This window comes from Aeromonas sp. FDAARGOS 1407, assembly GCF_019048725.1.
GTDB classification, from domain to species: domain Bacteria; phylum Pseudomonadota; class Gammaproteobacteria; order Enterobacterales; family Aeromonadaceae; genus Aeromonas; species Aeromonas enteropelogenes.
This window is the reverse complement of sequence record NZ_CP077399.1, coordinates 3,320,949-3,377,933: the sequence shown is the minus strand read 5'-3', so window position 1 is coordinate 3,377,933 and position 56,985 is coordinate 3,320,949. Positions and strand designations below refer to the sequence as shown.

At 56.7% G+C, this 56,985-nt stretch carries 54 protein-coding genes (2 of these 54 running past the window's edge); 17 read left to right on the top strand and 37 right to left on the bottom strand.

All coding sequences use genetic code 11. From position 1 onward, the window contains the following. The 5 genes from I6L37_RS15990 to potA all read right to left on the bottom strand — a co-directional run. On the bottom strand, positions 1-1,109 hold the 5' portion of the coding sequence (locus I6L37_RS15990; RefSeq protein WP_216992358.1) for a phosphoethanolamine transferase. It extends 523 nt beyond the left edge of the window; only the first 1,109 of its 1,632 coding nucleotides appear in the window; its start codon is at positions 1,107-1,109; the stop codon falls past the left edge of the window. A gap of 224 nt (positions 1,110-1,333) precedes the next feature. Continuing rightward, a complete protein-coding gene (locus I6L37_RS15985; protein ID WP_216992357.1) occupies positions 1,334-2,401 on the bottom strand; it encodes an extracellular solute-binding protein in 1,068 nt (355 codons plus the stop codon). 141 nt (positions 2,402-2,542) lie between these two features. Further along, on the bottom strand, positions 2,543-3,313 hold the full coding sequence (gene potC, locus I6L37_RS15980) for a spermidine/putrescine ABC transporter permease PotC (protein WP_061477533.1): 771 nt from the start codon (positions 3,311-3,313) through the stop codon (positions 2,543-2,545). Further along, the gene (gene potB / locus I6L37_RS15975) at positions 3,310-4,206 is read right to left on the bottom strand and encodes a spermidine/putrescine ABC transporter permease PotB (RefSeq protein ID WP_216992356.1); all 897 of its coding nucleotides are present in this window, start codon (positions 4,204-4,206) and stop codon (positions 3,310-3,312) included. Before potB ends, potC begins: the two co-directional genes overlap by 4 nt. Beyond that, positions 4,193-5,296, bottom strand: coding sequence for a spermidine/putrescine ABC transporter ATP-binding protein PotA (gene potA, locus I6L37_RS15970; protein ID WP_061477535.1), 1,104 nt, complete (start codon positions 5,294-5,296; stop codon positions 4,193-4,195). Before potA ends, potB begins: the two co-directional genes overlap by 14 nt. A gap of 193 nt (positions 5,297-5,489) precedes the next feature. Here potA and I6L37_RS15965 point away from each other — a divergent pair, with 193 nt between their 5' ends. Together I6L37_RS15965 and I6L37_RS15960 are read left to right on the top strand one after the other, a co-directional pair. Next, the gene (locus tag I6L37_RS15965; RefSeq protein WP_216994188.1) at positions 5,490-6,233 is read left to right on the top strand and encodes a hypothetical protein; all 744 of its coding nucleotides are present in this window, start codon (positions 5,490-5,492) and stop codon (positions 6,231-6,233) included. 16 nt (positions 6,234-6,249) lie between these two features. Continuing rightward, complete coding sequence (locus I6L37_RS15960; RefSeq protein WP_216992355.1) at positions 6,250-6,936, top strand: DUF2987 domain-containing protein; 687 nt, start codon at positions 6,250-6,252, stop codon at positions 6,934-6,936. A gap of 93 nt (positions 6,937-7,029) precedes the next feature. Here I6L37_RS15960 and ttcA read toward each other — a convergent pair whose 3' ends face one another. The 11 genes from ttcA to ccoN all read right to left on the bottom strand — a co-directional run bounded on the left by ttcA (position 7,030) and on the right by ccoN (position 17,150). Next, positions 7,030-7,938 carry a tRNA 2-thiocytidine(32) synthetase TtcA gene (gene ttcA / locus I6L37_RS15955; protein WP_042026184.1) on the bottom strand — a complete coding sequence of 303 codons (909 nt, stop codon included), beginning with the start codon at positions 7,936-7,938 and terminating at the stop codon, positions 7,030-7,032. Between the two features lie 67 nt (positions 7,939-8,005). Then, entirely contained in the window at positions 8,006-8,953 is a 948-nt protein-coding gene (gene uspE, locus I6L37_RS15950; protein ID WP_216992354.1) for a universal stress protein UspE, read from the bottom strand. 138 nt (positions 8,954-9,091) lie between these two features. Next, a complete protein-coding gene (locus I6L37_RS15945) occupies positions 9,092-9,847 on the bottom strand; it encodes an FNR family transcription factor (RefSeq protein WP_026458105.1) in 756 nt (251 codons plus the stop codon). A 68-nt stretch (positions 9,848-9,915) separates the two neighbouring features. Continuing rightward, entirely contained in the window at positions 9,916-10,602 is a 687-nt protein-coding gene (locus I6L37_RS15940) for a sulfite exporter TauE/SafE family protein (RefSeq protein WP_216992353.1), read from the bottom strand. Then, complete coding sequence (gene ccoS, locus I6L37_RS15935) at positions 10,586-10,774, bottom strand: cbb3-type cytochrome oxidase assembly protein CcoS (RefSeq protein ID WP_026457736.1); 189 nt, start codon at positions 10,772-10,774, stop codon at positions 10,586-10,588. The genes I6L37_RS15940 and ccoS overlap by 17 nt, the downstream gene beginning before the upstream one ends. A 129-nt stretch (positions 10,775-10,903) precedes the next feature. Further along, positions 10,904-13,288, bottom strand: a complete 2,385-nt coding sequence (locus tag I6L37_RS15930; RefSeq protein WP_216992352.1) for a heavy metal translocating P-type ATPase — start codon at positions 13,286-13,288, stop codon at positions 10,904-10,906. A gap of 3 nt (positions 13,289-13,291) precedes the next feature. After that, positions 13,292-13,780: a FixH family protein gene (locus I6L37_RS15925; protein WP_042026188.1), complete on the bottom strand. Its 489-nt coding sequence runs from the start codon at positions 13,778-13,780 to the stop codon at positions 13,292-13,294. A 140-nt stretch (positions 13,781-13,920) separates the two neighbouring features. Further along, positions 13,921-14,904: a cytochrome-c oxidase, cbb3-type subunit III gene (gene ccoP / locus I6L37_RS15920; protein WP_042026190.1), complete on the bottom strand. Its 984-nt coding sequence runs from the start codon at positions 14,902-14,904 to the stop codon at positions 13,921-13,923. Then, a complete protein-coding gene (locus I6L37_RS15915) occupies positions 14,904-15,083 on the bottom strand; it encodes a CcoQ/FixQ family Cbb3-type cytochrome c oxidase assembly chaperone (protein ID WP_026456585.1) in 180 nt (59 codons plus the stop codon). The genes ccoP and I6L37_RS15915 overlap by 1 nt, the downstream gene beginning before the upstream one ends. A gap of 11 nt (positions 15,084-15,094) precedes the next feature. Further along, positions 15,095-15,709, bottom strand: coding sequence for a cytochrome-c oxidase, cbb3-type subunit II (gene ccoO, locus I6L37_RS15910; RefSeq protein ID WP_042026191.1), 615 nt, complete (start codon positions 15,707-15,709; stop codon positions 15,095-15,097). 16 nt (positions 15,710-15,725) lie between these two features. Further along, a complete protein-coding gene (gene ccoN / locus I6L37_RS15905) occupies positions 15,726-17,150 on the bottom strand; it encodes a cytochrome-c oxidase, cbb3-type subunit I (protein WP_026456586.1) in 1,425 nt (474 codons plus the stop codon). A 282-nt stretch (positions 17,151-17,432) separates the two neighbouring features. On the opposite strand from ccoN, the gene I6L37_RS15900 reads away from it, so the two are divergent. The 9 genes from I6L37_RS15900 to I6L37_RS15860 all read left to right on the top strand — a co-directional run bounded on the left by I6L37_RS15900 (position 17,433) and on the right by I6L37_RS15860 (position 31,122). Next, positions 17,433-17,894 (top strand): hypothetical protein, encoded by a 462-nt coding sequence (locus I6L37_RS15900; RefSeq protein WP_216992351.1) that lies wholly within the window; start codon positions 17,433-17,435, stop codon positions 17,892-17,894. A 93-nt stretch (positions 17,895-17,987) separates the two neighbouring features. Continuing rightward, the gene (locus I6L37_RS15895) at positions 17,988-18,446 is read left to right on the top strand and encodes a GAF domain-containing protein (RefSeq protein WP_042026193.1); all 459 of its coding nucleotides are present in this window, start codon (positions 17,988-17,990) and stop codon (positions 18,444-18,446) included. A gap of 103 nt (positions 18,447-18,549) precedes the next feature. Then, the gene (proQ, locus tag I6L37_RS15890) at positions 18,550-19,188 is read left to right on the top strand and encodes an RNA chaperone ProQ (RefSeq protein WP_026456589.1); all 639 of its coding nucleotides are present in this window, start codon (positions 18,550-18,552) and stop codon (positions 19,186-19,188) included. A gap of 8 nt (positions 19,189-19,196) precedes the next feature. Next, positions 19,197-21,212, top strand: coding sequence for a carboxy terminal-processing peptidase (gene prc, locus I6L37_RS15885; RefSeq protein WP_042026194.1), 2,016 nt, complete (start codon positions 19,197-19,199; stop codon positions 21,210-21,212). A 130-nt stretch (positions 21,213-21,342) separates the two neighbouring features. Then, the gene (pepN, locus tag I6L37_RS15880; RefSeq protein ID WP_216992350.1) at positions 21,343-23,967 is read left to right on the top strand and encodes an aminopeptidase N; all 2,625 of its coding nucleotides are present in this window, start codon (positions 21,343-21,345) and stop codon (positions 23,965-23,967) included. A 115-nt stretch (positions 23,968-24,082) separates the two neighbouring features. Beyond that, on the top strand, positions 24,083-24,304 hold the full coding sequence (locus I6L37_RS15875) for a DUF2835 family protein (RefSeq protein WP_042026198.1): 222 nt from the start codon (positions 24,083-24,085) through the stop codon (positions 24,302-24,304). A 278-nt stretch (positions 24,305-24,582) separates the two neighbouring features. Beyond that, on the top strand, positions 24,583-29,421 hold the full coding sequence (locus I6L37_RS15870) for an NAD-glutamate dehydrogenase (protein ID WP_216992349.1): 4,839 nt from the start codon (positions 24,583-24,585) through the stop codon (positions 29,419-29,421). 65 nt (positions 29,422-29,486) lie between these two features. Next, positions 29,487-30,497 carry a quinone-dependent dihydroorotate dehydrogenase gene (gene pyrD / locus I6L37_RS15865; RefSeq protein ID WP_216992348.1) on the top strand — a complete coding sequence of 337 codons (1,011 nt, stop codon included), beginning with the start codon at positions 29,487-29,489 and terminating at the stop codon, positions 30,495-30,497. 88 nt (positions 30,498-30,585) lie between these two features. Next, the gene (locus I6L37_RS15860; protein ID WP_042069362.1) at positions 30,586-31,122 is read left to right on the top strand and encodes a cell division protein ZapC; all 537 of its coding nucleotides are present in this window, start codon (positions 30,586-30,588) and stop codon (positions 31,120-31,122) included. 132 nt (positions 31,123-31,254) lie between these two features. On the opposite strand, the gene I6L37_RS15855 is transcribed toward I6L37_RS15860, so the two are convergent. The 8 genes from I6L37_RS15855 to I6L37_RS15820 are packed head-to-tail and all read right to left on the bottom strand — an operon-like array spanning position 31,255 to position 39,523. Beyond that, on the bottom strand, positions 31,255-32,469 hold the full coding sequence (locus I6L37_RS15855) for an EAL domain-containing protein (RefSeq protein WP_216992347.1): 1,215 nt from the start codon (positions 32,467-32,469) through the stop codon (positions 31,255-31,257). Positions 32,470-32,483: 14 nt separating this feature from the next. Further along, a complete protein-coding gene (locus tag I6L37_RS15850) occupies positions 32,484-33,563 on the bottom strand; it encodes a chemotaxis response regulator protein-glutamate methylesterase (protein ID WP_216992346.1) in 1,080 nt (359 codons plus the stop codon). Further along, on the bottom strand, positions 33,560-34,420 hold the full coding sequence (locus I6L37_RS15845; protein WP_124240253.1) for a protein-glutamate O-methyltransferase CheR: 861 nt from the start codon (positions 34,418-34,420) through the stop codon (positions 33,560-33,562). The genes I6L37_RS15850 and I6L37_RS15845 overlap by 4 nt, the downstream gene beginning before the upstream one ends. Continuing rightward, positions 34,420-34,953, bottom strand: a complete 534-nt coding sequence (locus I6L37_RS15840; RefSeq protein WP_082037491.1) for a chemotaxis protein CheW — start codon at positions 34,951-34,953, stop codon at positions 34,420-34,422. Before I6L37_RS15840 ends, I6L37_RS15845 begins: the two co-directional genes overlap by 1 nt. 10 nt (positions 34,954-34,963) lie before the next feature. Beyond that, on the bottom strand, positions 34,964-36,640 hold the full coding sequence (locus I6L37_RS15835) for a methyl-accepting chemotaxis protein (protein ID WP_216992345.1): 1,677 nt from the start codon (positions 36,638-36,640) through the stop codon (positions 34,964-34,966). A gap of 25 nt (positions 36,641-36,665) precedes the next feature. Next, entirely contained in the window at positions 36,666-38,837 is a 2,172-nt protein-coding gene (locus I6L37_RS15830) for a chemotaxis protein CheA (RefSeq protein ID WP_254203498.1), read from the bottom strand. Then, positions 38,821-39,141, bottom strand: coding sequence for a lipid asymmetry maintenance protein MlaB (locus tag I6L37_RS15825; protein ID WP_216992344.1), 321 nt, complete (start codon positions 39,139-39,141; stop codon positions 38,821-38,823). Before I6L37_RS15825 ends, I6L37_RS15830 begins: the two co-directional genes overlap by 17 nt. Before the next feature lie 13 nt (positions 39,142-39,154). Then, positions 39,155-39,523: a response regulator gene (locus tag I6L37_RS15820; protein ID WP_201939530.1), complete on the bottom strand. Its 369-nt coding sequence runs from the start codon at positions 39,521-39,523 to the stop codon at positions 39,155-39,157. A gap of 223 nt (positions 39,524-39,746) precedes the next feature. Here I6L37_RS15820 and I6L37_RS15815 point away from each other — a divergent pair, with 223 nt between their 5' ends. The 6 genes from I6L37_RS15815 to rmf all read left to right on the top strand — a co-directional run bounded on the left by I6L37_RS15815 (position 39,747) and on the right by rmf (position 44,991). Further along, a complete protein-coding gene (locus I6L37_RS15815) occupies positions 39,747-40,010 on the top strand; it encodes a type B 50S ribosomal protein L31 (RefSeq protein WP_026457458.1) in 264 nt (87 codons plus the stop codon). A gap of 1 nt (position 40,011) precedes the next feature. Beyond that, entirely contained in the window at positions 40,012-40,137 is a 126-nt protein-coding gene (ykgO, locus tag I6L37_RS15810) for a type B 50S ribosomal protein L36 (RefSeq protein ID WP_005336596.1), read from the top strand. A gap of 137 nt (positions 40,138-40,274) precedes the next feature. Further along, complete coding sequence (gene rlmKL, locus I6L37_RS15805; RefSeq protein WP_216992343.1) at positions 40,275-42,443, top strand: bifunctional 23S rRNA (guanine(2069)-N(7))-methyltransferase RlmK/23S rRNA (guanine(2445)-N(2))-methyltransferase RlmL; 2,169 nt, start codon at positions 40,275-40,277, stop codon at positions 42,441-42,443. After that, positions 42,443-42,673 carry a glutaredoxin family protein gene (locus tag I6L37_RS15800; protein ID WP_216992342.1) on the top strand — a complete coding sequence of 77 codons (231 nt, stop codon included), beginning with the start codon at positions 42,443-42,445 and terminating at the stop codon, positions 42,671-42,673. Before rlmKL ends, I6L37_RS15800 begins: the two co-directional genes overlap by 1 nt. 72 nt (positions 42,674-42,745) lie before the next feature. Further along, positions 42,746-44,653 carry an ABC transporter ATP-binding protein gene (locus tag I6L37_RS15795; RefSeq protein ID WP_216992341.1) on the top strand — a complete coding sequence of 636 codons (1,908 nt, stop codon included), beginning with the start codon at positions 42,746-42,748 and terminating at the stop codon, positions 44,651-44,653. Positions 44,654-44,814: 161 nt separating this feature from the next. Further along, positions 44,815-44,991 carry a ribosome modulation factor gene (gene rmf, locus I6L37_RS15790; protein ID WP_082032589.1) on the top strand — a complete coding sequence of 59 codons (177 nt, stop codon included), beginning with the start codon at positions 44,815-44,817 and terminating at the stop codon, positions 44,989-44,991. Between the two features lie 81 nt (positions 44,992-45,072). Here rmf and fabA read toward each other — a convergent pair whose 3' ends face one another. From fabA to I6L37_RS15725, 13 genes are all read right to left on the bottom strand, one after another. Further along, a complete protein-coding gene (fabA, locus tag I6L37_RS15785) occupies positions 45,073-45,612 on the bottom strand; it encodes a 3-hydroxyacyl-[acyl-carrier-protein] dehydratase FabA (protein WP_197460150.1) in 540 nt (179 codons plus the stop codon). Between the two features lie 98 nt (positions 45,613-45,710). Further along, positions 45,711-47,687, bottom strand: a complete 1,977-nt coding sequence (locus I6L37_RS15780; RefSeq protein WP_061477546.1) for a Lon protease family protein — start codon at positions 47,685-47,687, stop codon at positions 45,711-45,713. 168 nt (positions 47,688-47,855) lie between these two features. Beyond that, on the bottom strand, positions 47,856-48,872 hold the full coding sequence (locus I6L37_RS15775; RefSeq protein ID WP_216992340.1) for an acyltransferase: 1,017 nt from the start codon (positions 48,870-48,872) through the stop codon (positions 47,856-47,858). A gap of 637 nt (positions 48,873-49,509) precedes the next feature. Further along, a complete protein-coding gene (locus tag I6L37_RS15770) occupies positions 49,510-50,343 on the bottom strand; it encodes a zonular occludens toxin domain-containing protein (RefSeq protein WP_216992339.1) in 834 nt (277 codons plus the stop codon). A gap of 11 nt (positions 50,344-50,354) precedes the next feature. Beyond that, a complete protein-coding gene (locus I6L37_RS15765) occupies positions 50,355-50,687 on the bottom strand; it encodes a DUF5455 family protein (RefSeq protein ID WP_216992338.1) in 333 nt (110 codons plus the stop codon). Then, entirely contained in the window at positions 50,688-51,959 is a 1,272-nt protein-coding gene (locus I6L37_RS15760; RefSeq protein WP_216992337.1) for a hypothetical protein, read from the bottom strand. A gap of 73 nt (positions 51,960-52,032) precedes the next feature. Then, positions 52,033-52,293 carry a major coat protein gene (locus I6L37_RS15755; RefSeq protein WP_216992336.1) on the bottom strand — a complete coding sequence of 87 codons (261 nt, stop codon included), beginning with the start codon at positions 52,291-52,293 and terminating at the stop codon, positions 52,033-52,035. A gap of 255 nt (positions 52,294-52,548) precedes the next feature. Continuing rightward, on the bottom strand, positions 52,549-52,899 hold the full coding sequence (locus I6L37_RS15750) for a hypothetical protein (protein WP_216992335.1): 351 nt from the start codon (positions 52,897-52,899) through the stop codon (positions 52,549-52,551). 199 nt (positions 52,900-53,098) lie between these two features. Further along, positions 53,099-54,409, bottom strand: coding sequence for a phage/plasmid replication protein, II/X family (locus tag I6L37_RS15745; RefSeq protein ID WP_216992334.1), 1,311 nt, complete (start codon positions 54,407-54,409; stop codon positions 53,099-53,101). Positions 54,410-54,983: 574 nt separating this feature from the next. Continuing rightward, positions 54,984-55,298 carry a hypothetical protein gene (locus I6L37_RS15740; RefSeq protein ID WP_216992333.1) on the bottom strand — a complete coding sequence of 105 codons (315 nt, stop codon included), beginning with the start codon at positions 55,296-55,298 and terminating at the stop codon, positions 54,984-54,986. 294 nt (positions 55,299-55,592) lie between these two features. Then, a complete protein-coding gene (locus I6L37_RS15735) occupies positions 55,593-56,426 on the bottom strand; it encodes a zonular occludens toxin domain-containing protein (protein ID WP_216992339.1) in 834 nt (277 codons plus the stop codon). Between the two features lie 11 nt (positions 56,427-56,437). Next, positions 56,438-56,770 (bottom strand): DUF5455 family protein, encoded by a 333-nt coding sequence (locus tag I6L37_RS15730; RefSeq protein WP_216992338.1) that lies wholly within the window; start codon positions 56,768-56,770, stop codon positions 56,438-56,440. Beyond that, positions 56,771-56,985, bottom strand: partial view of a hypothetical protein gene (locus I6L37_RS15725; protein WP_216992337.1) — the 3' end only. It continues 1,057 nt past the right edge of the window; only the last 215 of its 1,272 coding nucleotides appear in the window; the start codon falls outside the window, past its right edge; it ends in the stop codon at positions 56,771-56,773. It abuts the gene before it with no gap.

Here is a 56,985-nt window from a genome sequence, read left to right as displayed (position 1 = left end):
TTGTCCCCCTTCATGTTGGCCACCTCATCATCCAGCCCCTGCAACAGTACCTCGTCGTAACAGGTGCCGCCCTTGCACAGAGTGGGATTGGTCGTGGGCTGGATCTGGATATTCGGGACCCGATCACAGACCCCTTTGCAGTTGCTGTTGTTGTCCTTCCAGTAGATGGAGATGCCTGCCTTTTGCAATACGTCCAGCTGTCCCTCGCTGTTTCGGGCCAGATTGCCGTCAAACTCCTCGCGCCCCATGTTGGAGAACATGCAGGGGACCGACACGGCAGTGGCTGTGCCACAAGAGCGCATCTGCCTGAAAGAGATGACGCCACCTGCCTTGCTGGTAAAGGGATTGGTCTCCCTGGCATAGCCATTCATCGAGTAGTTTTTGCTGCGGGCGGCTTCCCCCAATACCAGAAACATCAGGGTAGGTTTGGCCGAGCTGGCCGTCCGTTTGGCATCATCTCCCAGGGTTGTGAAGGGGATGGGCTCAACCAGAAAGCGCTTGTAGATAAATTTGGTGGTGCTGTTGACGACGTTGGCCGGCACGATTTCACGCTTGAGGCTCGAATTGTTGCGACCTACCGAGACGTAATCCTGATAATAGAGTGCGGCAATAGCTGTCACTATGGCCAGGGAGACCAGCATGGAGAGGGCACGAGCGAGGAGGCCTTTGTACCAGCGGTTGGCATAGTTGATCTTGATGAAAAACAGGCCGATCGCGGGGAGGATGCCGGTCACCGTCACCCAGGCGACGATGGGCGTACTGACATAGGCCAGGGCTTCGCTCTGGTTGGTCTCGAAGACGTTCTGGATCATGGTCTGATCAAACTGGACGCCATATTTGAGCATGGTGTAACTGGCAATGGCGCTGATGACGAAGAGGAGCGCGAAGAAAGGCTTGAGCAGATAGCGGATGGAGAATGGCACAAACACGAAGTTGAGCGCTGCGACCAGCAGGATGGGGAGCGAGATGACAAAGCCCGTCTTGACGCGCTCCAGCTGGGAGAGAATGTCATACAAGTGCAGCCAGATGGGCCAGTTGAACAGGCATGCAAACACGACCGCCAGCAGGGCAATGAAGGGGACAACTCTTGTTTCCATCACAAAGGGCATACAGGCATCCTGATCGCAGATGGTGAAAATGGCATTCACGACAACGGCAGCGGATCACTTGGCATGGTCGCCAATTTTCAGTGAATGACGCTGTGGATTACCGATATACGAAGTGGTTTATGAATGTGGCGTTAACGCTGGCATTGCTTGCCTGTGGCGCACGGCATGGCAGATTTGGTGGGAAAACAGCATAAAAACCCCCGGCGTGGCCGGGGGCAATGGACTTAATTGGCGTTGGCCACCATGGCCTTGAGCTGCAGGAAATACTGCTCGTAGAGCTGGGAGGCGTCCCCCACATCGGACTGGAACACTCCTTTTTGCTTGGTCTCGTCACTTGGGAAGACCATGGCATTGTTACGAAACTCGGGAGAGAGCAGGGGGATGGCAGCCTTGACCGGGGTCGGGTAGCCGATGGTTTCGGCCACCTTGGCCGCCACGTCCGGACGCATCAGGAAGTTGATGAGGGCGTGGGCCTCTTTCACGTGCTTGGCCTTGGCGGGAATGGCCAGGTTGTCCATCCACAGCACGGCGCCCTCTTCCGGATAGGTCATCTTGATGGCCGGGTATTCGCGCTGGGCGCCGTAGGCGGAGCCGTTCCACAGCATGCCGATGTTCACTTCACCGGCGATGAAGGGGTCGGCCGGGTTGTCGGAGTTGAACGCCTTGACGTTGGGCATCAGCTTTTTCAGGTACTCGAACGCCTCGGTGATCTGGGTCTTGTCCTGGGTGTTGGGGCTGTAGCCCAGCTGAACCAGGGCGATATGGAACACCTCGCGGGCGTCATCCATCAACAGCAGGCTCTCTTTCCACTCCGGTGCCCACAGCTGCTTCCAGCTGGTGACGGGTTCGCTAATCATCTCGCTGTTGACGCCGATGCCGGTGGCGCCCCAGATATAGGGGACAGAGTAGCGGTTATCCGGGTCGTACTCGTGGTTGAGCAGGGTGGGGTCCAGGTGCTTGAAGTTGGGCAACTGGGCGCGGTCGAGGGGTTGCAGCATCTCCTCCTTGGCCATCTTGGAGATGAAGTAGGTGCTCGGCACCACTACATCGTAGCCGTCGCCATGGGTCTTCAGCTTGGCGTAGAGGGTTTCGTTGGATTCATAGGTGGAGTAGATCACCTTGATGCCGGTCTCTTGCTGGAACTGCTCCAGCAGACCGTCCGGTACGTATTCCGACCAGTTGTAGAAGTAGACCACCTTGTCTTCGCTGGCCTGTACCGGCGTGCTCAGCAGCGGGGCGGAGAGGGTGAGGGCGGCGGCCATCATGGCGCCCACCTTGTACTTGATTGTCATCAGAAACTCCTTGAGGTAATGGGGCCTTGCGGCCCACCGTGACAGAGTTCGCCTGCGCCAGCGGTGTTGCTGCGTGACGCCGTCATGTGGCGAAAAGGGGCTGCGCCGGGGCGCAGCAAACAACCCGAGCAAACGGGCAGGCTATGCCTGCCGCTTGCGCAGTAACAACTGGGCGACCAGCACCATCCCCAGTGAGGCGATGAGCATCAGGGTGGCCAGGGCGTTGACCTCGGGGGAGACCCCCACCTTGACCATGGAGTAGATCTTGAGGGGCAGGATCTCGTAGGCCGGGCCGGTGACAAAGGAGCTCACCACCACATCGTCCAGGGACAGGGTGAAGGAGAGCAGCCAGCCCGCCATCACCGCCGGCAGGGCCAGCGGCAATATGATCCGGCGAAAGATGATCCCCTCGCCAGCCCCCAGATCCCGGGCCGCCTCCAGCATCCGCACATCGAAGCCGCACAGCCGCGAGTAGACGGTGATGACCACGAAGGGCAGGCAGAAGGTGATGTGAGCGATGAGCAGGGACCAGAAACCCAGGGCAACGCCAGTAGCCACGAACAGGGTGAGCAGCGAGATGGCCATCACGATGTCCGGGGACATCATCACCACGAACAGCATGCCGCTGACGTACTGCTTGCCCCGGAAGCGATAGCGAAACAGCGCCACTGCGGTGAGGGTGCCGATCAGGGTGGCCGACGTGGCGCTGAGGGCGGCGATGGTCAGGGAGTGCTGGGCCGCCTGCATCAGGCTGGCGCTGGCGAAGAGCTTCTCGTACCAGCTCCAGGTAAAGCCGCGCCAGTCGATGCCGTACTTGGAGAGGTTGAAGGAGTTGGCGATCAGCACCCCTATGGGGACATAGAGGTAGGTGAACACCAGCAGCAAAAATCCCGCTTTCAGTGCGCGCATCATGCCAGTTCCCCCTTCTTGCTCAAGAGTTTGCCCGCTCGCCAGTAGCAGTAGACCAACAGGGCCATCAGCACCGTCAGCATCACGCTGATGGCAGCGCCGAAGGGCCAGTCACGGCTGTTGAGGAACTGGGTCTTGATGAGGTTGCCGATCAGCAGGTGCTTGGCACCGCCCAAGAGATCGGAGACATAGAACATCCCCATGGCGGGCAGAAATACCAGCAGGCAGCCTGCGATGATACCGGGCAGGGTGAGCGGCAGCACGATGCGGTGCAGCCGCTGCCAGCCGTTTGCTCCCAGATCCCGCGCGGCTTCAAGCAGTCGGCCATCGAGCTTCTCGATGCTCGAATAGAGGGGCAGCACCATGAAGGGGAGCAGCACGTAAACCAGGCCGATGATGACGGCCACCTCGGTGTACATCATCTGCAGTGGCCGCTCAATGAGCCCCAGATCCAGCAACCAGCCGTTGATGAGGCCACGGGTGCTGAGCAGCACCTTGAGGGCATAGGTGCGGATGAGGGAGTTGGTCCAGAAGGGGACCACCACCAGAAACAGCAGCAGGGGGCGAATGCGGCTCGGCAGATGGGCCAGCAACCAGGCAAAGGGGTAACCCACCAGCAGACAGATAGCGGTGGCCACCAGCGCCAGCCACAGGGAGTGGAGCAGCACCTCAAAATAAAGGGGCTCCAGCAGTCGGCCATAGTTGCCCCAGGTGAAGATAGGGCTGATGAGGGCCGACTCGTCCCGGGTCAGGAAGCTGACCCCGAGGATCATCAGGTTCGGAAAGAAGACGAACAGGGTCAGCCAGCCGAGGATCAGCGCGATGGCCCCGTTGCGAAAACCGTTGTGGGCAAAGCTCAGGGGAACCCGGCCGCGGCGTGAATTAGTGAGGTTCATAGGGCAGCACTACCTCCCAGCTGTCGACCCAGTGGATGGCCACCTCCTGGCCCAGCCGGTAGTCGAAATCCGGGTCATCCTCGTCGAAGAACTCCGAGATCAGCAGTTGCTTGCCGCTCTCGAGCTCGATCACCGAGTCCAGGGTTGCGCCCTTGTAGTTGCGCTCGCAGATCTTGCCTGCCAGTGCGCCAGCCTGATCGTCCCCGTTGTCGAGAATGCGCAGATCTTCGGGACGTAGTAGCACCAGTACCTTGTCGGCGGGCTTGAAGGGCAGAGCGGTATGGAGCAGGCACTCGCGCCCTTCCACCTCGGCGCGCCAGACGCCGGGTTCGCTCTGGCTGATCAGGGTGCCATCCATCACGTTGATCTCGCCGATGAAGCGGGCAACGAACAGGTTGGCCGGAGATTCGTAGATGTCGCGCGGGGTGCCGCGCTGGATGATGTTGCCCCCCTCCATCACCAGGATGCGGTCGGACATGGTGAGCGCCTCTTCCTGATCATGGGTGACGAAGACGAAGGTGATGCCGAGGCGGCGCTGCAGTGCCTTCAGTTCGGTCTGCATCTGCTTGCGCAACTTGTAGTCCAGCGCCGAGAGAGATTCATCGAGCAGCAGCAGGCGTGGCTTGTTGACCACGGCGCGGGCGATGGCAACCCGTTGTTGCTGACCGCCGGAGAGCTGATCCGGGCGGCGGTTGGCCAGATCGGAGAGCTGCACCATGGCCAGGGTCTCCTCGACCCGCTGGCGGATTTCGCTTGCCGGCACCTTCTGCATCTCGAGGCCAAAGGCGACGTTTTCGAACACCGTCATATGGGGAAAGAGCGCATAGCTTTGAAACACGGTATTGATGTGTCTGTGTTCGGCGGGAATGTGGGTGATCTCGTCCCCGGCCAGGTGGATGGTGCCACCGTCTACCGATTCGAGCCCGGCCAGCAGGCGCAGCAAGGTAGTTTTGCCACAGCCGGAAGGACCCAGCAGCGTGAGGAATTCCCCGTCATAAATATCAAGGTCAAGGTCATTGAGAATCACCTTGCCATCGTAGTGTTTGCTGATCTTGTTCAGCGCGACAATTACCTGTTGGTTTTTCATCATCCGCCAGTCTCACCCCAGCCAGTGGCCATCGTGTTGAAAGAAGGGTCGCATTCTATTGCAGCCGACACATGAAATTAAAGGCTTTTTAGCCCGAACAGGACAGGAAAAACGGCTACGAATACCGGATCAAACCGCTATAATGTGCCACCTGATTCGTTCGTTTTCGATGTTGGATAGTCAATTGAGTAACAAAATGCGTATTGGTGGCTCCCTGGAGCAGTCCCTGAGCCAGGGTTATCGCCTCGATCTGAAAGGGGTGATCCAGGAGGGGTGGCAACAGACCCGCCGCACCGGATTCGGCCTGCTGCTGGCTATCGTCGGGGTAACGGCAATCTGGATCCTGCTCAGCAACATGTTGCTGGTGCCCTATATCGGTGACGATACGCAGATGAACGTGGCCATGGTACTGAGCCTGCTCATTACCGTCATCATGGCGCCCATGACCAGCGCCCTTGATATGCTGGGGCTGCAGCAGTCGGTGGGGGTCCGTGCCAGGGCCAACCAGGTGTTCGACTTTTTTCGTCACTTCGTGCGCCTCGGCATGCTGAGCCTGCTCGGCAGCGTGCTCACCAGCCTGTTTGGCCCGCTGTTCGAGCTGGTCGGCTTGCCGGTGGTGTTCTCTTTTGTACCTTCTGCCCTCATCGGCATGGGCCTTATCTTCACCGTGCCCCTGGTGCTGGAGCGCGGATTGACGCCGGTGCAGGCCATTGTGGTTTCCCTGCGGCTGTTTGTGCGAGGCTGGCCCAGCCTGGTGCTGTTTCATGGCATCATGGCGGCGCTGCTGTTTCTCGCCCTGCTCCCCATGGGGTTGGGACTTATCTGGATGGCCCCTCTCTACTTCAACTGCAAGGGGATCCTCTATCGGGATCTGTGCGGCGTGGCAGTAGAGGTCAATGAAGTGACCGAACGGGAAGGGCCCGATCATTTCAACGCATGATGCATAAGGATATTGAATGACCTGTCGCAATGGAGTGACCTCGGCGTTGCGCCGCGCCCTGCTGGCAAGCCTCTTGCTGCCGGGACTGGCGGTGGCGGCCCCTACGCTGGATCTGCAATACAGCACCTTCTACAGCCAGATGAAGAGTGTGGCCAAGGGGGATTTCGGTCATGCCAGGCTGGGATTTTATCTGACCGATCCGCAAAATGGCCGGCGCTGTACTCTGACCTCGGCCCGGGTGTCGACGCCGGACAGGGACGTAGCCGCCGAGGTGACGGTGGACAGCGAACTGCGCCTGCCTTTTGACGGGGATCTCAATCTTGACAAGGCCACCGTGGTGGTGGAGCTGCAAGAGCCCCATGCCAGCTGTGACATGGCGGTGCAGGTGATGGCCGATGCGCCGGCAGGCAGCCAGTTTCCGGTAGCAGAGATTGCCACTCGCCAGCAGCAGATGCAGCAGTTGCTCGACAAGATGGCGGGCATGGTGGGCAAGTATTTCCTGCCGTCCATGGAGGGGGTGCACATCGCGTTGGTCGAACCGAGCGGGACGGCCTATCTCGTTGAGGGGGCCCGGCAGGAGGCGTTGCCCTGGCAAGATGGCCAGCTGCAGTTGAACAAGGCTCAGCTCGCCGATTTTGCGGGTGGCACCTTGCGCCTGCAGGGGGAGGTGCTGCGACTTACCCCCTGGCTGCGCAAGGAGTAACGGGGCAGAGCCAGCCACACGGATAGAAAAAAGGAGCGACGGGTCGCTCCTTTTTCATTGTTGTTGATTATTGCTGTTTTGGCAGCAGAGGGCTTAGCGCACCTCAATCACATCCAGCATGTCCATCTCGTCGATGTCGAGGTGGGGCACCTTCGGCATCTCGGGGGGATCAAACGCCTTGTCGCCGCCATCTATGATGCCGGAGTCGCGGTTGATGCTCTTGAAGTCAAACAGCTTGTGATCGAGCAGGTGGCTCGGGATCACGTCCTGAATAGCGGTGAACATGGTCTCGATGCGACCCGGGAAGCGGCGATCCCAATCCTGCATCATCTGCTTGATGGCTTGGCGCTGCAGGTTCTCCTGGGAGCCGCACAGGTTGCAGGGGATGATGGGGAAGGCCTTGACGTCCGCATAACGGATCAGGTCTTTTTCCTTGCAGTAGGCCAGCGGGCGGATCACCACGTTCTTGCCATCATCGCTCACCAGCTTGGGCGGCATGGACTTGAGCTTGCCGCCGTAGAACATGTTGAGGAACAGGGTCTCGAGAATGTCGTCACGGTGATGGCCCAGGGCAATCTTGGTACAGCCCAGCTCCTGGGCGGTGCGATAGAGGATGCCGCGACGCAGGCGCGAGCAGAGCGAGCAGGTGGTCTTGCCCTCGGGGACCTTCTCCTTGACGATGGAGTAGGTGTCCTCTTCGACGATCTTGTACTCGATGCCGAGGGTGTCGAGATATTCCGGCAGGACGTGCTCGGGGAAGCCGGGCTGCTTCTGATCCAGGTTGACGGCGACCAGATCGAAATGGATGGGGGCGCTGGCTTTCAGGTTCATCAGTATGTCGAGCATACCAAAGCTGTCCTTGCCGCCGGACAGACACACCATCACCTTGTCACCCTCTTCAATCATGTTGAAGTCGGCAATGGCCTGACCCACGTTGCGCCGCAGGCGCTTTTGCAGTTTGTTGAAACTGTATTTTTCTTTGGCGTTCAGCTCTTCTAGCATGCTCGTAAAACCCGGGACACAAATAAGCGCGTTATTATAGCCATGTCCCGGGGGAGGGCAAGGTGCCTTATGCCTGATTGCGGCGGCTGTCCACCGGGCAGCTGTAATCGGCCGGTTTAAGGATCAGGATGTCGCACGGCAGCCTGTCCACCACATGCTCGGCGGTGTTACCAAGCAGGGCGGCCGAGAGGCCGGTACGGCCGACGCACCCCATGATCATCAGGTTGGCATTCAGCTCTTCTGCCATGTCCGGCAACACCTCTTCGGGCAGGCCTTCCGCGACCCGGGTCCAGAGATCGCTGATCCCGAACTTGCTGGCGTGGCTCAGCAGCAGGTTTTCGTGATGCTTGCGGATCGCCTCGTTGTAGGCTTTGGGATCAAACTCCGGCAGTTCGATGGCCACGTTGACCGGCGTGCCTGGGTAAGTGTTGACCAGATAGAGGTTGGCCCCCAGCAGTTCGGCGATGTCTGTGCCCTCCTGGGTGATCCGCTCGTTGAGTACCTTCTGATCGGGGTCGTCGCTCGAGCAGTTGATGGCGGCGATGATGTTGCCGCCACGCTGCCAGTGCCCTTCTTTCACCAGCAGAACCGGGCAGGGGCATTTGCGCAATAGGTGCCAATCGGTGGGAGTAAAAATGAAGGTTTGCAGGAAACTGTGATGGTGAGTGGCCTTGACCACCAGATCGTGGCGCTGCTCCAGCACCTCCTGAATGACGCACTCGAAGGGACGGTTGTGCCAGACCACTTTCACCTCGCAGGTGATCCCTTTTTCCCGGTAGGGAGTCAGGATCTCGTCCAACCACTCCTGGCGCTGGGAAATGACACCGTGGCGCATCTCTTCCCGCTCCTCCGCCGACAACATGGCGGTCATCTCGTACGAGAAGTCATAGATGGTGAGCAGCAGGGTCAGATGGGCATTGTTGTCCAGCTCGGCGATCTTGACCGCCCGTTCGAGGGCGATTTGCCGCTCTTCTTCGGGGTTGATAACCACCAGAATGTTCTGATATTTGACCATCTTCTCCTCCTTGGAAAATACCAATGTCAGCAGGACCTTAGCATTTACAGCTTAGCGCAGGAGGCAGGTGGCGGTCGTGTGCCGGATCAAATTCCAGAGGAAAGGATCCGGCAGAGGAGAGGGGAAATGGCGGGGAGATCAGCCGCAGGTCGGACGGGTGGCGCCAGCCATCTGGCCGAGTGCTGCGTGATCGAGCACGGTAATGTACTTGCCCTTGACGCTGATAAGACCGGACTTCTGGAAGCGGCCAAGCAGACGGCTGATGGTCTCGACGGTGAGGCCCAGATAGTTGCCGATGTCGCCCCGGGTCATGGAGAGACGGAACTCCTTGGCGGAGAAACCGCGCTCGGAGAAGCGTACCGACAGGTTGTGCAGGAAGGCTGCCAGGCGCTCTTCGGCATTCTTCTTGGAGAGCAACAGGATCATCTCCTGATCGCCCATGATTTCGTTGCTCATCAGTCGCATGATCTGCTGACGCAGCTTGGGCATCTTGCCGGAGAGATCGTCAAGTACTTCGAACGGGATCTCGCACACCATGGCGGTTTCCAGCGCCTGGGCGAAGGAGGGGTGAGCCTGTTTGTGGATGGCATCGAAGCCGACCAGATCACCAGCCAGATGGAAGGCGGTGATCTGCTCATCCCCTTGCTCTGTGATGGTGTAGGACTTGATGGTCCCGGAACGGATGGCGTAGAGAGACTTGAACTCGTCGCCGGCCTTGAACAGCTCTTCACCCTTTTGGATCGGCTTCTTGCGCTCGATGATGCTGTCGAGCTGATCCAGCTCGTTGTCGTTCAGGGTAAAGGGAATGCAGAGCTGACTGATACTGCAGTCCTGGCAATGAATTGCACAGCCACCGCTCTGGATACGTCTGCCAGGTTTCTTTTCCGGGATCATAGGCTCATACGAATAATTGATTTATATCAAACAAGTTTACCATCAACTCATCCGTTTTGGATAGGGTTTCAAAAGGATGCAATGCCAACCCACAGGGTGTGAACCCCATAAAAAATGAGCAACAGGGCACCTCCGAGGCGCAAACTGCGCAAGGTCAGCCAGTAGCGCAGCCGATCTGCCAGCCCCCCCAGAGCAAACAGGGTAGGCAGGGTGCCCAGCCCAAACGCAAGCATGATGAGAGCGCCGCCGCTGACCGAGCCCGCTGCTGCGCTCCAGGTCAGCATGGAGTAGACCAGCCCGCAGGGCAGCCAGCCCCAGACCATGCCAAAGGGCAGTGCCTGCAGGGGGGAGGTAAAGGGCAGAAACTTGCCCGCCAGCGGTTTGATGTGGGGCCAGAGTCTGGCGCCGATGCGTTCGAGCAGCAATATCCCTTGCCACCAGCCTGCCAGATAGAGGCCGAGGGCGATCATCAAGAGGGCCGCGATGAGCCGCAGTCCGGCGATGGCGTGTTTGCCTGCCCCAAGCTCGCTGGTGGTGGCGAGTAAGCCCCCTACCAGAGCACCGGCAATCACATAGCTGAGGATCCGGCCCAGGTTGTAGTTGAGCAGATAAGCGAGGCGTCCCCAGAAGTGTTGTTTGTCGGCCGGGATCGCCATGGCAAGGGCTGCCGAGACACCGCCGCACATGCCGATGCAGTGTGCCGAGCCCGCCAGTCCCACCAGCAGGGCTCCCAGAAGATCAAGATTGTGCGTCATCTGGGCTGTGCTTGGTTGGTTTCTGGGCAGGTTGGTCTTCATCAAACAGGATGTTGGAGCCCTGTCTGTCGAGGTCCTCAAACTGCTCGGAGCGAATGGCCCAGAAGAAGACGACTCCGGCGATGATCACAAACAGGATGGCGATGGGGATCAGGACAAAAATGATGTTCATGGTCTCTACCTTGGCAAATGCCTCCTTGGCGACTGAGCCCCATGGTAACCCTGTTCGGGTCGCCGGCCAGTCGCCACGGGTCAAAAATGTGGCCTGCGTCGGTGACAGGCCATCGAGTCAATGGTCATGTCAGCGATTGAGGCGCATGGAGTTGGTGACCACGATGAGGGAGCTCAAGGACATACCGGCCGCCGCCAGATAGGGGGGCAACCAGCCGCTGGCGGCCAGCGGCAACACCAGCAGGTTGTAGCCGATGGACCAGGCAAAGTTCTCGATGATGATCTTGCGGGTGCGCAGGGCCAGCGTCCTGGCGTCCAGCAGACGATTCAGATCGTCGGCAAGCAGGATGGCATCGGCGCTGTTTTTGGCCAGGTCCGTGCCGCCCGCCATGGCGAACGAGGCATGGGCCCCGGCCAGCACTGGAGCATCGTTGATGCCGTCACCCACCATGATGCTGATCTCCCCGTCAGCCTCCCGCCCCTTGAGGTAGGCGAGCTTGCCATCGGGGGTGACACCCTTGATCAGCTCGTCCACGCCAAGCTCACGGGCTATTTCATCGGCCTGGGCCGAACTGTCGCCAGTGAGGATGGTGGTCTGCAAACCGGCCGCTTTGAAGGCGGCGATGAGCGCCTTGGCATCGGGTCGCAGGGTATCTTCCAGCTCGAAGCGGGCCAGGACCTGGCGCTCGTCGGCCAGATAGATGGCGAGGCCGCGGGGGCTGACGAGGTCATCGCCCAGCCTCAGCCAGCCAGCGCTGCCGATGCGATAGCGCACCCCATCGACAATCCCGGTGACACCGTGGCCGATGACGGGAGTGATGTCGCTCGCATGAGGCAGCAGGGCGATGCCATCGGCCGGCAGGCGGAAGGCGCGGGCGATGGGATGTTCGGACTGTGCCTCCAGAGCGCGGGCGATGGCGAGACAGTGCTCGGCATTGAGATCCCCCAGCACCTGGGTGCGGCAGAGGCGAATTTCCCCCGTGGTCAGGGTGCCCGTCTTGTCCATCACCACCCGGTTGGCCTTGGTCAGCACATCCAGCACGTGACCGCGACGCAGCAGTATGCCGGAGCGGGTGAGGTGAGCGGTGGCCGAGGTGAGTGCGGTTGGCGTTGCCAGCGACAGAGCGCAGGGGCAGGTGGCGACCAGCACCGCCAGAGTGATCCAGAATGCCTGCTCCGGCTGGTGAAAATGCCAGAAGATCCACACCAGGGCCGCGATGATGAGCAGCACCAGAATGAAGTGGCGCGACAGCACATCGGCCATCTGGGCGATGGCGGGCTTGTCGTCGAGGGCGTGATCCTGCAGGCGCATGATCTGGGCGATCCGCGACTCCTCGATACGATGGCTGACCCGGATCTCGAGGGGGGCATCGGTATTGATGGTACCGGCATAGACCTGATCTCCATGCCCCTTGAGCAGCGGCAACTGTTCGCCGGTCAGCATGGATTCGTTTAGGCTGGCTTCCCCCCGCACTATGATGCCGTCGGCCGGCAGGGTGGCGCCCGCTAGCACACGGACTCTGTCTCCTACTTGCAGGGTCTTGGCGGCGACCTCATGTTCACCTTCCTCGTCGATGCGGGTTGCCATGATGGGCACCAGCCGCGCCAGGTTGGAGCTCGACTCGGACGCCTTGCGTCTGGCCCTGAGCTCGAGGAACCGCCCCAGCAGCAGGAAGAAGACGAACATGGTGATGGAGTCGTAATAGACCTCCCCCGTGTTGAAGACGGTGGCCCACATGGAGGCGACAAAGGCGCCGATGAGGGCCAGGGATACCGACACATCCATCGAAAGGTGGCCCTGCTTCAGGCTGCGCCAGGCGTTCACGTAAAAAGGTTGGGCCGAATAGATCATGATGGGGGTAGAGAGCAGCAGGCTTATCCACTTGAAGTAGACCATGAACTCCTCCTCCACGCTGATGAAGAAGTCCATGTAAAGGGCCACGGCGCACATCATCACCTGCATGGAGCCGAGCCCGGCCAGTGCCATCCGGAACATGTAGCGGCGCACCTCTTTGGCGTAAAGCGCCTCTTGCTGATGGGTCTGGAAGGGGTAGGCGCGATAGCCAACCTTGGCGAATCCCTTGAGGATGTCGCTCAAAGAGAGCTTGTCCGGATCCCACTTGATGCGGGCCCTGTGGGTGGTGGTGTTGACGTTGATGTAACGCAGTCCGGGGAGGGTCATCAGGTGGCGTTCGATAAGCCAGGCACAGGCGGCGCAGGTGAGCCCCTCTACCGTCAGCTGGATCTCCCGCACGTTGCCGCTGTCGGTAACAAACTCCTGCTGCACCTCGGCCAGATCGTAGTGGGTGAGGGCGGCCAGCTCCTCGGGCACCAGATCCCCCTTGGCACCCGGTGCGGTGCGGTGATCGTAATAACTGGCCAGGCCGCACTCCATGATGGTTTCCGCCACCGCCTGGCAACCCGGACAGCACATGGGACGGACAATGCCCTTGATCTCGAGGGCATAGTGACTGTCGGCGGGAACCGGCTCGCCACAGTGAAAACAGCCGGTCATGGTTTAGCGTCCTTTGGGATCGAGTTCGACAGGGGCCTGAGTGGGCAGTTGAACCGTTTCTTGCAGTCGCCATTCGTGGTTGAAGGCATCGACCCTGAGGTGCCATTTACCGGTCAGGGGGCGTTCAAAGTGGAAGCGATAGGTGCCGCTGCCATCGGCGGTGATCAGGTGCTCGCTGTCCTGACCGGCCAGGGTAGGGTGGAACAGGGAGAGGTACAGCGCCTGTCCTGGCGGGATGTCGCCACTGAGCGGCTTGAGGGTCAGCTCCTGACCGTTGACCTCCAGCGCAAAGCGGATGTTGAGCGCCTCGGCCCGGTCAAACTTGCTCAGATCCTGATTGATCTCTTTCCCTTGTTTGTAATAGTCCTCTGCCACCAGATTTACTCCATCCTTGCTGGCGATGATGGCGGTGGCGATGCTGCCGACAACGGCGGCGGTGGGGAGGGCGATGATAAACCAGGGCCAGAATTGGCGATACCAGGGTCGGGTCATGATTGCTACTACCGTGAAACGAGTGATTAACGAGGAGGATGGCTTTTACGCAACACAAGATAACAAAAAGCCTCGAGTAGTCGAGGCTTTTTGCTGTGTAATCACGTGTTTATCACATGTTACTTCGGGTGTGGCCGACCTTATTTGGCAGTCTGTGGGTGAGACAGGCTGTAAACGTAGGAGGCCAGCAGGTGCACCTTGTCTTCGCCCAGAATGTCTTTCCAGGCCGGCATCACACCGTGGCGACCGTGGGTGATGGTCTGGACCACCACTTCGCGGGAGCCACCGTAGAGCCAGGTGCTGTTGGTTAAGTCAGGTGCACCGACGGCGATGCCGCCCTTGGCATCCGGACCGTGACAGGCGGCGCAGACCGCGAAACGAGCTTCACCCTTCTTGGCTTCCACCAGATCAACCTTGCGACCGGACAGACTCAGCACGTAGGAAGCGACTTCCTGCACGCCATCCTTGCCCAGGATCTCGCCCCAGGCAGCCATGATCCCCTGACGACCGCCCATGATAGTGGTCTTGATCTGATCCGGGGCGCCGCCCCATTGCCATTCGCTGTCGGTCAGGTTCGGGAAACCGCGACCACCGCGGGCATCGGAGCCGTGGCACTGGGAGCAGTTCTGCAGGAACAGACGCTGACCCACCTTGCGGGCTTCCGGATCGGCGGCGATCTCCTCGATGGGGCGATAGCTCTTGCCGTCGGCCTGGTAGGCCAGCTCGCGGAACTTGGCGCCGTAGATCTCGTCAGCCTTGGCGATCTCGCGGTCATACTCCACCGCACGACCTTCCGACTTGGCAGACTCGGTCGCGGCGCGGGATTCGGCCAACGAACGGACATCCTGGTTGGAACTTTGCCAGCCCAACAGACCCTTGAAGTTGCCAAGGCCCGGGAAGGCGACCAGATAGACCAGACCGGTGACGATGAAGAAGAGGAACATGTAGGTCCACCACTTCGGCAGCGGGTTGTTGATCTCTTCGATGCCGTCGAAGGAGTGACCCATCGACTTGCCTTCTTCAACACCCATCTTGTCCTTGCGGCACCACATCAGCAGCAGGAAGCAGCCGAGGATGGTCCCCAGGGTAATGACGGTTACGAAAATACTAAACAGAGTGCTCATTATTGTTTCGCTCCTGCGTTCTTTTTATCAGCACCGGATTGCTCATCATCGGCGAAAACCAGATTGGCAGCCTCGTCGAAAGCGGTCTTGCGGCGTTTGCTGTAAGCCCAGACGAAGATGCCGATCATGATGGCCATCAACAGCAGGGTGTACAGACCGCGAAAAGTGCCGTAGTCCATCTCCACACTCCTTATTTCAGGGCATGGCCCAGTGATTGCAGATAGGCCACCAGGGCTTCCAGCTCGGTCTTGCCCTTGACGGCATCACCGGCGCCCTGAATATCGGCATCGGTATAGGGCACGCCGAAGTGGTCGCGGAACAGCGCCAGTTTCTTGCCCGTCATCTCGCCAGTCAGCACGTTGCGATCAAGCCAGGGGTAGGCGGGCATGTTGGACTCGGGCACCACGTCGCGCGGGTTGATCAGGTGAACCTTGTGCCACTCGTCGGAGTAGCGGCCACCGACCCGTGCCAGATCCGGCCCGGTACGCTTGGAGCCCCACAGGAAGGGGTGCTCCCACACGCTTTCACCGGCGACCGAGTAGTGACCGTAACGCTCGGTTTCGGCACGGAACGGACGGATCATCTGGCTGTGGCAGTTGGTGCAGCCTTCGCGAATGAAGATATCGCGCCCTTCCATCTGCAGGGCGGTGTAGGGCTTGAGGCCCTCCACCGGCTCGGTAGTCTGCTTCTGGAAGAACAGCGGGGTGATTTCGACCAGGCCACCCAGGCTGATGGCAAATATGATGCCGACCACCAGCATGGGAACGCTTTTTTCAAAGATCTCGTGACGGTTATTGTTGCTCATGCTTTGACCTCTTCAATCATGCTGGCTGGGCGACGGGTTCCAGGGAACCCTTGGGCGCGGTGATGGTGCGATAGGCGTTGTAGGCCATCAGCAACATACCGGTGACAAAGAAGCAGCCACCCAGGAAGCGCACGAAGTAGAAGGGATAGGAGGCCTGCAGGGCTTCCACGAAGCTGTAGGTCAGGGTGCCGTCTTCGTTGACTGCACGCCACATCAGACCCTGCATCACACCGGAAATCCACATGGCGACGATGTAGAGCACGGTACCCACGGTCGCCAGCCAGAAGTGCACGTTGATCAAGCGGATGCTGTACATGCGGCCCTGGCCGAACAGGTTCGGGATCAGGTGGTAAACCGCACCGATGGAGACCATGGCAACCCAGCCCAGGGCACCGGAGTGAACGTGACCTACGGTCCAGTCGGTGTAGTGGGAGAGGGCGTTGACGGTCTTGATCGCCATCATGGGGCCTTCGAAGGTCGACATGCCGTAGAACGACAGGGAGACGATCAGGAAGCGCAGGATGGGGTCATAGCGCAGTTTGTGCCAGGCACCGGAGAGGGTCATGATGCCGTTGATCATGCCGCCCCAGGAGGGCACGAACAGGATCAGGGACATCACCATGCCGAGGGACTGGGCCCAGTCAGGCAGGGCGGTATAGTGCAGGTGGTGCGGACCGGCCCAGATATAGAGGGAGATCAGCGCCCAGAAGTGCACGATGGAGAGTCGGTAGGAGTAAACCGGGCGGCCGGCCTGTTTGGGCACGAAGTAGTACATCATGCCAAGGAAACCTGCAGTCAGCAGGAAGCCTACCGCGTTGTGACCGTACCACCACTGCACCATGGCATCCATGGCACCGGAATACATGGAGTAGGACTTCATGCCGGAGAGCGGCACTTCCATGTTATTGACGATGTGCAGCACGGCGACCGTGATGATAAAGGCGCCGAAGAACCAGTTCGCCACATAGATGTGGGAGGTGGTGCGCTTCATCAGGGTACCGAAGAAGACGATGGCGTAGGCGACCCAGACTACGGTGATCGCCAGATCGATCGGCCACTCCAGCTCGGCATACTCTTTGGCGGTCGTGAATCCCAACGGCAGCGAGATGGCCGCAGAGAGGATGATTGCCTGCCAGCCCCAGAACACGAAGCTGGCGAGCGGGCCACCAAACAGCCGGGTCTGGCAGGTACGCTGCACCACGTAGAAGGAGGTCGCCATCAGGGCGCTCACCCCGAAGGCGAAGATCACCGCGTTGGTGTGCAGAGGCCGCAGACGACTGTATGTCAGCCAGGGGGTTTCGAAGTTGAGGGCAGGCCAGATCAGCTGGGCTGCGATCAGTACGCCAACCGACATGCCGACAATTCCCCAGACAATCGTCATGACGGTAAACTGGCGAACAACGGTGTAGTTGTACTCAGGATGGTTAGTTGTATGGCTCATCGTTATATTCCGCTTCCGATGCTGCTGTTGTTTGGTTTTTGTCCGGCGAACCGGACCTGTTTCATCGAGTCACCGCCCACCAGTTGTTAACATCTGTTAACGAAAGGAAAAGCAAAAGATGACCATATGAAAACTGCATGGGAATGATACTGAAGTGACAGGTAAAATAACAGTATAAACAGTGATATATTTGGCTCCGTCCGGCCTCGTTTTAACCGCGATTTACCTTGTGCGAGATCACAAAAATACTATTTTTTCTGCATCTTATTGGGACCGCTTTTCATGAAAGAAAAACTCACTAGCCGTAAAGTCATGCACCTCGGACTGGTGCTGGCCCTATTATTGGGGCTCATTGCATACCGTACCTGGTTTTCAACCGAAAACAACGCCGCACCCGCGCCGATAAAAGATCAGATTTGTGATCTTTCCCACAGCAGTTGCACTGTCTCTGTCGGCGAAAAACCCCTGACGGTGGCGGTGGCCGAACTGCCGGTACGCGCCGAACGGGATTTTGCCCTGCGCATGACGGGGGGGGATCCGGCCATTACTCCGGTGAAGGCATGGCTGGAAGGGCGGGATATGTTTATGGGAACCATTCCGGTCAAGTTTGAACAAATAAGCGGCGGTTGGCAGGGAACGACCCTGGTGGGCAGTTGTACTTCTCCCACTATGGTCTGGCTGCTCAATATCGAATGGAGCAATGGCGAGCGCCAGCAATTGGCGTTGTCGGTTGCCCGGGAATAAGTCGTTGGCCGCAAAGGAGTGGAAAAAATATTTGAAATTTCCATGCCAGGCGTTACCTTCCCTTGGCCTACAGGGAGTGAAATCTATTTAATCATGACTGAGAAAAATCAATTTTATCGAACCCTCAATCAACAGGCGCGAGCCCTGTTGGAGGGAGAAACCGACCTGATTGCCAACCTGGCCAACCTCTCCGCCCTGCTCAATCAGGAGCTGGCAGATATCAACTGGGTCGGTTTTTATCTGTTGCAAGGGGACACCCTGGTATTGGGTCCCTTCCAGGGCAAGCCAGCCTGTGTCCGCATTCCCGTCGGCCGTGGTGTCTGTGGCACCGCCGTGTCAGAGGGCAAGACCCAGCTGGTAGATGATGTGCATCAGTTTGATGGGCATATTGCCTGTGACGGTGCCAGCAATGCCGAAATCGTGATCCCGGTGCGCCGCAACGGCGAGATCATCGGGGTGCTCGACATCGACAGTCCGATTTTTAACCGTTTCGATCAGGAAGACCGGATTGGCCTTGAAGAAACGGTGCAAATTTTGGAAAGCATGCTCTAAGTGATTGCTTAGATGGTTCGCAAAAGGCCCCAAGCTCTCTATAATGAGGCCTTTGTTGTGCTCGGGAAGTGCCCGTGCGTTTATATGAAAGCCAAGGTTATACATGGAAAACACTGAGAAGCTGAAGAACAGTAAAGAAATCGTTGCCTACCTGGTCGAGAAATTCCCGGCCTGCTTCGTTGCTGAAGGAGAGGCCAAGCCGCTCAAGATTGGCATCTTCCAGGATTTGGCCGAGCGTCTTGCTGACGATGCCAGAGTCTCCAAGACCATGCTGCGCTCTGCTCTGCGTCAATATACTTCCAGCTGGCGCTACCTGCATGGCCTCAAGGCTGGCCAGGCTCGTGTCGATCTGGACGGTAACCCGGGCGAACTGCTGACCGAAGAGCACATCGAACACGCCAAGCAGGCGCTGAAAGAGAGTAAAGAGCGCGTCTTTGCCAGCCGTCGTACCAACAACAAAGAGAAGGATGACAAGGCCAAGAAACCCCGTCGTCCTGCTCCTCGCAAGACCGAGAAGGCGGATGTCGCCGCCAAGCCAAAGGCTCAGGAGAAAGCGCCTGTTGCCGATGCTCCGCTGGTCAAGGTGGATGCCGCTACCCTGAAAGTGGGTCAGGACGTCCGTGTGGTCATGGGCAAGTCTCCGGTTCCCGCAACCATCAAGGAAGTGACCAAGGACGACGTTCAAGTCCAGCTGCAGACCGGCATGACCCTGCGGGTCAAATCAGAGCACCTGGTTCTCTAAGGAGAGACATGTTGAAGCATGGCGTAATTCGTTTTTCCCTCGTTGCCTGTAGCCTGGCGCTTGCCGGGCTCGCACAGGCCATCGAGCCGGTGCTCAAGGAGAGTGATTTGCCTGTGTTGGCTCAAGAGAGCCAACATGCTACGGCCAGCAAGCGAATTGCCAATCTGTTTACCCGCTCGCATTACAAACAGTTCAAGCTGGATGATGCCTTTTCCTCCGTGATCTTCGACAAGTATCTGGAGAATCTGGATTACAGCCGCAACTTGTTTTTGGCCTCTGACATCAGCCGTTTTGAAAAGTACCGTAACGGGTTTGACACCGACCTCGAAAGAGGCCGTCTGGCGCCCGCCTACGAGATGTTCAACCTGAGTCAGCAGCGGCGTTATGAGCGGTTCGAATACGCCCTCAAACTGCTCGATACTCCTTTCGATTTTACCCAGCCCGACAACTATGTGTTCGATCGGGAAGGGGCGGCTTGGCCGAGGGATGAAGCCGAACTCAACGAGTTGTGGCGCCAGCGGGTCAAATACGATGCCCTGAGCCTCAAACTCAGCGGCAAGGAGTGGCCCGAGATCAAGGAGCTGCTTGGCAAGCGTTACAACAACGCCATCAAGCGGATGTCCCAGACTGAGAGCGAGGATGTGTTCCAGCTCTTCATGAACTCCTTCGCTCGCGCCATCGAACCGCATACCAGTTATCTCTCACCGCGCAGCGCCGATCGTTTCAACACCGAGATGAACCTCTCGCTGGAGGGGATTGGTGCCGTGCTGCAGGCGGAGGACGATTTCACCGTCATTCGTTCCCTGGTGCCCGGTGGTCCTGCTGCCAAGTCCAACAACCTCAAGCCCGATGACAAGATCACCGGGGTAGGGCAGGAGGATGGCAAGATCGTCGATGTGATCGGCTGGCGTCTTGACGACGTGGTCGAGCTCATCAAGGGGCCCAAGGGCAGCAAGGTGAAGCTGGAGATCCAGCGCGGCAAGGGCGCCAGCGCCAAGACCGAGCAGATCGAGCTAGTGCGGGACAAGGTGCGCCTCGAAGATCGCGCCGCCAAGTCCAAGGTGATCACCGCCGAAGGCAAGAAGATAGGGGTCATCGAGATCCCCAGCTTCTACGTCAATCTTCATGAAGATGTGATCAAGGAGCTCTCCAGCCTCAACAAGCAGAAGATCGATGGCCTCATCATCGATCTGCGCGGCAATGGTGGCGGTGCCCTGACCGAAGCTTCGGCCCTGAGCGGTCTCTTCTTTGCCAGCGGTCCCGTGGTGCAAATTCGTGATCACATGGGCCGCATCACGGTCAATGGCGATGACGATGGTCAGGTCTACTACGGTGGCCCCATGTCGGTGATGATCGATCGCTACAGCGCCTCGGCCTCCGAGATCTTTGCCGCCGCCATGCAAGACTACGGCCGCGCCCTGATCCTCGGGGAAAACTCGTTCGGCAAGGGCACGGTGCAGCAGCATCGCAGCCTGGCCAAGGTCTACGACTTCTACGAGCAGCCGCTGGGTCACGTGCAGTACACCATCGCCAAGTTCTACCGGATCAACGGCGGCAGCACCCAGAACAAGGGGGTTGCACCGGACATCAGCTTCCCGACGCCGGTTGCGCCGGAAGAGACTGGCGAGAGCCGCGAGTTCAACGCGCTGCCGTGGGACAAGATCGCCTCGGCCAACTACCAGACGCTGGGTAATTTCACCAGCCAGCTGCCCAAGTTACAGGCGGCCCACGATGCGCGGATTGCCAAGGATCCCGAGTTTGCCTACGTAATGCAGGACATCGCCGAGTACCAGGGGGAGAAAGATAAAAAATCTGTCTCCCTCAACGAGGCAGAACGTCTGGCAGAGCAGGCCAAACAGGACGAGAAGGCGCTCACGCGCGCCAACGAACGTCTGGCCCGCCTTGGCAAGCCTGCGGTGAAGAGCCTGGATGACTTGCCGGCCGATTTTGAGGCGCCCGATGAGTATCTGGTCGAGGCGGCCAACATCACGGCGGATCTGGCCAAGGCCGGCAAACGTAGTTGAGTTGGCCAAGCTGAATCTACAAGGGCGACGCGAGTCGCCCTTTCTTTTATCAGACCGCAAATCGTTTGACCCCGCCTGCCGGTTGTGCCAGCCTCTTTCTCGCCTTTAACAAGCGTGGAAGCAGACAATAATGACAAATCACTCCCAGGCCATGACGGCCAAATATCGTCAGGACTACCAGGCCCCTCTCTACTGGATTGATACCATCGATCTGGATTTCCAGCTGCAGGAACCCCTCACCCAGGTCACCGCCATCACCCGCATTCGACGCAACGGCGATCACAACGAACCTTTGGTGCTCGATGGTGAGCAGCTGACGCTCAAGAGCATCGCCATCGACGGTGTGCCGTGCGAGCATTATGAGCTGGGGGAGGGTAGCCTGACCCTGTTCAACCTGCCCACCGAGTGCGTGCTGACCATAGTCACCCTGCTGGATCCGGCCGCCAACAGTGCGCTGGAAGGGCTTTACAAGTCCGGTGATGCCTACTGCACCCAGTGCGAAGCTGAAGGGTTTCGTCGCATCACCTATTATCTCGACCGGCCTGATATCCTGGCCCGCTACAGCACCCGCATTACCGCAGACAAGGCCAAGTATCCCTTCCTGCTCTCCAACGGCAACAAGGTCGACAGCGGCAATCTGGACGGTGGGCGTCACTTCGTGCAGTGGCAGGATCCCTTCCCCAAACCCAGCTATCTGTTTGCTCTGGTCGCCGGGGATTTTGACGTGGAGCGAGGCAGTTACGTGACCCGAAGTGGCCGCAAGGTGGCCCTCGAAATCTTCGTCGACAAGGGCAATCTGGAGCGGGCTGGTTTCGCCATGGAGAGCCTCATCAACTCCATGCGTTGGGACGAACAGCGTTTCGGTCTGGAATACGACCTCGATATCTATATGATCGTCGCGGTGGACTTCTTCAACATGGGTGCCATGGAGAACAAGGGGCTCAACATCTTCAATTCCAAGTTCGTGCTGGCCAACCCGGCTACAGCCACCGACAGCGACTACCACGGTATCGAACGGGTGATCGGTCACGAATATTTCCACAACTGGACCGGCAACCGGGTCACCTGTCGCGACTGGTTCCAGTTAAGCCTGAAAGAGGGGCTGACGGTGTTTCGGGACCAGGAGTTTTCCTCCGATCTCGGCTCGCGCGGAGTAAACCGCATCAACAATGTGCGCACTGTGCGCGGCCCGCAGTTTGCCGAAGACGCCGGTCCCATGGCCCACCCCATCCGCCCGGATGTGGTGATCGAGATGAACAACTTCTACACCCTGACCGTCTATGAGAAGGGCTCTGAAGTGATCCGCATGATGCACACCCTGCTTGGTGAAGAACATTTCCAGGCCGGCATGCGCCTCTATTTCGATCGCTTTGACGGTCAGGCAGTCACCTGCGATGACTTCGTACAGGCGATGGAAGATGCCTCCGGGGTGGATCTTGGCCGCTTCCGTCGCTGGTACAGCCAGTCCGGTACCCCCGAGCTGACTGTAACCGACGAATACGACGCCGCCAGCGGCATCTATCGCCTGCACGTGCGCCAGCACACGCCACCGACCCAGGATCAGCCACAGAAACTGTCGCTGCATATCCCGCTCGACATCGAACTCTATGATGAGCAGGGGGCCGTCATCCCGCTGCAGTACCAGGGTAAGGCCATCGGCAACGTGCTCGACGTGCTGGAAGCGGAGCAGACCTTCGTGTTCGATCGAATGCCAACCAAGCCTGTTCCTTCTCTACTGCGGGACTTCTCAGCCCCGGTCAAGTTGCACTATGACTACAGCGACGAGGCGCTGGCCTTCCTGATGCGCTTTGCCTGCAACGAGTTTGTCCGCTGGGATGCCGCCCAGATGCTGATCAACAAGGCGGTGATTGACGGGGTTACCCGGGTACAACAAGGGCTGGACGTGGTGGTATCGGCCACCTTACTGGATGCCTTTGTCGCCATTTTGGACGACAGCGAGCTGGATCCGGCGCTCAAGGCCGAGATCCTGGCGCTGCCGGGGGAGGCGACCCTGGCCGAACTGTTCGAGGTGGCTGATGTCGATGCCATCCATCGGGTGCGCAACGAGATCCAGCAGCAGCTGGCGCAGGCCTTCGGGGCGCAGCTGGCCGCCCAGTACGACAGTCTGAAGCTGCCGACCTATCGGGTAGTGCATGCCGACACGGCCAAGCGCGCCCTCAAGGGCGTGGTACTCGGTTATCTGGCGGCGCTCGACGCCGGCAGCGCCGATCTGCTGGTGCGCCAGCAATATGCGGCGGCCGATAACATGACCGATACCCTGGCGGCGCTGCAGGTGGCCAACAGCCATCTGCTGCCGTGCCGCGCCGAACTCCTGGCCGATTTCGAGGGCAAGTGGGCGCACGATGGTCTGGTGCTGGACAACTGGCTGCGTCTGGTGGGAAGCAAGCCAGCTGCGGATGTGCTGGCCGATGTGAAGCAGGCGATGGCGCACCCCACCTTCAGCATTCGCAACCCGAACCGGCTGCGGGCGCTGATCGGCAGCTTTGCCATGAACAACCAGGTGCAGTTCCATGCCCGCGATGGCAGCGGCTACCGCTTCCTGACCGATCTGCTGATCGAGCTCAACGAGGTCAATCCCCAGGTGGCGTCACGCCTCATCACCCCCCTTATCCAGTTCAAACGGCTCGATGAAGAGCGCAAGGGGCTGATCCGCGCCGAGCTGACCCGACTGGCCAGCCTCGAAGGATTGGCGCGGGATCTGTTCGAGAAGGTGAGCAAGGCGCTGCTGCAGTAAGGAAACAGGGCAGGGGATGGGTCTCTTCTCCCCACTCTTGCCTGCGTTATGCCCGTGAAGATAAAGACAAGGCGAGCGGTTCGGTTGAACCCTCGCCCTTTTTGAAGGAGCCGACGTGAAACAGTTTACCTTTCGATTATCTCTGAGCCACGACGAGATCATGCTGATGTACCAGGGCCACGTCAGGCGCCTGGTGGTGGGAACCGAGCAAGGGCTCACCATAGAGATAGGGTTGGAAAAAATCCGCCCCTTTGTCGCCCACAGCGGGGTGTACGGCTATTTTCGCCTGAAAACCCAGGACGATTATCGCTTCATCAGCCTGGAACGCATAAATTAACATTTTTGGAACAGATTCCCGACTAGTTATCTCGCTTTTATCACTAACTATCCGGTAATTTTCCGCAAAGGCAGTGAGAATTTCTGTTTTTTTTATCATTGGCAAAATTTCTCACAGTTTAAGTCGTGATCTGCCCCCTGTTTTTAACAACTTATTAGCACTATCGCTCGCCTTCCCTTATTCAAGCCATTACACTTCGCAACAACTCTGTACCAGCGGGCAATCAGGGTGATTGCCTCTGCGTCGGTGGTTAATGTCGTCCGATAAGGAATATAAAAATGGCATTGAAAGACGCCCCTACCTCAGTTCTGCTCGAAAACGTTCTCAGCCTGATCAACCAAAAATTGCCCAAAAACAGTGCCTCCCTGGTCGAGCGCTTCGTTGCCAAGTTTTACGGCAACATGGCCAGTAGCGACCTGCATGATCGCAACGACAGCGATCTCTACGGGGCGGCGCTGAGCCTGTGGAATGCGCTCAACCAGCGCGTCGGCACCGCGCCCTGCATCCGGGTCTACAACCCGGAGCTGACCCGCCACGGTTGGCAATCTCCCCATACCATCGTCGAGATCATCTTGCAGGATGCCCCTTTCCTGGTGGACTCCATCCGCATGGCCCTCAAGCGCCTCAATATCACCGCCCACATGATGCTGCACCAGCCGCTGCACCTTATTCGTGACGGCGAGGGCAAGATCAGCGCCATTCTGGATCTCGACAACACGGATGGGCAGACATCGGTTGAAACAGCCTTCCTCATCGAGATTGACCATCTGACCAGCGAGGCGCAGATGGAGGCCCTGGCCGCCGAGCTCGACTCGGTTGCCGGTGAAGTGGCGCTGGCGGTAGGGGACTGGCAGCCCATGCTGGCCAAACTCAACGAGATCATCGATGAGTTGCCCAAACGCAAGCTCCCGGTCAGCAAGGCAGAGGTGGACTCTTGCGTCGCCTTCCTGAAATGGGTTGCCGCCCACAACTTCACCCTGATGGGCTACCGCCGCTATGACGTCAAGGCTGTGGAGGGGGATCACGAAATCCTGCCGCAAGCCAGCTCGAGCCTCGGGCTGATGAAGAACTCCATCAAGGAAGAGGGGCAGCGCCTCGGCACTATGCCGGCCAGCGCCCGTCACGAGGCATTGAGTTCCGATCTGCTGATCCTCACCAAGTCCAACAGCAAATCCCGGGTTCATCGTCCGGCCTATGTGGACTACATCGGCATCAAGCGTTTCGACGAGCATGGCAAGGTGATTGGCGAAGACCGCTTCATCGGCCTCTACGCCTCTTCCATCTACAACACCAGTGCGACCCAGATCCCCCTCATCAGCCATCGCCTCGAGCGGATCATGGCCGCCTCCGGGTTCGAGAAGGGCTCCCATGCCTACAAGGCGCTGCTGAACGTGCTGGAAACCTATCCGCGTGACGAGTTGATCCAGGCCCGTGAAGAGGAGTTGCTGGCCACCGGTCTCGGCGTGCTGGAGATGCAGGAGCGTGACATGCTGCGCCTGTTCGTGCGTCGTGACGTCTACGGCCGTTTCTTCTCCTGCATGGTCTATGTCACCAAGGAGCGTTACAACACGGCGCTGCGAGTCAAAACCCAGCAGATCCTGCAGAAATATTTCGGCAGCAACGAAGAGGTGGAGTTCAACGTCTACTTCACCGAAGGGGTGCTGGCGCGGACCCACTACATAGTGCGGGTCAACAACAACAACGTGGATGTGGATGTGAACGAAGTACAGAACAACCTGATTGAAGCCGCCCGCAGCTGGGACGACAGACTCGACTCCGTGCTGCTCTCCCACTATGGCGAAGCCCGTGGCAACGAACTGCGTCGCCGTTTCAGCGCCGCCTTCCCCCGTGCCTACAAGGAAGACGTGCTGCCGGGTTCTGCCGTCGCCGACATCATGGCGCTGGACAACCTGAGCGAAGCCGAGCCGCTGGGCATGCTGTTCTACCGCGCCCAGGAAGAGCAGAACGATCGCCGGGTGCGCCTCAAGCTGTTCCATCGCACCGAGCCCATCCATCTCTCCGATGTCTTGCCCATGCTGGAAAACATGGGGTTGCGGGTTATCGGCGAGACCCCGTATCAGGTCCGTACTACGGCCGACGAGGTGTTCTGGATCCTCGACTTCTCCATGCTGCTGCACGGTGAGCAGCCGTTCGATCTGGAGCAGAGCCAGCAGCGCTTCCAGGAAGCGTTTGCCGCCATCTGGAACAAGAGCCTGGAAGATGACGGCTTCAACCGTCTGGTGCTGGGCGCAGGCCTCACCGGCCGCCAGGTCTCTGTGCTGCGTGCCTATGCCAAGTACATGCGCCAGACCGGGGTCTCCTTCAGCCAGTCCTATATCGAGGAAACGCTGACCCGCTACCCCGACATCGCCCAGTTGCTGTTCACCCTGTTCGAGCAGCGCCTCAATCCTGCCATCACCCAGGATGCCAAGGTGCAGGCGAAGATCCACGAGCAGCTCGCCGCCAAGCTGGATCAGGTCGCCAACCTGGATGATGACCGCATCATTCGTCGTTTCATGGAGATGATCGACGCCACCCTTCGCACCAACTATTACCAGAAGGACAAGGCGGGCAACATCAAGCCCTACATCTCCTTCAAGCTGGCTCCCTCCAGCATTACCGACATGCCGCTGCCGCTGCCCAAGTTCGAGATCTTCGTCTACTCGCCACGGGTGGAAGGGGTTCACTTGCGCTGGGGCAAGGTGGCCCGTGGTGGCCTGCGCTGGTCCGATCGCAAGGAAGATTTCCGCACCGAGGTACTGGGTCTGGTGAAAGCGCAGCAGGTGAAGAACACCGTCATCGTGCCGGTCGGTGCCAAGGGCGGCTTCTACTGCAAGCAGATGCCGGCTGGTGCCTCTCGCGCCGTTATCCAGGAAGAGGGCAAGGCCTGCTATCGCCTGTTTATTCGCGGTCTGCTGGATGTCACCGACAACATCATCAGTGGTGAGGTGATCCCGCCAAAAGGCGTAGTACGCCACGACGAGGATGACTACTACCTGGTCGTCGCCGCCGACAAGGGCACCGCCACCTTCTCCGACATTGCCAACGAAATAAGCCTGGAGTACGGCCACTGGCTGGGCGATGCGTTCGCCTCCGGCGGCTCCGTCGGCTATGACCACAAGAAGATGGGCATTACAGCTCGCGGTGCCTGGGAGTCGGTCAAGCGGCATTTTCGCGAAATCGGCGTCAACTGTCAGACCACCGACTTCACCTGCGTCGGGATCGGCGACATGGCGGGGGACGTGTTCGGCAACGGCATGCTGCTCTCCGAACACACCCAGCTGGTGGGTGCCTTCAACCACATGCACATCTTCATCGACCCGACACCGGATGCGGCCAGCAGCTTCGTCGAGCGCAAGCGCCTGTTCGAGCTGCCGGGTTCTAGCTGGGATGACTACAACCGCGAACTTATCTCGGCAGGGGGCGGCATCTTCCTGCGCTCGGCCAAGTCCATCAAGTTGAGCCCCGAGATCCAGACCCTGCTCGGTACCGACAAGGCCAGCATGGCCCCGAACGAGCTGATCAAGGCGCTGCTCTGCCTGAATGTGGACTTGCTCTGGAATGGCGGTATCGGCACCTATGTGAAGAGCGCCCGCGAGAGCGATGCCGAAGTAGGTGATCGCAGCAACGACGTGCTGCGGGTCAATGGTCGCGATCTGCGAGCCCGCATCGTGGGCGAGGGCGGTAACCTCGGCTTTACCCAGCTGGGCCGGGTGGAGTACGCCAGCCAGGGTGGACGCATCAACACCGACTTCACCGACAACGTGGGCGGCGTGGATTGCTCTGACAACGAGGTCAACATCAAGATCCTGCTAAACCAGCTTGTTGCGGCAGGGGACATGACCCTCAAACAGCGCAACCAGATGCTCTATGAGATGACCGACGACGTGGCACAGATTGTTATCACCAACGCCTATCGCCAGTCCCAGTCCATCTCGGTCACCAGTTTCCGCGGTGCCGAGCAGCTCAAAGAGCAGCAGCGTTTCATCCAGGGGCTGGAGCGTGAAGGCAAGCTGGATCGGGCGCTGGAATTCCTGCCCTCCGACGAGGAGCTCTCCGAGCGGATGGCTGCCGGGCAGGGGCTGACCCGACCCGAACTAGCGGTGCTGGTGGCCTACGGCAAGATGGTGCTCAAAGAGCAGCTCAATTGCCCCGAGGTGACCGACGAGCCCTTCCTTGCCAACATGCTGGTGACCAGCTTCCCGGCCCAGTTGCAACAACAGTTCGGCGCGGCCCTTGCCCAGCACCCGCTGCGCGGCGAGATCATCGCGACCCGGGTGGCCAACATGCTGGTCAACGACATGGGCCTCAACTTCGCCAGCCGGATGAAGGACGAGACCGGCGCCTCTTTGGCCGAAGTGGCCTGTTGCTTTGCCATGGCCCGCGAGGTATTCGGTCTCAGCGCCCTGTGGCGCGATATCGAAGCCTGTGACAACCAGGTGGGGGCCGAGACCCAGCTCGAGCTGATGTTCTACAGCCGTCGCATCGTGCGTCGTGCCACCCGCTGGTTCCTGCGCGCCCGTAACCGCAGCTGGAGCATCAGCGAGAATATCGCCTTCTTCCGTCCGGCCTTCGAGACCCTGGCCGAGCATCTCTACGAGGTGATGGACGAGAGCGAAGTGGCCGAGCACCGTCAGGTGGTGGCCAAGTGGATGGAGCGCCAGGTGCCCGAGCACATTGCCCGTCAGGTCGCCCACATGAGCAGTCTCTTCTCCAGTCTGGATCTGGCGCAGATTGCCGCGGAGCACAAGACCGACATCCTGCGCGTCGCCAATGTCTACTACCGTCTCGGTGCCAAGCTGGATCTGCACTGGTTCCTCGAACAGATCAACCATCAGCCGGTGGGCAACCACTGGCAGGCGATGGCGCGGGCCTCGTTCCGCGAAGATCTGGACTGGCAACAGCGCAGCCTCACTTCCGTGGTACTGGAAGGGTGCAAAGATCAGGGAGAATGCGCTACCATACTGGCCGACTGGATTTCGGAGCATGAGCAACTCTTGTCCCGTTGGACCCATATGTTGGCCGACTTCAAGACCACCAGCACCCACGAGTTCGCCAAGTTCTCGGTGGCCTTGCGCGAGTTGAACCTGCTCCAGTTGAATTGCCGAGCACTGTGATTGCCAGATAAGGCATAACACCCAAAGCCCCGGCCAGTTGCCGGGGCTTTTTTTAAGGAGCAAAGATGTTGTACCCCATCGCCAGGCATTTCCTGTTCAAGCTCAATCCGGAACAGGCTCACGATCTCTCCATGAAATATTTGCCCCGCTTTCTCGGTACGCCACTCGATTGTTTCTTCCGTCAGAATTTGCCGAAACGCCCCGTCTCCGTCATGGGGCTTTCTTTTGCCAACCCGGTGGGATTGGCAGCAGGTCTTGATAAAGATGGGGAGTGCATTGATGCGTTGGGAGCCATGGGATTTGGCTTTATCGAGGTAGGCACTGTTACCCCCAAACCCCAGAGCGGCAATGACAAACCCCGCCTGTTCCGGGTTATTCCGGCAGAGGGGATCATCAACCGCATGGGTTTCAACAACAAGGGAGTTGACCATCTGGTCGCCAGAGTCAAAGAGGCGAAATATCAGGGGGTGATCGGCATTAATATCGGCAAGAACAAAGACACCCCCATTGAGCAGGGCAAGGATGATTACCTGTTCTGTATGGACAAGGTTTATGACCATGCCGGTTATATTGCTGTCAATATCTCCTCGCCCAATACCCCGGGATTGCGCCAATTGCAATATGGTGAGGCGCTCGATGAATTGTTGGCTGCTCTCAAGGCTCGTCAGCAGGAGCTGGCGGCCAAATATAAGAAGTATGTGCCGCTGGCCGTGAAAATTGCCCCTGACCTGAGTCTTGATGAAATAGATCAGGTTGCTGCTTCTCTGGTTCGCAATGGCATTGATGGCGTTATCGCGACCAATACCACCCTGGAGCGCGGAATGATCTATGACATGCCCCATGCTGGTGAAGCAGGTGGTCTCAGCGGTCGCCCATTGCAGCACAAGAGCACTGAGGTGATCCGCCACTTGGCAAAGGCTCTCGATGGCGCCCTGCCCATCATTGGGGTAGGGGGGGTGGACAGTGCCATGGCCGCCCGTGAAAAGCTGGCAGCCGGTGCCAGCCTGGTGCAAATTTATAGCGGTTTTATTTATAAAGGCCCGGGGCTGGTTAAAGAAATCGTCGAAAATATATAAGAAATAACCTGGAGCCCTTTATTTGACGTTGCCGATTTTATCTACATGGAATAAAGTCATCAGATGCAATATCAAGAAGGGCTCCCACATGTTTATCCAACCGACCGATAGCTGGCAATGGCACTACGATGCTCAGAATGACCGTCTGATGTTGGAGCTGTCTGATAACATGTTATTTGCCACCGAATATAAGGGGCGGCAATTGGTACCCAATGCATTCACGACTCAGCCTTTTTGTGTCGATGATGCTGCACTTTATTATCAGCTGATGGATAAAGCTGCCGAACTGCAGTGGAGTATTCCTCATCAGGTACAACTGGTACTCAATGCCATCGCCGTCAGTCGATTTTATAAACCACTGATGCCGCAAAGTTGGTTTTTCAACGAACAACATTCAACCATCTGGCCAATAAATGGTGATTTGGTCTGGATGTGTACCCCTCACGGGCGTGGCGAGTTCATGGTCATCGAAGCAGGGGAACAGGCCAGCGTCTGTCTGAATTTGACCGATGATTTGATATTGACTACCAGCAAGCAATTGCCCCGTTTTGGGGTGATCAAAGTCATGAATAACCGTATGGTTCCCCGTGTCGTTATGACGGAGCAATACCGTCAGGTTAGTTGAAGGTATTATTGTGCGGTGCCATTAAATAGCCCCAGGTGGCTATTTAATGGCACTGTTAGCTAGCCGTGTTCAACCGTGATCTTTCATCTCTCTATTGCAGATATGCTGCGATACTCTTCATGCCTTGTCGTGTTATGACTTGCTGGATTTTTCCTGCCATTCGAGATACCAGTTTTCAACCTGATCGATGGGTAATGGGCGACTGATGTAATAACCTTGCGCCAATTCGCACCCAAGCAAGGCCAGTTGCTGCCAATCTTCCAGATTTTCCACCCCTTCTGCGACGGTTTTTAACCCCAGTTTCTGACTCATCACGATGGCGGACGTCAATATTGCCAGCTTCTTGGGACTGGTGTGGGCATCGTGAACAAACTCCTTATCTATTTTGATTTCGGTGAAGGGGCAGCGAGAGAGCTGCTTCATGGATGAATAACCGGTGCCGTAATCGTCCATGGCAATGCCAAAACCGCGCAACCGTAAGCGTGCCAAGGTGCCGAGCGACATGGCAATATTCGACATGAAGGTGGTTTCAGTAACCTCGATGATGAGGGTTTGACAGGAGAGTTGATGTTCCTGAGCAATCGCGACCATGTTGTCGACCAGCTTGTCGGTAAGCAAAAGGGAAACGGGCAGATTCACCGAGCAACTGAGATCATCAGGCAGGACTGTCATGTTACGCAGCGCCGCGCAGGTGTCATGTAAAAAGCGATAGAAGAAGTCCAGCGCCAGGGGGCCCTCTTCCAGATGATGCACGAAGCAGATCGGAGGGAGTAAGCCATGCTCGGGATGACGCCAGCGCACCAGCGCCTCGAAACCAAACAGCCGCGAGTCCACCATGGTGACCTTGGGTTGTAAAAACGGCACAAGTTGACCACTGTTCAGCGCTTGTCGCACATCCTCTGCGGTGAACGATAGCTGCATCCATTTGTTGCTTTCCCGTCGTACCTGGGGGTCGCAATGTCGCAACATATTGCGCAGGTCGTTTTTCTTGAGTGGTTTGGCCAGCACGCCGATCACCTCAAGGGTGCCGGCATCGGCGATGGAGTGAATGACGTCCAGTACATCCCGTTCGACCGCACTCATCACGGCGATAAACATCTGGTAGTTGGTGTCTTTTTCCAAATGGCCGATGAGCTCAACCCCATCCATGCCCGGCATGTTGAGATCGGTCAGCAGCAGGTCCACATGGTCTATCTGTCGCAGCTTGTTAAGGGCATCCTGACCGTCGCTGGCGACATGGATCTGGCCAAAGCCCAGCTCCTGAAGCAAGCAGGTCACCTCATACTGCTGGGTGCGAGAGTCATCGACCACCAGGGCACAGCGGCCCTTCCATTGCACTAATGGCATAGTTGATCCCCTAGTTAATCTGACAATGTGAGGGTTTGGGCTATCTGCATGAGTGACATCACCTGATCCACCCCACCATGAGCTATCGCCTCTTTAGGCATACCAAATACCACGCAACTTGCTTCATCCTGAGCGATGGTTCGTGCGCCCGCATCGCGCAGCTCTCTCATACCCCTTGCACCGTCATCGCCCATGCCGGTCATGATGACGCCAGTAGCATTCTGGCCCGCGCTCACGGCGACCGAGCGAAACAAGACATCCACAGAGGGGCAGTGACGGGAGACGGGAGGACCTTCTTTCACCTCCGCCAGATACTGGTTGCCACTGCGCTGGATTAACAGATGCTTGCCCCCTGGCGCTATCAGGGCCACGCCGGGCAGCAGGCGATCTCCTGTCACGGCTTCTCTGACCTCCAACTGTGAATGATGGTTTAGCCGCTCGGCAAAGGAGGCCGTGAACCGTGCCGGCATATGCTGCACGATGGCGATCCCGGGGCAGGAAGCAGGCAAGCGGGTCAACAGATACTCCAGCGCCTGGGTGCCTCCCGTCGAGGTGCCGATGGCAATGATCTTGTCTGTGGTGCGAAACCTGGGGTGTTCCGCAGGGGCAGAGAGCACGGCATCGGCGGTATTTTTCGGAGGAACCGCGATGGTGCCGCCACTCTTGTTGCCGGCTGGATTGAGATTGCGCAACTTTGCATGGGCCGCACAGCGGATCTCCTGGATCAGATCATTGGCCCCCTGTTGCAGGAAATCCTTAATTCCTACTCCAGGCTTGGTCACAATGGCAATGGCTCCGGCAGAGAGGGCCTCCAGAGTGATGCTGGCACCCTCAGCAGTCAGCGACGAGCAGATGATGACCGGGGTCGGCCGCTCGGCCATGATCTTCTTGAGAAACGTCAAGCCATCCATCCTGGGCATTTCGAGATCCAGAATGATGACGTCAGGCCAGATCTTGTTCATCTGCCGCATGGCAAAGATGGGATCGAACGCGGCCCCCATGACCTCGATATCGGGCGCCTTGCCCAGCATCTGGGTCAACACTTCGCGCACCAGCGCAGAGTCATCCACGATCATCACTTTGATTGTCATCATTCATCCCGGGTGAATTGGCAGCGATAGCGAGAGGTGGCTTCCTGCACCAGCGGAAGATCCGGTTGACGGATAGTCTCCGAATGCCCGATGAGCAGATAACCACCCGGTTTGAGCAGTTCACACAACTGTGACAAAACATGAACCTTGGTCGCTTCATTGAAATAGATGAGCACGTTTCGCAAAAAAATCACGTCAAAGTCCCGCTCGATGAAATCGCGACATCCGAGCAGGTTCAGGTTCGAAAACGAGACTTTCCTGGCCAGCTCCGGCTTGACCCGGATCTTGCCTTCGTACTCGTCGTGGCCACGCTGAAAATAGCGCAGCCACAGATGGGGAGGGACATGCCTGGCCCGTTCGACGGTATAGATGGCGCGCTGGGCAAAGGGAATGACCCGGGTGTTGATATCGGTGGCGTGGATGTCCCAGCGCTCATTGATCCCCAGCTGTTCTGCCAGCACCATGGCGGCGGAGTAGGCCTCCTCGCCGGTAGAGCAGGCGGCAGACCAGACGCGCAGCGGGGCGGGATCTTCTGCCAGGCGTTGCTCTGCGTAGTGCTTCAGCCAACCGAAGTGCGGCATTTCACGAAAAAAATAGGTCTCGTTGGTGGAGAGCAGATTGATGGCGATCTGTCGCTCCTGACGGGCCTGCGGTTGATTGATCCGCTCCCAGTAGGCGCGGTAGCTGTCCAGGTGGAGCGTTCGCAAGCGTTTGGCCAGTCTGGATTGCACCAGCGCCCGTTTGCTCGGCGCAAGATCAATACCGGCGGACGCCAGAATAAAGCGGCGAAACAGCTCGAACTCCTGCTGGCTCAAGGTAGGATTAGGACCTGATCCCGGAGTGCCGGGGGGAGGGACCATCAGCACTCTCCCGCTCCTGCATTGAACAGCTGGTTGGTGGCGGCTTCCGCCATGACGCTCAGTTCGCTGATGGAGAGCGCCTTGGGCATATCGAGCAAGATGGCAAAGCGTTGGTCGATGGTAACCACGCCACGAATGAAGTCCCCCCTGATCTGGGTGCCAAAGGTTGGGGCCGGTTCGATGGCCTCTGTGGCTATCTCGAGTACTTCGCATACCGCGTCGAGCAGCATACCGATTTCCTGGGTACCGCCACTGCTGGTGGGTAGCGACAAGATGGCCACGCAGCTGGTGGACTGCAGCTCGGTCTGGCCCCGCCCAAATCGGATAGAGAGATCAATGACCGGCACCACGGCCCCCCGTAGATTGATGATCCCCCTGACAAAGCGCGGCATCATGGGCACCGGAGTCACCCCCTCGAACTCGATGATCTCGCGAATGCAGCCGATATCGACGCCGTACAGTTCCCCCCCGAGCATGAAGGTCACGCAATGAAAATGAGATGCTTCGGCGTCCTGGGCAAGCGTTGCGCACATAGATGGACTCCTAGTAGTTGGTGAACTTGCCATCTTCTGGTTCGCGATCCTGCATCGCTTCATGAAAGTGCGTCAGATCCAGCGGGTTCACTTTGCGGCTCATCCGGCCAGGTGCATGGTAAGTGCCGTGCAAGGGATAGCTTGGCTGACGGTAACCGCTTCGCAAGATAAATTGTTGCATCAATTCTTGCAGTTGCTGGGCCGTTGCACTGAGCTCCTCCGAAGTGGAACTCAGTTCTTCGGCGGAGGCTGCCGACGCCTGCATGCCATCGCTTATCTGGGTGACGGCGATATTGATCTGGGAGACGTTGGCCCGCTGCTCGCGAGAGGCGGAGGCGATCTCCTGCACCAGGGTGGCGGTCTGCTCGATACCGGGCAACATTTCGCGCAGCAGGATCCCCGCCTGCTCGGCCACACCGACCGAACGGCTGGCCAATTCCCCGATCTCCTTGGCCGCGTTTTGCGAGCGCTCGGCCAGCTTGCGCACTTCAGCCGCGACGGTAGCAAATCCTTTGCCGTGCTCACCGGCCCGGGCTGCTTCAATGGCGGCATTGATGGCCAGCAAGTCGGTCTTGTTGGCGATGTCGTTGATCACCGTAATACGCGAGGCAATCTCTTTCATGGCATGCACCATTTCGCCTACCGCCCGGCCGCTTTCGGTAGCGCTGCTGGCCGCCTTGGTGGAGATGTTTTCTGTCACCTTGGCGTTGTCGGCATTCTGGCTCACCGTTGCTGTCATCTCTTCGACGGAGGCACTGGTTTGCTCCACGCTGGAAGCAAGTTCCGATGAGGTCTGGGAAAGGGAGTTTGCCGTGGCGGAGACCTGTTCTGAGGCTGATCCTATGGCCTGTGACATGGCACCCACTTCGCTGAGGGTATCGGAGAGGCGATGGGCCATGCTCTTGATGGCGTAGAGCAGGCTGTTGGTATCATCGGGGCTTAATTTGACCGGGGTTGAGAGATCGCCCTCAGCCACCCTGGCAACAATTTGCACCGTGTAAGAGGGGTCACCGCCGAGCTGGCGCAAGATACTGCGAGTGACCAGCAGTGCCAAGGTCAGACAAACCAGGAGGGCCGTCCCTGAAATCGCGATGAGTAGCTTGAGATTGTCATGATAGCCACTGCGGCTCTCTTCGAGTGAACGGGAGGCAAGCTCTGAATTGATCTCCACCAGTTTGGTCAGCATTGCATCAACGTCATCGAATGCGGGACGACCTTTATCGCTCATCAATCGCAATGCATCCCGCTCTGCCTGTCCATCCGTATTGGAAAGTTGGGCCAGTCGAAGAATATCGGCCGCATACCTCTTGTACGTCGTCCATGTTGCATTGAAGTGGGAGAGCTGTTCGACTTCCTGCGGGTCGAGTTTGCTTTTGCGATACTGAACCATGGAATCCTGCATTGCCTGTTCGAATTTGTTTAAGTTGGCCAATGCCTCTTCTTTTGATTCGGTATCAATCTCTCCAAAGTAACGATAGAGCGCGCGGTTGTGGTAAATCGCATATCTTCTGGCGTTGGCGAGATCCTTGATAGGCAACAACCGGTCTGCATACATGCCGTCGATCAGGTGCATCATGGTATTGGTGGTGTTGTAACTGATGGCGCTCAATCCCACCAACAACAACATCAGGGTGGAAAATGACAGCACCAGTTTTGTTCTGACCTGCAAGTTGTGGAACCAGTCCATGGTATTGACTCCCTAACGTAGATACTCAATGCCTGATGTTTAACAAGGCGTCATTGTGTTGATGAATGACTTGATGTTCTCTGCGTCTGGCCAATCCGACCAGTTGCGGGACATCCAGAATGAGAGCCGGTTGGCCATTACCCAAAATGGTGGAGCCGCTGACATAACGCAGAGATTTGAACAGCTCGCCCAGCGGTTTGATCACGGCCTGTACTTCCCCGATCAGCCGATCCACCACGATACCGGCGCGGTTGTCCGCATAGTCGACCATCACCACAAATTCGGGCTCGCTTGCCGGTGCGAGACCAAACAGCTCGCGCAGCACGATAAAGGGGACCCACTGTCCGCGGATATTGAGCTGGCGTGCCGGAGTTGCGAGGGCATCCGATGGCAATTCGATGCACTCGACCATCATGTCCAGCGGGATCACCAGTGACGAGTGAGCCACTTCGATACGAAAACCGTCGATGATGGCCAGCGTCAATGGCAGCCTCAGGCGAAACGTGGTGCCTGCCCCTGGCTGGCTTTCGATACTGATCTCTCCACGCAGGGACTCCAGATTGCGTTTGACCACATCCAGACCGACACCACGGCCCGAGATATCGCTGATGCCGGATGCCGTCGAAAAACCGGGTTGAAACAGGAACTGGAATATCTCCTGTTCGCTCAATGCGCTGCCTTCCTGAAGCATGCCCAGGGTCTGCGCCTTGGCCAGTATCTTGTTGCGATCGATGCCGCGACCATCGTCACTGACCTCCACGACAACGGCGCCGGCATCGTGAAACGCGTTCAGGGTGATCACCCCCCGGGGCGCTTTGCCGGCACTGAGACGGTTTTCTTCTGCTTCGATGCCATGGTCGGCGGCATTGCGCACCAGATGCATTAGTGGATCGGTCAGCTTCTCCACCATGGATTTATCGATATTGGTCTCCGCATTGTTGATGCGCAGGGCGAGTTCCTTGCCGGTTTGCTGGGAGAGCTCATGCACCAGGCGCGGGAAGCGGTTGAATATTTCATTGATGGGGACCATGCGCAGGGCAAGGGCATCATCCCTGATCCCCTCGACCAGGGTGTTGACGGTGGCTACCGACTCGATCAGCTCGGGCAAACCTGATTGTTTGGCCTCCAGCGTCGTGCTGGAGGTGGCGATCACCAGTTCTCCTACCCGGTTGATCAAACGATCCAGCTTGGCGGCTTCAATGCGGATGTAATGCCCTTCACCGCGCAGAGGTTGCGGTTTGGTGGCGGCAGGCGCTTCGGCAAGCGGCTGGTTGTCGCTTGCCGTGGGGGCAAGGGAGGTATCAGGACCGGGCTGCACCGCCATTGGCGGTGTCTGGAGAGGCAGGCCATCCGAGATGGCAATCACCTCTTCATGGGTCAGGGCATCGGCTGCTTCCCAGCGCGCCAGCTGGTTTTCGAGTGGCTCATTGCGCCACTTGGCCAGCCGTTCCCCCTCTTTGGCAAATGCCGCCAGATCCTGATGGGGCGTTAACAGGGCAATGATGCTGGCATGGGCTACGAAATCGAAGGTGCTGCGTATGCGTTCGGGGGACTCGGCACTGCGCAGGCCAATCTCGTAACCCAGGAAGCACTCGGTCGGATCGAGCAGCTGCAAGGGGGGCCACTCCTGCCAGACTGGCTCAATGAAGTCGATTTGTCCGAGATTGCCGAGATAGCGGATAAATGCCAGCAGATCGAACCCATCCTGATAGAGAGCCGGGTAGAAGCGCAAGGAGAGATGCCATCTGCGCAAGTCTTGCTCTGCCGCAGTAATCGGGGCGGGCAGGGTAGGCGGTTCGGTTGGCAGGTTCTGATGCCCCTGCAATTGGGAAAGCAGTGCTAGGATCTGCTGGGTTTCGTTCTGTGGCAGCTCGGGATTGTGTTCGGCCCCTTGTAGCAGGTCGCGCAGCTGGTCATTACAAGCAAGTAGCAGGTTGATGAGATGTTCATCCAGCCTGAGCTCGCCGCTGCGCAAACGCGTCAACATGTTCTCCATGGCATGGGTGAAGCGAACCAGCATGGTCATCCCCAGCATGCCCGCCGATCCCTTTATGGTATGGGCGGCGCGAAACATCAGGTTGTAGGTATCCGCATTATCCGGATAGGTTTGTCGATCGAGCAGGGCATGTTCAAGGTTATCGCACTGCTCGTAGGCCTCTTCAAAAAACAGGGCTCGCGCCTTATTGATGTCCATCATCGGTCTCCGCAATGTTCAGCAAGGGCAGAAAGCCCAGCTGTTTCAAGACCAATTGCGCCAGACTCTCTTCTGCCAGTCTTATCTGCAGTTGTTTGCCTTGCTGGTGGGCCTCCTGTTGCAGCAATCCGATGAGCTGGGCACCGCATCCATCCAGTTCCTCCAGTTGACTCAAATCCAGTATGGAAGAGGTAAAATTGAGCATGCTGAACAAGTCGTCTTGCAGATCCTCCAACGTCATGATGGTGAGTTCACCAGTCAGGGTGGCCAGCGGAGGGGTGTGCAGGATATCAAGTTCGAAGCTCATGCCTTCTTCCCTTTCATGGTTGCACCACCTTGTAGATGTGATCGAGCAACGCCAGTGGTTCAAATGGCTTGGTCAACCAGATCCTGGCGCCAGCCTCGAATCCTTCTTGGCGTATTTGCGGCGAGTTTTCCGTTGTCAGCATGATGAAGGGGAGGTAGCGAGTTGCCTCTTGTGCCTTGACCTGTCGGAGCAGAGTCATGCCATCCATGCTGGGCATGTTGAGATCCGAAATGATGAGGTGCACACGCTGCTGCTCAAGGCGAGTCATCGCCTCGTGACCATCATCGGCCTCAAGCACAGAAAATCCGGCGTTTTCCAGTGTCATGGTGATGGTTGCCCTGATGCTTGCTGAGTCATCCACCACGAGGACGGTTTTGGTCATAGGCATATCTGCTCTTTCATGATGAAGGTATTGATTTGCGACTTAATAATTGTTGTTCAATAACCCTGAGCCGGTGATTTTTTAATGTGATAGCACCAGTGTTTTTAGTTGTATTCGGTTTGTTGTCACCATGTCTGGTAAATGGATGATGTGTTTCGTGTTCCTGTTGAAATGAGATCAAGTCTCATTTATGATTTGTTATAACATAACAAAAGGAGCGGTAATGAAACCTCACATCCATCCCCCATATCGTCAGGTACTGTTTCACGACACAGCGGCTGATGCCTTCTTTCTGGTAGGTTCGACCATCAAGAGCGACCGTCGCTACGTCTGGAAAGATGGCAAGGAGTACCCTTATGTCGCGCTCGATGTATCCAGTCAGTCCCACTCTTTCTACACCGGCAAGCAGAAGCAGGTCTCGGCAGAGGGCAGCGTCGCCAGGTTCAACAAGCGCTTTGGCGCTTTCGCCGGCAAGAAGGAGTCCTAACATGCAGGTCGTTTGTTCATTGAAATCTGCGCGAGCGCGCCATCCCGATTGCCAGCTGGTCCGTCGGCGGGGCAAGTTGTTCGTCATTTGCAAAAGCAATCCTCGCTTCAAGGCTCGCATGAAGTGATGCCCTCATAACCTTGGGCCCCTGATCCCATTTCGAGTGGACAGGGGTCTTCTCGGTTTTCAAATGGCCATTTTCCCGTCTTCCATCCCGCTGTTTTTCCCGACTTTTACATGCTCCAAGCCGCTCTATGAGGTATAATGCGGCACTATTTTTATGGGTTTCCCGTGAGCGTGATGAAAGAATTTTTTGCAACCTGCCCCAAGGGGCTGGAAAACCTGTTGGCCGACGAGCTGACTACTCTGGGCGCTGAGCAGGTCCGTGAGACCGTGGCCGGCGTCCATTTCTGCGGCGAGCTGGCCATCGGTTACAAGGCCTGTCTGTGGAGCCGTTTTGCCTCCCGCATCGTGCTGGTGCTCTCCGAGTTCCAGATGAACGACGATCTGGACCTCTATCTGGGCGCCCATACCATTCCCTGGGAAGAGCACTTCTCCGGCACCGCCACCATAGCGGTGGATTTCACCGGTACCAATGCCTCCATTCGCAACACCCAGTACGGCGCGCTCAAGATCAAGGACGCCATCGTCGATCGCTTCACCAAGCGTGGTCATGTGCGCCCGGACGTGGATAAGAAATCCCCGGACATTCGCATCATGGCCCATCTGGGCAAGGGCAAGGCCAATATCACGCTGGACTTGTCAGGCCCCGCGCTGCACCAGCGCTTCTATCGTCAGGGCACCGGTGAGGCTCCGCTCAAAGAGAACCTGGCCGCGGCCATGATTGCCCGTAGCGGCTGGGCCGGCGAGCCCATGATGGACCCCATGTGTGGCTCCGGTACCCTGCTCATTGAAGCGGCCTTTATCGCCGCCGACATGGCACCGGCTCTGCGCCGGGAGCGCTTCGGTTTCGATCGCTGGCTGCAGCACGATAGCGAACTGTGGCAGAGCCTGATGATGGAAGCTCAGGTACGTGCCAAGCGTGGCATGCAGCGCTGCGAGACCAAGCTGTTTGGTTGCGATGCCGACTCCCGCGTGCTGCTCAAAGCCCGTGACAACGCCAAAGCCGCCGGTGTGGCCCATCTCATTACCTTCAAACAGGCTGATGTCACTGCCCTTGAAAATCCGTTGCCCATGGCCGCGGAAGGGAAGACCCGTCAGGTCGGCATGCTGATCTCCAACCCGCCCTATGGCGAGCGTCTTGGTGAGTTTCCGGCGCTGCTGGAAGTTCATCAGGCCCTTGGCGATGCCCTGCGTCGCAGCTTCCAGGGGTGGAAAGTCTCGATCCTTTCCGCATCCCCCGAGCTCTTGAGCTGTCTGCGCCTGCGCGCCGACAAGCAGTATCGTCTGTTCAACGGGGCGCTCGAGTGTCAGCTGCGCAACTACCAGATCGCACTGGACTCCGTGGCCTCCCAAAAAGAGGTGGCGCAGGACTTTGCCAACCGTCTGCGCAAGAATCTGAAGGCCCTTGAGAAGTGGGCGAAGAAAGAGAACCTCGACTGTTACCGTCTGTATGACGCGGACCTGCCGGAGTACAACGCCGCCATCGACCGCTATCAGGACTATCTGGTAGTGCAAGAATATGCGGCGCCCAAGGACATCCCCGCCCAGAAGACCCGTCAGCGTCTGCTCGACATGGTTCAGGCCGCCATCAAGGTGACCGGCATGGACGGCGAGAAGGTGATCCTGAAGGTGCGCGAGCGTCAGGAGGGCAAGCAGCAGTACCAGAAACTCGGTGAAGAGCAGCACCGGATGGAAGTGCAGGAGTACGGTGCACGCCTCTGGGTCAACCTCTACGACTATCTGGATACCGGTCTGTTCCTCGATCACCGTCAGACCCGCCGCATGCTGGGCGAGATGGCCCGTGGCAAGCGCTTCCTGAACCTGTTTTCCTACACCGGCAGTGCCACCGTGCACGCAGGCTTGGGCGGCGCCAGCGAAACCACCACGGTGGACATGTCGCGCACCTACCTGAACTGGGCGCAGGACAACATGCGTCTGAACTCGCTGGTGGGGCGTCAGCACAAGTTCGTGCAGGCCGACTGCCTGAAGTGGCTCTCTGAGGCGGATGAACAGTTCGATCTCATCTTTATCGATCCGCCCACCTTCTCCAACTCCAAGCGGATGGACGAGAGCTTCGATGTGCAGCGTGACCACCTGTTGCTGATGCAACACCTCAAACGCCTGCTGGCTGCCGATGGCACCCTGGTCTTCTCCAACAACAAGCGCCACTTCAAGATGGACCTGGCTGGTCTCGAGGCCATCGGTCTCAAGGCCCAGAATATCACCGGCAAGACCCGGCCGAAGGATTTCGAGCGCAACCAGCATATCCATAACTGCTGGATCATCACCCATGCCGAGGCGCAAGGTTGATGCTGACCCTGTTTCACACCGACGGCTGCCACCTGTGCGAACAGGCCTGGGCGCTGGTGGAGCAGGCGGGTATCGCCGCCCAGACCCGCCAGTGCGACATCATGGATGATGCAACCTGGCTCGATGCCTATCGGGTGCGCATTCCGGTCCTGCGCGATAAGACTGGCCGCGAGCTGGGTTGGCCCTTCACCCTGGTGGAGTTGCAGGGCTGGCTCGCGCGTCAGGGGTGAGTTTGATGTGACGATAAAACGGGGGCAGGCTCAGTCTGCCGCCCGTTTTTTCATATGAAATAAGGAACGAACATGGCTCTTTTGACATTGCACGGCGGCTGTCTGTCGTTCAGTGATTTTCCATTGCTCGACAAGGCCGAACTGACCATAGAGCGAGGCGAGCGCCTCTGTCTGGTGGGCCGCAACGGGGCGGGCAAATCCACCCTGATGAAGGTCATTGCCGGCGAACTGCCGCTCGATGATGGCCGTCTGGTGTTGCAGCAAGACTTGAAAGTGACCCGTCTCGAGCAGGATCCGCCCGCCTCCAGCGAACTGACTGTTTTCGACTATGCCGCCGAAGGGCTGGCCGGGGTGGGGGAGCTGCTCAAGCAGTATCACCATGTCTCCATGGCGCTGGCGAGCGATCCCTCCGATACCAACATCCGCAAGATGAGCCAGCTGCAGGAGCAGCTCGACTACCAGAATGGCTGGCAGTACGAGACCCGTATCAATCAGGTGCTCACCTTGCTTGGGCTCAATCCGGATGTGACTCTCGACAGCCTCTCCGGCGGTTGGCTGCGCAAGGTTGCCCTGGCCCGCGCGCTGGCGTGCGATCCTGATCTGCTGCTCTTGGACGAGCCGACCAACCACCTGGATATCGAAGCCATCAACTGGCTGGAAGAGTTCCTGAAAGATTTCCGTGGCGCCATCGTCTTTATCTCCCACGACCGAGAGTTCATCCACAAGCTGGCGACCCGGATCATCGATCTCGATCGTGGCGTGATCACCTCCTGGCCCGGCAACTACGACGAGTACCTGCAGGGCAAGGAGGAGTGGCTGCGGGTCGAAGAGCTGAAAAATGCCGAATTCGACCGCAAGCTGGCCCAGGAAGAGGTGTGGGTGCGCCAGGGGATCAAGGCGCGCCGGACCCGCAACGAAGGCCGCGTGCGCGCCCTCAAGGCGATGCGCATGGAGCGGACCCAGCGCCGTGAGTTGCAGGGCAAGGCCAAGCTGCAACTGGACGAGGCGGGACGTTCCGGCAAGCTGGTGTTCGAAGCCGAAGGGCTGGGTCTCGATTTTGGGGAGCGCACCCTGTTCCAGGGGCTGGATCTGCAGGTGCTGCGTGGCGACAAGATTGCACTGGTCGGCCCCAACGGCTGCGGCAAGTCCACACTGATCAAGCTGCTGCTCGGCCAGATCGACGCCACGCGCGGTTCGGTACGCCAAGGTACCAACCTGGAAGTGGCCTATTTTGACCAGTACCGCGAGCAGCTCGATCCCGAGAAGACGGTGGTGGACAACGTGGGGGAGGGCAAGCAGGAGGTGATGGTGCGCGGCCGCTCTCGCCATATTCTGGGTTACCTGCAGGACTTCCTGTTTGAGCCCAAACGGGCCCGCACGCCGGTCAAGGCACTCTCCGGTGGCGAGAAGAACCGGCTGCTGCTGGCCAAGCTGTTCCTCAAGCCCAGCAACCTGCTGATCCTCGACGAACCGACCAACGATCTCGACGTGGAGACCCTGGAGTTACTCGAAGAGCTGCTGGCGGACTACCCCGGCACCCTGCTGCTGGTGAGTCACGACCGTCGCTTTATCGACAACACGGTTACCGGCTGCTGGCTGTTTGAAGGGGATGGCCGCATCAGCGACTATGTCGGAGGCTATGCCGATATGATGGCCACCCGGGCCCAGCAACAGGCGGCGCTTCAGGCCAAAAGTGCCCCGAGCAAGGCCCCCGAACCCTTGGTGGTGAGCGAAGCGCCGAAGAAGAGCAAGAAGCTCTCCTACAAACTGCAGCTGGAGCTGGATGGTTTGCCTGCCCGTCTCGAGCAGCTGGAAGCGGAGCTGGAGGCCCTGCAAGGGGAGATTAACCAGCCCGGATTCTTCTCCCTGCCTAGCGATCAAACCCAGCCGAAACTGGATGCTCTGAATGCAGCTGAGGCGGCGCTGGAAGAGGCGTTTTCCCGTTGGGAAGAGCTGGAAGGACTCAAAAATCAGGAGTAAGTTCCCTGTAATTAAAACTTAATCCAGTTCAGTGTCTTGTGTCACACAGGCCGGTTAGTCTGGCAGTTTTTGTTTGACCGACCCTGTTCACTGGGGTAAAGATGAAAGCGACCGATGGAAAATTGGTCGCTTTTTTTGTTCCACGAAGAGGGTCGTAGATGATGAAGAGACAGAAACGGGACCGTCTGGAGAGAGCTCGTGCTCGTGGTTATCAGGCTGGCGTTGTCGGCAAACAGAAAGAAGCGTGTCCGTATCAATGCCTGGATGCCCGCGGGCACTGGCTTGGAGGTTGGCGTGAAGCCATGGAAGGGCGGGGCTCAGGCCTCTTCATGAAGTAACCGGTACTTCATCACTCATGACAAAAGGAAAGGGGCCATCGAGGCCCCTTTGCGTTGCAGTTCATCATCTGTTTTTGCAGATCAGAATGCGGTGGTGTCCTTGAACAGGCCCACTTTCAGATCGGTCGCGCTGTAGATCGGGCGACCATCCACCTCGACTACGCCATCGGCGATACCCATCACCAGCTTGCGGTTGATCACGCGCTTGAAGGTGATCTTGTAGGTCACTTTCTTGGCGGTCGGCAGGATCTGGCCGGTGAACTTCACTTCACCCACACCCAGCGCACGGCCCTTGCCCGGGCCGCCTTTCCAGCCGAGGAAGAAGCCGACCAACTGCCACATGGCATCCAGGCCCAGGCAGCCAGGCATCACGGGATCCCCCGGGAAGTGGCAGTCGAAGAACCAGAGATCCGGCGTAATGTCGAGCTCTGCCAGGATCTCGCCCTTGCCATGCTCACCGCCGTGGTCGTTGATCTTGACGATGCGATCCATCATCAACATGTTGGGGGCGGGCAGCTGACTGTTACCCTCACCAAATAATTCGCCACGGCTGCAAGCGAGCAGCTCTTCACGAGTAAAAGACTCTTTGCCCTGTTCGCACAGAGAAAGGCGGGCTTCCATGGTGGTATTGTCTGGGGTCACGCTGTATATCCTTCAAGTGGGTCAAAGCGGGGCCAATTTAGCGTACAGTTGTGCGCTAAACAACTCCGATCACTTCGTTACCTGTCCAGCAGCCGTGCCAGCAGGGCGCGCAACCCAGTGGGCTTGACGCTGGTGCCATTCAATTCATCCAGCCGCTCCTGAATGCGGCCAAACAGGGTATCCGGCATATCCGGCTCGCCGGCCACGCAACCTGTCAGCAGCTCGATGGCCTCCTCCACATGATCCACCGGATGGATATGGAACTGGCCTGCTTCCACTGCGGCGATCACCTCATCGGAGAGGTTCAGCTGCTGGGTATTGGTGCCCGGCAGAATGATCCCTTGTTTGCCGGTGAGACCGTGGATCTGGCACACTCGGAAGAAACCTTCGATCTTCTCGTTGACGCCCCCCACCGCCTGCACATTGCCAAACTGATCGACGGCGCCGGTCACCGCGAAGTGCTGGTAGATGGGCTGGCGGGCGAGGGCAGAGAGCAGGGCGCACAGACCGGTGAGAGAGGCGCTGTCGCCGTCAATCTCGTGATAGGACTGCTCGAACACCAGATTGGCCGACAGCGGCGAGGGGTTCTCGGCACCAAATTTGTTGGAGAGATAACCGTGGATGATCATCATCGCCTTGGCATGGATATGGCCGGCCAGTTCAGCCTTGCGTTCGATGTCTGCCACATCGCCATCCCCCAGATGCACGGTGGCGGTGAGGCGTACCGGTTCACCGAAGTCATACGGGTGGCCCGAGACCTGGATGACGGAGAGGCCGTTGATCTGGCCTATCTCTTCGCCATCGGTCTGCAACAGGATCTGGCCATCGATAACCCCTTGATCTGATTGCTCAACCAGGTAGTTAAGGCGGTAATCCTGTTCCTCCAGCGCGCCGCGAATATGGGCGTCGGTGACTACTTCCGACTCCAGCTCCCGAGCCAGACTGTCCGACATGCGCATGATGGCGGAGAGCTGTATCTCGGACAGGGAGAGCCACTCCTGATGATCGCACAGGCGGCTGGCATGACGGCAAATGGCGGCGAGGGCGGCCGGGGTGAAATCCAGCAAGTTCCAGCGCTGGCGAAGCCAGGCCAGATATTGCAGGAATTCGGGCAGTTGTTCCTCGATATTGACCTCGGAAACCAGATCGGCGCGCAGGAAGATGCGCTCCGACATGTCCCGATCCAGCATCTGGAATTCCGCCACATCGAGGCGATCCCCTACCAGGATCAGCTTGAGCTTGAGCGGGGTCGCTTCCGGGGTGAAGAAGGGAGTTAGGGTTTTGCCTTCCTGATAGGCAATCCAGTCCAGCTCGCCTTTTTGCATGGCATTTTTGAGCTTGAACCAGAGGTGAGGCTGATCGAGCAACTCGTCCAGCTGCAGGATGAGATAACCACCATTGGCCTGGCGCAGCAGACCCGGCTCCAGCAGATGCTGGTTGGCATAGACGGAGCCCTGCTCTGTCTGGTAGTTGATGGAACCGAACAAGGTATCCCAGTTGAGATCCCGCCCGTAAATGATCGGCGCCTGCTGATCTTCGTGATGGATCAGCAAATTGATCAGCACTGGGTGCTGGAACTCCAGCCCCAGGGCGACGTGGGCGGCGAGATCGGTCAGGAAGTCGTCAATCTTGGGATCGTTGTTCTGCTTGCGCATGATGCGGGTCACCAGACGCTCGGCGTCCAGATGGTGACTCATCAACTTGAGCAGTTCACCCACCATCTCACAGAATTCGATGCCTGTTCCCGGTTGCAGCCGCAACCAGATAGGCTTGAACGGGTTGTTGAGGTTTTCGGTATAGCAGAGGTCGAACAGGTCGCCGTCCTTGCCGTTGGAGTCGGCGATCAGCGTCTGGCAGACCCCTTCATAATCGGCGCCGGGAAAACCGTTGAGTAGCATGACCGGACAATCGCCATCGAAGCTGGCCAACCGTTTGACCGCCGAAATGGCTCTGGGCTGCAAGGCTGCAAAGGGGATGGGTTCAAGCTCACTGAGCATGGAAAACTGTTCAATTGCAAAAGCGGGTTTTAGTTGTTCTGATGTTAATTCAGCCACTTAAGACATCCGGTCGAAAAATAGGATCAATTGTTGCCATTATACACAGTTCAACTAGTGGTGACAGGAAACAAGGAGCCTGTTTATAGGCTCCTTGTTTCCTGCTGCATTAGGGTATGCAATTGATTTTTAGGCGCAAAATTCAGATCTTGGCACCGTGCTCGAAGGCTATGGCAACAGCCAGCGGGTGCTGCGATGACGTGATACCATCCAGCTTGTCAACAAGGAGGCCGCACCGCTTAGGGTGACCCATAGCGGGATCGCCCATACAGGGTTGCCTTCTTGCAGCATGGTGTAGTTTTTTAGCGGCCACAGGAAGATAGGGTGTAGCAGATAGATACCCAGACTGTGTTGACTGATGACATTCACGCCTTGCTGCCAAGACAAGGGCAATCTGGTGGCCCAGGTTCGTGCCAGGACAAATATCATACTGGCGATCACCACGACATTGAGGGTCTTGTAGGAAAACCATAGCCCCACGCTGTACTCGCCCTGAACAAGACTTAATGCGACCACTTCACTGACAGTGAGATAGAGAGCCCCCAATCCGGACAGTGTCAAAAGCAGCAGGCTCCATCCGTTGCTCGGCCACTTGTGGTACAACAGATAACCCAGTGGCAAATACCCGGAAAACAGCCACAAATCGTTGCTCCATAGCCCATCAACACCAAGCAGGAACAGGATCGTTGTGATGAACCACGGCACAACCAACCAGTAGAGGAGGGGATCACCCCAGCGCTTGACGCCCCATTGCAGAAACGGGATCACCAGATAAAGCGGGATGAAATAATAGAAAAATCCGAGATGGTAATAAGTTGCCTCTTGCGGGCTGGCGAGCAGGGTTTGCCAGCCCGTGCCGCCCTCAAAGCCACTGGTGCTCCATCCCGATAACCATGCATAGAACAGCGACCATACGACAAACGGGATAACCACTTTCCCCAGTCGACGCCGCACATAGTAGCGAAGATCAAACGGGCGCCGATCGCTTAGCATCAGCGCGCCGCTAATCAGAATAAATATGGGCACGGCCCAACGGCTCGCGCCGTTGATGGCAACTGCGATCACCCATTGATTAAACGGTATCGTGCCGAGCGAGTCGCAATAGGTGGCGACTACATGGATGGCGATCACCGCAACAGCGGCCATCACTCGCAATAAACTGAAGAAAAAGACACGCTGCTGCATTTCTGTTCCTGTTTATGGGGGATGTGATATGGGTGAAGGCCAAATGTCATCATCCTGTGCCCATTGGCCACATGATTGGACTAACTTGGCGTGTGATAAGAGCAAGAAGAGAAAATGGAGGGCTCGACGGAGTAGAGATCGTCGAAATGGTGCACGCCTGAATTGGCCATCACAGCGTGCAGGGGAACATAAAGTCGGGTTCTGGGATGACGGGTGACAAGCCACTATTGCAGAAGAGCCAGCAGGAATGGACTTGCACCGGTTACCCATAGTCATCCCGTTTGCGGTAGAAAATACACGGCAACAAGCAAAAGCTTGCAGTTACCGTAGCACCCATTTTCTCGTCAGTTCGAAAACGGTACACCTGGGCAAGCGTCAATGAAATGCATCCAGCCATGCGGCGCGTCATGGGTTTACGCAGTAATCAGGCTAGGTGTGTCACTCGATACGAACGAGACTGGCTGGCTAAGCAAACAAGCTGTAGGGGGTTGATTCCATAAGGATGTCTAGAGTTTATCTCTATATGTTATTTAACATAATATACATTATGCGCAGTGACGTCCCAGGGGCTCCTGGGCGGGTTCCTGGCGGGTTATGCCGATAACTAGCTTTATCGGCATCAGAGATAACAAAGCCCTCACTCGGAGGGCTTGGCGGTAATCTTCGCAAAGTATTGTCGGCTTTCCTGGTCTAAGTAGCTGGCCAGGAGAATGACAGGCACCAGAGGAAGCCGGACAGCAAGCCTCACCAGGTAACGTAAATCCAGGGGTGATTTGCCGTAGCGGCCTACCAGGTGCCAGGGAGTCAACAAGCTGTGTATACCATGCGGATAATCTGCCTGGATAACCTGGGCGGTATTATAGAGCGGATAGATATCCTGGCCCCTGAAGCGATGCACGTCGTCAATCATATCGGTCTCGACATTGCGCATCTTCATGCAGTGATACCACATGAATTTGGGCCACATCATCGGCTTATCAAAAACCTTACGGTACAGCGCAGAGATAACCGGAATGCGGATGGTCTTAACCTTGACGGCGCGACACTCATAATCGATTACGTTATCGCGCAGCTGCGCATCCAGGGAGTTAAGGCTTTGCGCCTGAAAGGCAACATCCCAGCCGTATTTACGGCGATGCACAAACCAGTCAATGAGCGCCTTGCGGTCTTTGTCTTGCCAGGAACGCGAATTGAACCAGGTAACAAGTTCATCCAGCATCAAAAGTCCGTTTTTTTCTTCATCCCAGGGTTCATCGTTGCCCATGCCCAGGGCGTATAAATCGGCAGCAGTTGGGCGGTCAGGAATGCGGATGATGCGAATATTTTTATTATTCGAATCACGGAAATGCTCTGGAAATATATCCATGTTGGTCGCAATGATGCGCCCCTCGGATAAATAACGACGAGCCATACCGACAGCACAAAGACCCTTGCCCTGCCCTGTTTTACCGGTTACGCAATATACAGGCATATGCCCTCCCCTTATGAATAACGTGTTGGACTGGGTTTAACATTGGCAAGATAACGCATATGCCAGCGATACAACGCAATAGCCACATATCCGGCAAACAACGCAGACATGCAGGCATTAAAATTGTTGGGAATTACCCAGGTAAACGGAACGGTTGCCCAGGAAGGAAGTAAGACATTTATAGACTGGGTGATGGTGCGAAGTGTCGCCCACATGCCGCTAAACAAGAAAACAAACAAGCTGGCGACCGCCAAGGTAAAAGAAACGTCCTTGGCAAAGTTTCCGGCCTGAAGCATCTGGGCACGGCCCAGAAGATTAGTAAAAAACGCAGCCAAACCTTGCATTTAATTTGCCTCCTTTAAGGCAGTGAAAATCAACGTCATGACAACCATGGCAGCCAAGAACCAACCTAGAAATTCCTTCATTTTTTCAATCTGCTCACAGCCAGCCTTGCCTGGAAATTCCTTGGTAATATTCTGGCCAGCAAATGAGAAGTTGAGAGTTAATGAGCGACAACTGCCAGTTTGAAATTGAGGTAATGGAACAAGCTCGGGCATACCTGGTAAAGCATCAGCAAGAATGGATTCATTCAATTGCTTAAAACCTTCATCGTATATTTTGGAGGCATCATCAGTAACGCCATCGGTGCCAATATCGCCAAGCTTATTAAGGGTTTCCTCTAATTGAGCTTGAGTTAAAGGGTCTTTAAGTTTGTCATTGGCACTAGATATTTGCCCCTCAACGGTTTCACCTTTTTTAATTTTCTCACCCAGAGCAGAAATACGCTGATATTCAGACTCAGTAACATAACAAGCGCCGCCAGGGTTAGAGGATTGAAGATTCCCCTTAAAGTAGCAATCAAGAGCAGGATAGTCAGCCTCAGAAACGCCTGGAATGTTTTTAAGGGGGTTGGGGAATAATTGAGGGACAGGGTATGGATATGCGCCAGGAACCATAAAAGCATCAGCGGCGGCAGTTGGATTCTTAATCATGTCGGAGACAAGAGAGTCATAGAGGGCAGCATCTGTAATAGGCTCAATCTCGGAAGTCATATCTTGAACCTTTAAATAAAAAGAGCGGGTATAAGAGCTGCCAGTAGCAGGGTCAATATATTTAAAAGAATAAAGCAGATTGGCGCCAGGAGCAGGTTTTCCGCTGACAAGAGTTAAATCATAGTATTCATATGGAGAGGCGAAATTAGCGCAAAAATCAGGGGTTCCGGTGGCAAAAGGAAAAGCGCCGCCTTGAAAGGAGCAAGGGCCAACAATTTTTATGGAAGGTTTAGACATCTGGCCAGTTAATTCGTCAATAACCCAACCAGCGGCGGCCATAGTTGCAAGCCATCCGATGTAATAAGGAGAGCGCTTAACAAGAGATTTCATATTGCCCCTAACATAACTCATAAAAGTAGGCTTTGGGACAGTAGTAGTGGTCTGAAAATAAGGAGCGCTAGCGGCGTAGCCCTTTCCCGTCACATTGACTTTAATTCCATTGGAGTCAGCGGAAACGAACCCATTCACTTTCCTGATTTCCGCATCAATCATTGCGTCGCTGAGTGTAAATGAATGCGCTTGCGCTGTAAGAAGGGTTAAAAAAAACAGGAGATACTTAAACATGACTATGGCCCCCTGGCCCCCGCCGACGCTGCGCGGCGGCAGGGGCACGACGGGAGCCATAGTTGGTTGGTGGTTAGACCTTGTTGCCGAAACGCTTGAACAGCGAGATCAGCTTCAGGGCCACGAAGGACGCGATAACGATGGGCCAGAACAGGGTCTGCATGTAGTCAACGCCGCCCTCCAGGTCGGTTGCGGCGGCAGCCAGGCCAGCGGGAGGTGTGAAGGCCGCAAACACAGAGGAGGATGCGAGCGCAACGGATGCAACCAGGAGGCCAGTGGAGGCTTTATCAGCCGCTTTGGCGCCATACTTCTTAGCCATGTTGAAATATTTCATAAGATAATATCCCTATACTTTTTCGCTGAGTTTTTTAAATAAGGTGACTAGATAAGCTAGGCACCAGCCAGAAGCAAACGAGCCAAAAAGATACCCAGCGAATAAGTAATCTCTAAAAAGCTCGTTTACTATTTCTTGAATCATTAGCGGAAGCTCCCGGCCAAAAAGCCCAGGAAAAAGGCAAACGCGCAGGAGAGATAAGTTACCAGCTGAATAACCGCTGCTAAATCAGCCTGAGTGATGCCCTGCTCCATATCATGCCACCCTGGTCAGTTTTTCATTGCCACAGACGGTGATTTTCGCCTCTTTGGTAATGAAATGGCGACGGTCGGGGTAGTCCTGGTAGCCAGAGAGTGGTACCTCGACCATTGCGCCAATGGCGGGAGTGATGGAGCCGATGAAAGCGGCATTCTTGTAAAGCTCTTCGGGAATGCGCAGCGCTTCAGTAATGGCCCGCTCCTCGCCAAAGGCGCCGCGATAATTGCGCTCCAGGCCCAGGAGGTGAGCAACGCCGGATTTAACCTCACCCGATTTTTTATCGACATAGGAGTAAGGTTTATCCATTACGCCCAGGAGGATACCACGACAAAAAATACCAGTTTCCATACTATTCACCTTATGTTTATTCGTCACAATGACATTAATTAAAATGGACAATCATCCAGGGACGCATAAAAAGCGCTTTTTTCCAGGTCAAAGCCGTAGAGGCTAAAACCGTAAGGGAAGCTATTAACCAAGCGCCAAACATAAAGCTGTTTTAGCTCAGAGACGCTTTTGTAATACTTGTAGCCAATAGATTTGATATTCATGCCACCGCCCTGGTAATCGGAGTTACATTATCAAAGCGTGAAGTTGGCTCGATATACCAATCCGGCGTTTGGCGGCTGAAATCAACGTTAATAAAGCGCAGGAGTGGAATAACGTTGTTGGCTTTATCGCCGTGCAGGTTTTGCAACTGAGCTTTGCTGAGTCCAGCGGCCATAAGATAATTAAGATTATCGCGAAAAGTTTGAGGGGCTAAAGTATCTTTTACTGATTTATACCCCTCGTTTGTGAGGCGGCGATAAAAGCCAAAGAGGCGCATAGCCTTGGAATAGGAAATGTTGCCCTTCGGAGTGATTGTGAAATATTCCTGTTTCAATTTTTCCAGGATGACGGAATCGTCATAAACGTTCATTTCTTGTCCCTCGAAGGCCGCGAAAAGCGGATTAAACATTTCATTCCAAATATATTGAATTAAATTTTTACCATCAGATTCAAATTGCTTTTGAAAGTCAATAATTCCAGGTCGGATTGTTCCATCAAATTCGCTAGTACGTGAAAATAAATTAGTGGGTATACCGAGACGGTCTAATAAACGGCTCTTTGCCCTCCCCTCAAAGCGCACCAGGTTTTCAGCGAACTTAACCAGGCGATCATCCTTGAGAACGGAAAGAATATGGAGCTTATTCTTTTGCTTTTTGCAAACGGACTCCATCTCCTTAATTTGAGAGGAAAGTTCAGGCCCCTTGCAGTAAGCTTTTTTGTCAGCGTGACGAGAATTCACGTTGAAATAACAGGTTGTTTCATGCTCATTTTTAATGGCTGAACGCATATGGCCGTTGGATACGTTTTTAAGTGCGGCGATAACTTGCTTGGCATTATGAATCGAGCCAACATTAGCCGAATAAGTGCAGTCAATATCGCCAAGCCAGGCGCCAGACCAATCAACAAACGTATCCAGGTCAGGAACAGCAGAGCCAAGGATATACATCATTTCCATGGCGCAAAGCTCGATATCAGTAGGGCCGAAAACATTGTGACCCTGGAGGATTTTTGCCGGACTTGCCTTTATTTCGACATGAGCGGATGACATGCCGGCGCCCTGGTAAATTTTGAATGCCAATCCGGCCCAATGGGACGGGAGAGATTCATACGGATGGTTAAGGCCAGATACGTCAAAGGACTGGGTATCGATGTCAAACTCGATATCGCGGGCTGACATGCGAATGTCAGAGAATTTCGCAATGGCAGCCAAGTCCACGTAATCAACGCGATGCCCTCCCTTATCCACCTGCACTGATTGCTGAAGGTACTGCTCCCTGAAGGGAATGCAGATTCTCAAACGGTCTATCATCCCTGCCCCCGTCACATGTATACATGCAACTTTCTTATAATCTGAATGCAGGTATACATGCACACGCGGAACGTGTCAACATGTATGCATGTATAATGGGAGGTCAAATGAAAAGTGGAGTAAGCAGAGTGCCCGTGACCCTCAGATTGACTAAAGACGAGCAACGAGCGGCAGAGTTAAAATGCAGGGAAATCAATAAGTTGCTCGTTAATATGGAAAGGAGCCCAGTGCAAGAATCGGAGTTATTACACCTGGTTCTAAGTAGGTGTATTGATAGAATCAAAGTTAACAAGCGTGGCGAAATAGAGGTGGAGTGAGGAAGGGAAAAAACACGGAATCCGTGCAAAAGTCCACTATTAAAGATAGTGGACCCGCTCCGCGGGAGGTTTAGCTCCCCTGCCCGACCACAATGAAAAAAGCCGTCCTGCAGGGCGGCTTTTTGCTGGATGCGTACCAGGGGGAAGCGCAGTGCCCTAAAGCTGACGCGCTTCGCTTGTCTCCTGGCCAGTTCGTCACGGCGAACAGATGCCGTTCCTCATGGCCCAGGCGTTATCTGCCTCTCCCTTTGGCTTTCCTATTTTTTCTTTGAGGTGGTTTTTTTGGGCTCGGATTTGGCCTGGTCAATGACTGCGCCAAAGACGGTGGCCACAAGGCGGTCGAGGGTTTCCTGGTCAAGGCCCAGGTCGGAGGATGGGTTGGCCAGGAGCAGTTTCAAGGCGGGAATATCGCCGCGATTAAACGTCACAGTGACGGTTTCACTTTTCTTCCTGGCAAGGTATTCAGCCTGGCGAGCTGCGCCGGATTTAGCTTGACCAGTTGCAGGGCGACCACGTTTGCGAGGTGCTGCCGGAATGAGTTCCTGGGTCTTGGTGTCGTGAGCGTCTTTCATGGTGATTCCCTCCCTGGTTTCGATAATTAATTATCGTCACTGTGACGTTAAATGTCCAGTGAATTTGCGTCACAGTGACGAAAATAAATCAGGGTTTTTGCTGGGCCACTTCGCATAATGGCCATTATGTTACGGGCGCTGGCGCGTCCCCTGCCGCTGCGCATTGTGGCAGGGGCAAACCCTCAACATAACGCCATTCACATTATGCGCAGTGACGTCCCAGGGGCTCCTGGGCGGGTTCCTGGCGGGTTATGCCGATAACTAGCTTTATCGGCATCAGAGATAACAAAGCCCTCACTCGGAGGGCTTGGCGGTAATCTTCGCAAAGTATTGTCGGCTTTCCTGGTCTAAGTAGCTGGCCAGGAGAATGACAGGCACCAGAGGAAGCCGGACAGCAAGCCTCACCAGGTAACGTAAATCCAGGGGTGATTTGCCGTAGCGGCCTACCAGGTGCCAGGGAGTCAACAAGCTGTGTATACCATGCGGATAATCTGCCTGGATAACCTGGGCGGTATTATAGAGCGGATAGATATCCTGGCCCCTGAAGCGATGCACGTCGTCAATCATATCGGTCTCGACATTGCGCATCTTCATGCAGTGATACCACATGAATTTGGGCCACATCATCGGCTTATCAAAAACCTTACGGTACAGCGCAGAGATAACCGGAATGCGGATGGTCTTAACCTTGACGGCGCGACACTCATAATCGATTACGTTATCGCGCAGCTGCGCATCCAGGGAGTTAAGGCTTTGCGCCTGAAAGGCAACATCCCAGCCGTATTTACGGCGATGCACAAACCAGTCAATGAGCGCCTTGCGGTCTTTGTCTTGCCAGGAACGCGAATTGAACCAGGTAACAAGTTCATCCAGCATCAAAAGTCCGTTTTTTTCTTCATCCCAGGGTTCATCGTTGCCCATGCCCAGGGCGTATAAATCGGCAGCAGTTGGGCGGTCAGGAATGCGGATGATGCGAATATTTTTATTATTCGAATCACGGAAATGCTCTGGAAATATATCCATGTTGGTCGCAATGATGCGCCCCTCGGATAAATAACGACGAGCCATACCGACAGCACAAAGACCCTTGCCCTGCCCTGTTTTACCGGTTACGCAATATACAGGCATATGCCCTCCCCTTATGAATAACGTGTTGGACTGGGTTTAACATTGGCAAGATAACGCATATGCCAGCGATACAACGCAATAGCCACATATCCGGCAAACAACGCAGACATGCAGGCATTAAAATTGTTGGGAATTACCCAGGTAAACGGAACGGTTGCCCAGGAAGGAAGTAAGACATTTATAGACTGGGTGATGGTGCGAAGTGTCGCCCACATGCCGCTAAACAAGAAAACAAACAAGCTGGCGACCGCCAAGGTAAAAGAAACGTCCTTGGCAAAGTTTCCGGCCTGAAGCATCTGGGCACGGCCCAGAAGATTAGTAAAAAACGCAGCCAAACCTTGCATTTAATTTGCCTCCTTTAAGGCAGTGAAAATCAACGTCATGACAACCATGGCAGCCAAGAACCAACCTAGAAATTCCTTCATTTTTTCAATCTGCTCACAGCCAGCCTTGCCTGGAAATTCCTTGGTAATATTCTGGCCAGCAAATGAGAAGTTGAGAGTTAATGAGCGACAACTGCCAGTTTGAAATTGAGGTAATGGAACAAGCTCGGGCATAC

What these genes read in the sequence shown, in the direction of transcription:
- I6L37_RS15985 (WP_216992357.1), bottom strand. Translation starts at nt 2,401, where the DNA reads ATGACAATCAAGTACAAGGTGGGCGCCATGATGGCCGCCGCCCTCACC.
- potC (WP_061477533.1), bottom strand. Translation starts at nt 3,313, where the DNA reads ATGATGCGCGCACTGAAAGCGGGATTTTTGCTGCTGGTGTTCACCTAC.
- potB (WP_216992356.1), bottom strand. Translation starts at nt 4,206, where the DNA reads ATGAACCTCACTAATTCACGCCGCGGCCGGGTTCCCCTGAGCTTTGCC.
- potA (WP_061477535.1), bottom strand. Translation starts at nt 5,296, where the DNA reads ATGATGAAAAACCAACAGGTAATTGTCGCGCTGAACAAGATCAGCAAA.
- I6L37_RS15965 (WP_216994188.1), top strand. Translation starts at nt 5,490, where the DNA reads ATGCGTATTGGTGGCTCCCTGGAGCAGTCCCTGAGCCAGGGTTATCGC.
- I6L37_RS15960 (WP_216992355.1), top strand. Translation starts at nt 6,250, where the DNA reads ATGACCTGTCGCAATGGAGTGACCTCGGCGTTGCGCCGCGCCCTGCTG.
- ttcA (WP_042026184.1), bottom strand. Translation starts at nt 7,938, where the DNA reads ATGCTAGAAGAGCTGAACGCCAAAGAAAAATACAGTTTCAACAAACTG.
- uspE (WP_216992354.1), bottom strand. Translation starts at nt 8,953, where the DNA reads ATGGTCAAATATCAGAACATTCTGGTGGTTATCAACCCCGAAGAAGAG.
- I6L37_RS15945 (WP_026458105.1), bottom strand. Translation starts at nt 9,847, where the DNA reads ATGATCCCGGAAAAGAAACCTGGCAGACGTATCCAGAGCGGTGGCTGT.
- I6L37_RS15940 (WP_216992353.1), bottom strand. Translation starts at nt 10,602, where the DNA reads ATGACGCACAATCTTGATCTTCTGGGAGCCCTGCTGGTGGGACTGGCG.
- ccoS (WP_026457736.1), bottom strand. Translation starts at nt 10,774, where the DNA reads ATGAACATCATTTTTGTCCTGATCCCCATCGCCATCCTGTTTGTGATC.
- I6L37_RS15930 (WP_216992352.1), bottom strand. Translation starts at nt 13,288, where the DNA reads ATGACCGGCTGTTTTCACTGTGGCGAGCCGGTTCCCGCCGACAGTCAC.
- I6L37_RS15925 (WP_042026188.1), bottom strand. Translation starts at nt 13,780, where the DNA reads ATGACCCGACCCTGGTATCGCCAATTCTGGCCCTGGTTTATCATCGCC.
- ccoP (WP_042026190.1), bottom strand. Translation starts at nt 14,904, where the DNA reads ATGAGCACTCTGTTTAGTATTTTCGTAACCGTCATTACCCTGGGGACC.
- I6L37_RS15915 (WP_026456585.1), bottom strand. Translation starts at nt 15,083, where the DNA reads ATGGACTACGGCACTTTTCGCGGTCTGTACACCCTGCTGTTGATGGCC.
- ccoO (WP_042026191.1), bottom strand. Translation starts at nt 15,709, where the DNA reads ATGAGCAACAATAACCGTCACGAGATCTTTGAAAAAAGCGTTCCCATG.
- ccoN (WP_026456586.1), bottom strand. Translation starts at nt 17,150, where the DNA reads ATGAGCCATACAACTAACCATCCTGAGTACAACTACACCGTTGTTCGC.
- I6L37_RS15900 (WP_216992351.1), top strand. Translation starts at nt 17,433, where the DNA reads ATGAAAGAAAAACTCACTAGCCGTAAAGTCATGCACCTCGGACTGGTG.
- I6L37_RS15895 (WP_042026193.1), top strand. Translation starts at nt 17,988, where the DNA reads ATGACTGAGAAAAATCAATTTTATCGAACCCTCAATCAACAGGCGCGA.
- proQ (WP_026456589.1), top strand. Translation starts at nt 18,550, where the DNA reads ATGGAAAACACTGAGAAGCTGAAGAACAGTAAAGAAATCGTTGCCTAC.
- prc (WP_042026194.1), top strand. Translation starts at nt 19,197, where the DNA reads ATGTTGAAGCATGGCGTAATTCGTTTTTCCCTCGTTGCCTGTAGCCTG.
- pepN (WP_216992350.1), top strand. Translation starts at nt 21,343, where the DNA reads ATGACAAATCACTCCCAGGCCATGACGGCCAAATATCGTCAGGACTAC.
- I6L37_RS15870 (WP_216992349.1), top strand. Translation starts at nt 24,583, where the DNA reads ATGGCATTGAAAGACGCCCCTACCTCAGTTCTGCTCGAAAACGTTCTC.
- pyrD (WP_216992348.1), top strand. Translation starts at nt 29,487, where the DNA reads ATGTTGTACCCCATCGCCAGGCATTTCCTGTTCAAGCTCAATCCGGAA.
- I6L37_RS15860 (WP_042069362.1), top strand. Translation starts at nt 30,586, where the DNA reads ATGTTTATCCAACCGACCGATAGCTGGCAATGGCACTACGATGCTCAG.
- I6L37_RS15855 (WP_216992347.1), bottom strand. Translation starts at nt 32,469, where the DNA reads ATGCCATTAGTGCAATGGAAGGGCCGCTGTGCCCTGGTGGTCGATGAC.
- I6L37_RS15850 (WP_216992346.1), bottom strand. Translation starts at nt 33,563, where the DNA reads ATGATGACAATCAAAGTGATGATCGTGGATGACTCTGCGCTGGTGCGC.
- I6L37_RS15845 (WP_124240253.1), bottom strand. Translation starts at nt 34,420, where the DNA reads ATGGTCCCTCCCCCCGGCACTCCGGGATCAGGTCCTAATCCTACCTTG.
- I6L37_RS15840 (WP_082037491.1), bottom strand. Translation starts at nt 34,953, where the DNA reads ATGTGCGCAACGCTTGCCCAGGACGCCGAAGCATCTCATTTTCATTGC.
- I6L37_RS15835 (WP_216992345.1), bottom strand. Translation starts at nt 36,640, where the DNA reads ATGGACTGGTTCCACAACTTGCAGGTCAGAACAAAACTGGTGCTGTCA.
- I6L37_RS15830 (WP_254203498.1), bottom strand. Translation starts at nt 38,837, where the DNA reads ATGATGGACATCAATAAGGCGCGAGCCCTGTTTTTTGAAGAGGCCTAC.
- I6L37_RS15825 (WP_216992344.1), bottom strand. Translation starts at nt 39,141, where the DNA reads ATGAGCTTCGAACTTGATATCCTGCACACCCCTCCGCTGGCCACCCTG.
- I6L37_RS15820 (WP_201939530.1), bottom strand. Translation starts at nt 39,523, where the DNA reads ATGACCAAAACCGTCCTCGTGGTGGATGACTCAGCAAGCATCAGGGCA.
- I6L37_RS15815 (WP_026457458.1), top strand. Translation starts at nt 39,747, where the DNA reads ATGAAACCTCACATCCATCCCCCATATCGTCAGGTACTGTTTCACGAC.
- ykgO (WP_005336596.1), top strand. Translation starts at nt 40,012, where the DNA reads ATGCAGGTCGTTTGTTCATTGAAATCTGCGCGAGCGCGCCATCCCGAT.
- rlmKL (WP_216992343.1), top strand. Translation starts at nt 40,275, where the DNA reads ATGCGGCACTATTTTTATGGGTTTCCCGTGAGCGTGATGAAAGAATTT.
- I6L37_RS15800 (WP_216992342.1), top strand. Translation starts at nt 42,443, where the DNA reads ATGCTGACCCTGTTTCACACCGACGGCTGCCACCTGTGCGAACAGGCC.
- I6L37_RS15795 (WP_216992341.1), top strand. Translation starts at nt 42,746, where the DNA reads ATGGCTCTTTTGACATTGCACGGCGGCTGTCTGTCGTTCAGTGATTTT.
- rmf (WP_082032589.1), top strand. Translation starts at nt 44,815, where the DNA reads ATGAAGAGACAGAAACGGGACCGTCTGGAGAGAGCTCGTGCTCGTGGT.
- fabA (WP_197460150.1), bottom strand. Translation starts at nt 45,612, where the DNA reads ATGGAAGCCCGCCTTTCTCTGTGCGAACAGGGCAAAGAGTCTTTTACT.
- I6L37_RS15775 (WP_216992340.1), bottom strand. Translation starts at nt 48,872, where the DNA reads ATGCAGCAGCGTGTCTTTTTCTTCAGTTTATTGCGAGTGATGGCCGCT.
- I6L37_RS15770 (WP_216992339.1), bottom strand. Translation starts at nt 50,343, where the DNA reads ATGCCTGTATATTGCGTAACCGGTAAAACAGGGCAGGGCAAGGGTCTT.
- I6L37_RS15765 (WP_216992338.1), bottom strand. Translation starts at nt 50,687, where the DNA reads ATGCAAGGTTTGGCTGCGTTTTTTACTAATCTTCTGGGCCGTGCCCAG.
- I6L37_RS15760 (WP_216992337.1), bottom strand. Translation starts at nt 51,959, where the DNA reads ATGTTTAAGTATCTCCTGTTTTTTTTAACCCTTCTTACAGCGCAAGCG.
- I6L37_RS15755 (WP_216992336.1), bottom strand. Translation starts at nt 52,293, where the DNA reads ATGAAATATTTCAACATGGCTAAGAAGTATGGCGCCAAAGCGGCTGAT.
- I6L37_RS15750 (WP_216992335.1), bottom strand. Translation starts at nt 52,899, where the DNA reads ATGGAAACTGGTATTTTTTGTCGTGGTATCCTCCTGGGCGTAATGGAT.
- I6L37_RS15745 (WP_216992334.1), bottom strand. Translation starts at nt 54,409, where the DNA reads ATGATAGACCGTTTGAGAATCTGCATTCCCTTCAGGGAGCAGTACCTT.
- I6L37_RS15740 (WP_216992333.1), bottom strand. Translation starts at nt 55,298, where the DNA reads ATGAAAGACGCTCACGACACCAAGACCCAGGAACTCATTCCGGCAGCA.
- I6L37_RS15735 (WP_216992339.1), bottom strand. Translation starts at nt 56,426, where the DNA reads ATGCCTGTATATTGCGTAACCGGTAAAACAGGGCAGGGCAAGGGTCTT.
- I6L37_RS15730 (WP_216992338.1), bottom strand. Translation starts at nt 56,770, where the DNA reads ATGCAAGGTTTGGCTGCGTTTTTTACTAATCTTCTGGGCCGTGCCCAG.